At 58.1% G+C, this 57,671-nt stretch carries 48 protein-coding genes and 8 pseudogenes (2 of these 56 only partly in view); 13 read left to right on the top strand and 43 right to left on the bottom strand.

The window, feature by feature from the left end; translation table 11 throughout:
* From tssJ to ACKLKD_RS11105, 21 genes and pseudogenes are all read right to left on the bottom strand, one after another.
* Positions 1–172, bottom strand: partial view of a type VI secretion system lipoprotein TssJ gene (gene tssJ / locus ACKLKD_RS11205; RefSeq protein ID WP_077254010.1) — the start only. 365 nt of this gene lie to the left of the window's left edge; the window shows 172 of its 537 coding nt (coding positions 1–172); its start codon is at positions 170–172; its stop codon lies beyond the left edge, outside the window.
* On the bottom strand, positions 153–1,169 hold the full coding sequence (gene tssG, locus ACKLKD_RS11200; RefSeq protein WP_025711984.1) for a type VI secretion system baseplate subunit TssG: 1,017 nt from the start codon (positions 1,167–1,169) through the stop codon (positions 153–155). The genes tssJ and tssG overlap by 20 nt, the downstream gene beginning before the upstream one ends.
* A gap of 29 nt (positions 1,170–1,198) precedes the next feature.
* Entirely contained in the window at positions 1,199–2,962 is a 1,764-nt protein-coding gene (gene tssF, locus ACKLKD_RS11195; RefSeq protein ID WP_087804711.1) for a type VI secretion system baseplate subunit TssF, read from the bottom strand.
* A gap of 133 nt (positions 2,963–3,095) precedes the next feature.
* Positions 3,096–6,506, bottom strand: coding sequence for an ImcF-related family protein (locus ACKLKD_RS11190; protein ID WP_087804709.1), 3,411 nt, complete (start codon positions 6,504–6,506; stop codon positions 3,096–3,098).
* Positions 6,490–7,647: a type VI secretion protein gene (locus tag ACKLKD_RS11185; RefSeq protein WP_087804707.1), complete on the bottom strand. Its 1,158-nt coding sequence runs from the start codon at positions 7,645–7,647 to the stop codon at positions 6,490–6,492. The genes ACKLKD_RS11190 and ACKLKD_RS11185 overlap by 17 nt, the downstream gene beginning before the upstream one ends.
* A gap of 3 nt (positions 7,648–7,650) precedes the next feature.
* Positions 7,651–7,917 (bottom strand): PAAR domain-containing protein, encoded by a 267-nt coding sequence (locus ACKLKD_RS11180; RefSeq protein WP_002910497.1) that lies wholly within the window; start codon positions 7,915–7,917, stop codon positions 7,651–7,653.
* A 297-nt stretch (positions 7,918–8,214) separates the two neighbouring features.
* Positions 8,215–8,472, bottom strand: a complete 258-nt coding sequence (locus ACKLKD_RS11175) for a DUF6392 family protein (RefSeq protein WP_004227463.1) — start codon at positions 8,470–8,472, stop codon at positions 8,215–8,217.
* 10 nt (positions 8,473–8,482) lie between these two features.
* Positions 8,483–8,664 (bottom strand): annotated as a pseudogene (locus ACKLKD_RS11170) (DUF6392 family protein).
* On the bottom strand, positions 8,661–8,975 hold the full coding sequence (locus ACKLKD_RS11165; RefSeq protein WP_230362607.1) for a DUF6392 family protein: 315 nt from the start codon (positions 8,973–8,975) through the stop codon (positions 8,661–8,663). The pseudogene ACKLKD_RS11170 and the gene ACKLKD_RS11165 overlap by 4 nt, the downstream one beginning before the upstream one ends.
* Before the next feature lie 162 nt (positions 8,976–9,137).
* Positions 9,138–10,031, bottom strand: coding sequence for a formylglycine-generating enzyme family protein (locus ACKLKD_RS11160; protein WP_080896692.1), 894 nt, complete (start codon positions 10,029–10,031; stop codon positions 9,138–9,140).
* A 21-nt stretch (positions 10,032–10,052) separates the two neighbouring features.
* On the bottom strand, positions 10,053–10,169 hold the full coding sequence (locus tag ACKLKD_RS11155) for a hypothetical protein (RefSeq protein WP_165931783.1): 117 nt from the start codon (positions 10,167–10,169) through the stop codon (positions 10,053–10,055).
* Between the two features lie 45 nt (positions 10,170–10,214).
* A complete protein-coding gene (locus ACKLKD_RS11150) occupies positions 10,215–11,108 on the bottom strand; it encodes a formylglycine-generating enzyme family protein (protein ID WP_025711977.1) in 894 nt (297 codons plus the stop codon).
* 175 nt (positions 11,109–11,283) lie between these two features.
* The gene (locus ACKLKD_RS11145) at positions 11,284–12,174 is read right to left on the bottom strand and encodes a formylglycine-generating enzyme family protein (RefSeq protein ID WP_060619418.1); all 891 of its coding nucleotides are present in this window, start codon (positions 12,172–12,174) and stop codon (positions 11,284–11,286) included.
* A 21-nt stretch (positions 12,175–12,195) separates the two neighbouring features.
* Positions 12,196–12,273 (bottom strand): annotated as a pseudogene (locus tag ACKLKD_RS11140) (hypothetical protein); the annotation flags it as partial.
* 251 nt (positions 12,274–12,524) lie between these two features.
* A pseudogene (locus ACKLKD_RS11135) lies at positions 12,525–13,554 on the bottom strand (hypothetical protein).
* A gap of 921 nt (positions 13,555–14,475) precedes the next feature.
* A complete protein-coding gene (locus ACKLKD_RS11130; protein WP_080924343.1) occupies positions 14,476–16,962 on the bottom strand; it encodes a DUF2345 domain-containing protein in 2,487 nt (828 codons plus the stop codon).
* 150 nt (positions 16,963–17,112) lie between these two features.
* A pseudogene (locus tag ACKLKD_RS11125) lies at positions 17,113–17,237 on the bottom strand (hypothetical protein).
* Positions 17,238–17,420: 183 nt separating this feature from the next.
* Positions 17,421–19,118, bottom strand: coding sequence for an OmpA family protein (locus ACKLKD_RS11120; protein ID WP_080896691.1), 1,698 nt, complete (start codon positions 19,116–19,118; stop codon positions 17,421–17,423).
* A 3-nt stretch (positions 19,119–19,121) separates the two neighbouring features.
* Entirely contained in the window at positions 19,122–19,775 is a 654-nt protein-coding gene (gene tssL / locus ACKLKD_RS11115) for a type VI secretion system protein TssL, short form (RefSeq protein ID WP_080896690.1), read from the bottom strand.
* Positions 19,772–21,112 (bottom strand): type VI secretion system baseplate subunit TssK, encoded by a 1,341-nt coding sequence (gene tssK / locus ACKLKD_RS11110; protein WP_080896689.1) that lies wholly within the window; start codon positions 21,110–21,112, stop codon positions 19,772–19,774. Before tssK ends, tssL begins: the two co-directional genes overlap by 4 nt.
* A 237-nt stretch (positions 21,113–21,349) precedes the next feature.
* Positions 21,350–21,594, bottom strand: a pseudogene (locus ACKLKD_RS11105) (hypothetical protein).
* Positions 21,595–21,680: 86 nt separating this feature from the next.
* Between ACKLKD_RS11105 and ACKLKD_RS11100 the strand changes: the two are divergent.
* Together ACKLKD_RS11100 and ACKLKD_RS11095 are read left to right on the top strand one after the other, a co-directional pair.
* On the top strand, positions 21,681–22,010 hold the full coding sequence (locus ACKLKD_RS11100) for a gamma-glutamylcyclotransferase family protein (protein WP_025714600.1): 330 nt from the start codon (positions 21,681–21,683) through the stop codon (positions 22,008–22,010).
* A 114-nt stretch (positions 22,011–22,124) separates the two neighbouring features.
* Entirely contained in the window at positions 22,125–22,664 is a 540-nt protein-coding gene (locus tag ACKLKD_RS11095) for a DUF2058 domain-containing protein (protein ID WP_012967804.1), read from the top strand.
* 24 nt (positions 22,665–22,688) lie between these two features.
* Here the strand turns inward: ACKLKD_RS11095 and ACKLKD_RS11090 are convergent, their stop codons facing one another.
* On the bottom strand, positions 22,689–23,387 hold the full coding sequence (locus tag ACKLKD_RS11090) for an RluA family pseudouridine synthase (protein WP_025714599.1): 699 nt from the start codon (positions 23,385–23,387) through the stop codon (positions 22,689–22,691).
* Between the two features lie 190 nt (positions 23,388–23,577).
* Between ACKLKD_RS11090 and ACKLKD_RS11085 the strand changes: the two genes are divergently transcribed.
* Positions 23,578–24,060, top strand: a complete 483-nt coding sequence (locus tag ACKLKD_RS11085; RefSeq protein ID WP_004203243.1) for a cold-shock protein — start codon at positions 23,578–23,580, stop codon at positions 24,058–24,060.
* Between the two features lie 111 nt (positions 24,061–24,171).
* Positions 24,172–25,071: a LysR family transcriptional regulator gene (locus tag ACKLKD_RS11080; RefSeq protein ID WP_080896809.1), complete on the top strand. Its 900-nt coding sequence runs from the start codon at positions 24,172–24,174 to the stop codon at positions 25,069–25,071.
* On the opposite strand, the pseudogene ACKLKD_RS11075 reads toward ACKLKD_RS11080, so the two are convergent.
* The 3 genes and pseudogenes from ACKLKD_RS11075 to ACKLKD_RS11065 all read right to left on the bottom strand — a co-directional run.
* Positions 25,046–25,726 (bottom strand): annotated as a pseudogene (locus ACKLKD_RS11075) (substrate-binding domain-containing protein); the annotation flags it as partial. The gene ACKLKD_RS11080 and the pseudogene ACKLKD_RS11075 overlap by 26 nt on opposite strands.
* Before the next feature lie 2 nt (positions 25,727–25,728).
* Positions 25,729–26,010, bottom strand: a pseudogene (locus ACKLKD_RS11070) (MFS transporter); the annotation flags it as partial.
* A gap of 279 nt (positions 26,011–26,289) precedes the next feature.
* The gene (locus ACKLKD_RS11065; RefSeq protein ID WP_087804705.1) at positions 26,290–27,210 is read right to left on the bottom strand and encodes a LysR family transcriptional regulator; all 921 of its coding nucleotides are present in this window, start codon (positions 27,208–27,210) and stop codon (positions 26,290–26,292) included.
* Positions 27,211–27,310: 100 nt separating this feature from the next.
* Between ACKLKD_RS11065 and ACKLKD_RS11060 the strand changes: the two genes are divergently transcribed.
* On the top strand, positions 27,311–27,787 hold the full coding sequence (locus ACKLKD_RS11060) for a GNAT family N-acetyltransferase (RefSeq protein WP_012967800.1): 477 nt from the start codon (positions 27,311–27,313) through the stop codon (positions 27,785–27,787).
* Positions 27,788–27,836: 49 nt separating this feature from the next.
* On the opposite strand, the gene pckA is transcribed toward ACKLKD_RS11060, so the two are convergent.
* Positions 27,837–29,480 carry a phosphoenolpyruvate carboxykinase (ATP) gene (pckA, locus tag ACKLKD_RS11055; RefSeq protein ID WP_025714881.1) on the bottom strand — a complete coding sequence of 548 codons (1,644 nt, stop codon included), beginning with the start codon at positions 29,478–29,480 and terminating at the stop codon, positions 27,837–27,839.
* 283 nt (positions 29,481–29,763) lie between these two features.
* Between pckA and ACKLKD_RS11050 the strand changes: the two genes are divergently transcribed.
* A complete protein-coding gene (locus ACKLKD_RS11050) occupies positions 29,764–30,657 on the top strand; it encodes a LysR substrate-binding domain-containing protein (protein ID WP_008804342.1) in 894 nt (297 codons plus the stop codon).
* Positions 30,658–30,662: 5 nt separating this feature from the next.
* On the opposite strand, the gene ACKLKD_RS11045 is transcribed toward ACKLKD_RS11050, so the two are convergent.
* The 5 genes from ACKLKD_RS11045 to ACKLKD_RS11025 form a co-directional block, all read right to left on the bottom strand.
* Positions 30,663–31,382: an ABC transporter ATP-binding protein gene (locus tag ACKLKD_RS11045; protein ID WP_025714880.1), complete on the bottom strand. Its 720-nt coding sequence runs from the start codon at positions 31,380–31,382 to the stop codon at positions 30,663–30,665.
* Complete coding sequence (locus ACKLKD_RS11040) at positions 31,379–32,254, bottom strand: ABC transporter ATP-binding protein (RefSeq protein WP_080896687.1); 876 nt, start codon at positions 32,252–32,254, stop codon at positions 31,379–31,381. The genes ACKLKD_RS11045 and ACKLKD_RS11040 overlap by 4 nt, the downstream gene beginning before the upstream one ends.
* On the bottom strand, positions 32,251–33,537 hold the full coding sequence (gene livM / locus ACKLKD_RS11035) for a high-affinity branched-chain amino acid ABC transporter permease LivM (protein ID WP_025714879.1): 1,287 nt from the start codon (positions 33,535–33,537) through the stop codon (positions 32,251–32,253). The genes ACKLKD_RS11040 and livM overlap by 4 nt, the downstream gene beginning before the upstream one ends.
* A 9-nt stretch (positions 33,538–33,546) precedes the next feature.
* Entirely contained in the window at positions 33,547–34,461 is a 915-nt protein-coding gene (locus tag ACKLKD_RS11030) for an ABC transporter permease subunit (protein WP_004175489.1), read from the bottom strand.
* Between the two features lie 109 nt (positions 34,462–34,570).
* The gene (locus tag ACKLKD_RS11025; protein ID WP_165931860.1) at positions 34,571–35,629 is read right to left on the bottom strand and encodes a branched-chain amino acid ABC transporter substrate-binding protein; all 1,059 of its coding nucleotides are present in this window, start codon (positions 35,627–35,629) and stop codon (positions 34,571–34,573) included.
* Positions 35,630–35,921: 292 nt separating this feature from the next.
* Here ACKLKD_RS11025 and ACKLKD_RS11020 point away from each other — a divergent pair.
* Positions 35,922–36,065, top strand: a pseudogene (locus ACKLKD_RS11020) (hypothetical protein); the annotation flags it as partial.
* Positions 36,066–36,116: 51 nt separating this feature from the next.
* Here ACKLKD_RS11020 and pflB read toward each other — a convergent pair.
* The 5 genes from pflB to tdcA all read right to left on the bottom strand — a co-directional run bounded on the left by pflB (position 36,117) and on the right by tdcA (position 43,057).
* Entirely contained in the window at positions 36,117–38,411 is a 2,295-nt protein-coding gene (gene pflB, locus ACKLKD_RS11015; protein WP_087804704.1) for a formate C-acetyltransferase, read from the bottom strand.
* 28 nt (positions 38,412–38,439) lie between these two features.
* Complete coding sequence (gene tdcD / locus ACKLKD_RS11010; RefSeq protein WP_080896684.1) at positions 38,440–39,648, bottom strand: propionate kinase; 1,209 nt, start codon at positions 39,646–39,648, stop codon at positions 38,440–38,442.
* A 27-nt stretch (positions 39,649–39,675) separates the two neighbouring features.
* The gene (tdcC, locus tag ACKLKD_RS11005; RefSeq protein WP_080896683.1) at positions 39,676–41,007 is read right to left on the bottom strand and encodes a threonine/serine transporter TdcC; all 1,332 of its coding nucleotides are present in this window, start codon (positions 41,005–41,007) and stop codon (positions 39,676–39,678) included.
* 25 nt (positions 41,008–41,032) lie between these two features.
* On the bottom strand, positions 41,033–42,022 hold the full coding sequence (gene tdcB, locus ACKLKD_RS11000; RefSeq protein ID WP_002910762.1) for a bifunctional threonine ammonia-lyase/L-serine ammonia-lyase TdcB: 990 nt from the start codon (positions 42,020–42,022) through the stop codon (positions 41,033–41,035).
* 93 nt (positions 42,023–42,115) lie between these two features.
* Positions 42,116–43,057: a transcriptional regulator TdcA gene (gene tdcA / locus ACKLKD_RS10995; RefSeq protein ID WP_025714873.1), complete on the bottom strand. Its 942-nt coding sequence runs from the start codon at positions 43,055–43,057 to the stop codon at positions 42,116–42,118.
* A gap of 758 nt (positions 43,058–43,815) precedes the next feature.
* Between tdcA and ACKLKD_RS10990 the strand changes: the two genes are divergently transcribed.
* The 5 genes from ACKLKD_RS10990 to ACKLKD_RS10970 are packed head-to-tail and all read left to right on the top strand — an operon-like array spanning position 43,816 to position 48,529.
* Complete coding sequence (locus ACKLKD_RS10990) at positions 43,816–44,904, top strand: ABC transporter ATP-binding protein (RefSeq protein WP_025714872.1); 1,089 nt, start codon at positions 43,816–43,818, stop codon at positions 44,902–44,904.
* The gene (locus ACKLKD_RS10985; protein WP_025714871.1) at positions 44,897–45,526 is read left to right on the top strand and encodes an ABC transporter permease; all 630 of its coding nucleotides are present in this window, start codon (positions 44,897–44,899) and stop codon (positions 45,524–45,526) included. Before ACKLKD_RS10990 ends, ACKLKD_RS10985 begins: the two co-directional genes overlap by 8 nt.
* Positions 45,526–46,194: an ABC transporter permease gene (locus ACKLKD_RS10980; RefSeq protein ID WP_025714870.1), complete on the top strand. Its 669-nt coding sequence runs from the start codon at positions 45,526–45,528 to the stop codon at positions 46,192–46,194. Before ACKLKD_RS10985 ends, ACKLKD_RS10980 begins: the two co-directional genes overlap by 1 nt.
* 60 nt (positions 46,195–46,254) lie before the next feature.
* Positions 46,255–47,154: an ABC transporter substrate-binding protein gene (locus ACKLKD_RS10975; RefSeq protein WP_080896682.1), complete on the top strand. Its 900-nt coding sequence runs from the start codon at positions 46,255–46,257 to the stop codon at positions 47,152–47,154.
* Complete coding sequence (locus ACKLKD_RS10970; protein ID WP_309599305.1) at positions 47,132–48,529, top strand: LLM class flavin-dependent oxidoreductase; 1,398 nt, start codon at positions 47,132–47,134, stop codon at positions 48,527–48,529. The genes ACKLKD_RS10975 and ACKLKD_RS10970 overlap by 23 nt, the downstream gene beginning before the upstream one ends.
* Before the next feature lie 47 nt (positions 48,530–48,576).
* Here the strand turns inward: ACKLKD_RS10970 and ACKLKD_RS10965 are convergent, their stop codons facing one another.
* From ACKLKD_RS10965 to ACKLKD_RS10935, 7 genes are all read right to left on the bottom strand, one after another.
* A complete protein-coding gene (locus tag ACKLKD_RS10965) occupies positions 48,577–49,377 on the bottom strand; it encodes a phosphate/phosphite/phosphonate ABC transporter substrate-binding protein (protein ID WP_080896680.1) in 801 nt (266 codons plus the stop codon).
* Positions 49,370–50,356, bottom strand: coding sequence for a fatty acid desaturase (locus ACKLKD_RS10960; RefSeq protein ID WP_165931782.1), 987 nt, complete (start codon positions 50,354–50,356; stop codon positions 49,370–49,372). Before ACKLKD_RS10960 ends, ACKLKD_RS10965 begins: the two co-directional genes overlap by 8 nt.
* A 436-nt stretch (positions 50,357–50,792) precedes the next feature.
* The gene (locus ACKLKD_RS10955; RefSeq protein ID WP_080896678.1) at positions 50,793–51,539 is read right to left on the bottom strand and encodes a proteasome-type protease; all 747 of its coding nucleotides are present in this window, start codon (positions 51,537–51,539) and stop codon (positions 50,793–50,795) included.
* A 16-nt stretch (positions 51,540–51,555) separates the two neighbouring features.
* On the bottom strand, positions 51,556–52,371 hold the full coding sequence (locus ACKLKD_RS10950; protein ID WP_080896677.1) for a transglutaminase family protein: 816 nt from the start codon (positions 52,369–52,371) through the stop codon (positions 51,556–51,558).
* Positions 52,368–53,297 (bottom strand): alpha-E domain-containing protein, encoded by a 930-nt coding sequence (locus tag ACKLKD_RS10945; protein WP_025714676.1) that lies wholly within the window; start codon positions 53,295–53,297, stop codon positions 52,368–52,370. Before ACKLKD_RS10945 ends, ACKLKD_RS10950 begins: the two co-directional genes overlap by 4 nt.
* Complete coding sequence (locus ACKLKD_RS10940) at positions 53,291–54,730, bottom strand: circularly permuted type 2 ATP-grasp protein (RefSeq protein ID WP_004180417.1); 1,440 nt, start codon at positions 54,728–54,730, stop codon at positions 53,291–53,293. Before ACKLKD_RS10940 ends, ACKLKD_RS10945 begins: the two co-directional genes overlap by 7 nt.
* A 182-nt stretch (positions 54,731–54,912) precedes the next feature.
* Positions 54,913–55,827 carry an alpha/beta hydrolase gene (locus ACKLKD_RS10935; RefSeq protein ID WP_080896676.1) on the bottom strand — a complete coding sequence of 305 codons (915 nt, stop codon included), beginning with the start codon at positions 55,825–55,827 and terminating at the stop codon, positions 54,913–54,915.
* A 197-nt stretch (positions 55,828–56,024) separates the two neighbouring features.
* Here ACKLKD_RS10935 and ACKLKD_RS10930 point away from each other — a divergent pair, with 197 nt between their 5' ends.
* On the top strand, positions 56,025–57,671 hold the 5' portion of the coding sequence (locus tag ACKLKD_RS10930) for an alpha,alpha-trehalase (protein ID WP_080896675.1). It continues 87 nt past the right edge of the window; 1,647 of the gene's 1,734 nt are visible here — the first part of the coding sequence; its start codon is at positions 56,025–56,027; its stop codon lies beyond the right edge, outside the window.

Genomic DNA, 57,671 nt, shown 5'->3' with positions numbered 1-57,671 from the left:
CTTCCCGGGCGCGAAGATCCAGATGAAGCGTTTTCACCTGGGGGTAAAAAATGGACTGGGTCACGGAAACGGCGCCGTCTTTCACGGTCTGCGTCAGGCCGCAGCCGGTTAAGAGGGTGGCCATGAGGAATGCCAGCAACGTGGCAGAGGGTTTAACTGCGGTAATCGCCATCTTCATCGCTCTCCTTGCGGTGAATATTTTCCTGGACACATTGATAGCGCCCCAGATAAATCGTGATCTTGTCTTCAGCCTGTTTCCGCGCATCCAGCGGACGCAGCACAGCGGTACGGCCGAGCTGGACAGCATGCGCCTGCTGGCAGCAAAGTTGCGCATCCGGCAGTAAATGGCGGGCGATGCAAAGCTGCAGCCGCACGTCGAGATGAGATCCAAGCCAGACGTGCAGGAGTGCCATCAGGTCGCTGAGCAGTTCGCCGCCGGGCAGCCAGCCGCGGACCTCGTCAGGCAGGTCGGTCGCCAGCTGCAGCAACACCTGGCCGTTCACATCTGTGGCGTGGGTTCCCATCACTGGCCGATGTTGCAGGCTAACCGGCTGGCGGATGCTCATCGTTAACGGCTGCGATAAGGGGATCCGGCAGGGATCGTGGTGGTACACCGTCGCTCGGGTCCCCGGGGCCAGGAGCGCCACCAGCGCCGCCATGCCTTCCCCGGATCGCCCCGGCAGCATCATCACCGGCAGCAGCGCCAGAAAGCGCGACAGCGGCGCTGCGGCAACGGCGGCACATCCTGGTATGCCCAGCCCCGCCAGGCCCAGTAGATACTGCGAGGTGTTGTCCGTGCCACCCGCCCGAAAGGTCGCCGGGTAGGAGTATTTGCGCCAGATACGGTAATACTGGGCGATCAGACGATGGTTAAAGATATCGAGAAAATCCTCGGTCGCCTCGACGCCTTCCCGCCGTTGCGCAATGTCATCGCTATAGTGGGTCGGCAGCGGGGATTCCACGCCGTAGAGTCCCATAAAAGCAACGCGCACCGTCGGCAGCCGGGACGGTTCAGGATCGTCCATTCCTCGAATTTCGCCGGCCGGGAAACCCATCCCCGGATGCGGGCGAAAGCGTATGGGCTCATCACCCAACTGCCAGTCGCTGCCGATGACCGGCGCCTTCGGCTGGATCTCCTCCAGCAGCTGGCAGAAGCGGTAAAAATTCATGTATGGCAACTGAGGCCGGAGCTGATCCATCAGCCGGGCAGCCGCAGACTGTGATTCTCTTTCCACCGGATACATTTTCCTTCAGGTTGAACAATGAGCGTTAGCTGGTTGAACTGATTCATATCGGCATACAGCGCGAAAAAGCGGTTGAGCATGTCGCCAAACAGATGGACATCCCCCATGCCGGTAAATCCACTGCCGTCGAGCGTCACTTCGATATCCAGCCCGCGCAGCAGGAATCCCTGTTCGAAACGCTGGATTCGGTGATGGCTGACCGCCAGAATAGCGTCCAGACGGCGGTTATTGAGCTCATCCTCCCGCCAGTTGTAGAGCGACAGCGTACCGCGCAGCACCTCGGCGCTGCTCATCATATTGAGAAAACGAGTGCCCAGATGGCTCATGACCCGCCAGTGGTAGCGGTCTTCCGCCGGGGGATATACCGGCAATGTGGGCTTACAGAGATTGCGCACGGTAAGCGGCGTGGCTGATATCGACTCACAGCGATCCAGCAGCGTGCTCTGTAGCGCCCGGCGCGGCAGCTGGCCGTTAGTGCCGGTGATGCGCAAGGAGACCGTTTCCCGCGCCAGCGCCCGGTCAGCCTCCCATTGCTGTCCGCCGAGGATAAGCCAGGTATCGTGCATGCCGGTTACGCCCCGTTTTACGCGGGTGTGGTAGTAGCGCTCCGGCGCATGGCGACGCATCATTCCCCCCTGGTGACGAAAGCGGGTGAAAGGCACATAGCGTGCCTCCCCGGTGCGCCCGGAGCCGGTCACGCTGTCAACAGAATAGATTTCGGTATGCCCGTCCTGCAGGCGCTTCGGACGCAGGAGGTATTCGCTCTCCAGCCCGCTGATGGTCAACGGATCGGCCTCAAGGGTAAACAGGTTAATCACCGGCACACAGTGCAGGCGCAGGCTGCTTGCGCTGACGGGTAAATCACTTTGCCAGACCTCGCTGAACACCACCTCAAGCGTGAAATGCGATATCCCCGCCGGCAGGGTGATGTTTTCCAGGCCATTTAGCTGCACGAACATAAATTTTTCGCGAAAGGTGAAATACTCGAGCAGCAGCTGATAGCCGCTGAAAGCACTCTCCCCCTTCGGCCATAAACGATCCTCCTCGCTGAATCCCCCCGGGGAAAAATAGCCATCGAGGCTTACCCGCTCTGTCTGACCCGGCAGACGCAGGTACAGCGCGGCCTGGCGTCGGGTCAGCCAAAGATGGAGGGCGCTGCCGGTAACAGCGTCTTCCCCCAGGTACAGCGCCAGGTGGCGGAGATCGGTCTGCGACCAGTCAGCCAGCTCGCTACAGGCGAATCGTAGTCGCAGGGCCGAACGTCCGTCCGGCTCCGCCGTCATCACCGCCTCCTCTATCGCCAGCGGGTTAAGCGTCAGATCGCGGGTGGTTCGGTACCGGCACACGGTATTTTTCGGCCCCAGTGGGCGGGAGCTAATCTCAAACCCGGCGGGCACCGTTTCCGCCATCTTCATCGCCGGCAGCGTTGGGGTCAGCGCTACGATCGATAGCGATGGAATAGTGCGCAAATAGTGCGGCCACAGCATGCTGACCAGCCCCTCGGTCAGCTCCGGCAGATCATCATCAATTTTTTCGCGCAAGCGACCTACGGAAAAGGCAAAGCCTTCAAACAGGCGCTCAACGTAAGGGTCCGGCGTACCGGCTTTATCGAGATCCAGCATCGCCGCCCGATCGGGGTGAGCCTGCGCGAACGCTTTTGCCGCCTCGCGCAGGTAGCGCATTTCAGCATCAAAATATCGCAGGGTTAAATCGTCCATTATGAATATTCCCTTATTCGTCTACAGGGAGACACGCAGCATGGCTGCGCGGTCAGATTAGTTGGCCGTCGGGCGGCCATGAGCGAAGGAGGCCTGGCGTTGCAGGTCAACGCCAATCAGTGAGGGAGAAGGTTCAGTATCCCTCTTCGCCGGGTATATCGTCGGTCAGCGGAACACGTTCAGCAGACGCGCGCACGCTGAATATCGTCTCCGGTAGCGTAAAGTTTCGCAGCGCCAGCAGCGCCAGCGGTCCTTCCCCCGCCTCGGTACGCAGCGTGTAGTTCAGCAACAGACCATCCGGCGCTTTCCAGCTCAGGCTCCAGCTGCTGCTCGTTCCGGGATAAGCGCTGACCACCGCCTTATCCAGCAGACGGATCCACCCCCAGGCGCCCGGGAAATCGCCATACTGGCGGGTGCCCGCCCGGGTACTGATCCAGCTCAGACTGGCGCCCGGCGCTTCGGTGTCAGCGGGCCAGCTGAACCGCCGCCAGACCGGCATCTGGTTCATATAGACAAGTTTCTGATTGTCGATGACCAGCTCCGTCTGCATCACGCCGTCCGCCGTGCCGGGGCGAAGCGCAAAATGCAATCCCGCTTCGCCGTTGGCGAACGCGACGTCGGAGAGATGGCTCAGGGTATTCATCGCCTGCAGAAAGGCCGGGTTAAACGTCAGCCCCTGAGCATTGATACTGTCCGCCATCCAGCGGCTCCCCTCTTTATGCAGCACGCCGTTCAGCCGGGTCTGCAGAAAGCGGGCGATGCGCCCGGTCTCGCTGTCGAGGTATTTTGCCAGCAGCGGCAGAGAGACTTCACTGCTGGTATTTTTAAAGGGGTAGCGACCGCCAAAAGCGCTATTCCAGTCCTCCACCACCGCGCTGCGCCACTGGGCGTTGAGACTTTCCGCCGCCGGGGTCAGCACCTGCTGCCAGGCCTGTTCCATCGGGCGAACAAACAGCGTTTGCCCAAATCCACTCCACTCCTGGCCCAGCCCCGCCGCCACCAGGCTGCCGTAGTCGCGCGTTTCGGTTAAATCCACGGCCTTGCCCTGGAATACCGTCTGCGCAAGCAGGCGCGTCATCGCCTGCGGATCGGTGGCGTTGGTGACCTGCTGCAGGCGCAGACGCACCTGGGTGACGCGGGTCAGGAAGGTCTGCAGGCTAAGACGGCTGGTGGGTGTCCCGCCGTCGCGATTGTCCAGCAGCGCCAGTACGGGCCCGAAGGTGGCATCCAGAGGACCGCGCGAGCCGGACTGCTGATCGATGACGGGTGGGTTGTCACGGTTGAACAGCTGCCTGGCCGATTTGACCAGCGAATCGGCGATGGCTTCCCCGGTCTGGCCGGTTCGCCCCTGCACGCTCAGGGTGTTCATCAGCGCCACCAGCGGCGACTGGCGCACATCGGCCATCAGGGTCAGCTGGTCGATAGCATCGGAGAGGGTCGCCGCGCGCTGCCAGCGCAGACTGTTGAGGAAATCCAGCCAGGAGCCGCTGAAATCAGCGAAATAACGCTCCGCCAGCCTGGCTCGCAGAGCTTCCGGCGACGTCGACTGCGCGGCAGTCTGCTTCGTATCGCTCAACACCCAGTCCATTTCATCGCGGCGTTCCGCGACCACTTTCTCAATGGCCGGCTGCACGGCCTGCTCCCAGGCCTGACGGGTAAACATGCCCGGCACCACCTCATCAGTGCTGAACAGACGCGAAGCATCGGTGTCGGCAGTCATATCCGCCAGGCGCATATCGGCATACTGATTCGCCACCTGCGCGAGCATCTTCTGGTAAAGCGTGGACTCACTGTTGCGCTGGCCCATCTGTCGAATTAACCGTGTGCGCACCTGGCTGACCAGACCATCATCGACAGGCAGACGCCACTGCGGATGCGACACCAGACTGGCGGCATAAAATGCCAGCAGCGAAGGGCCGCTGCCCTGCCAGACGGCGTCGGCGATGCCTGAGCGCTGCGACCAGTCCTGCATTAGCGTGGTGGCGAACCACGCGGCGTCCATTTTTTCCGGGCGGGTCAACATCAGATATTGTTTCAGTTGTCCGTAAGCGGTCTTCGTCATCTTCTCACGCAGTGGGCTGTCCGGCGGCAGGTGCACGAAGGCGGTGAGCTGCTCTTCCAGATGATGCGCCGCCGCATCGCGCAGCAGCGGCTGCGCCCTCTCTCCGTAGCGCGGGAACAGCGCCGCCAGCAGGTCATCGTTCTGACTGAGGCCAGCGCGGAGGTACCACGGCGCTCCGTGCTGCGAGCGGTATTCCAGTTGAGAAAGCGTTTTCTGTAACGCGGAGAGCGCATGCAGGCGTACGGCCAGCGGCTGTTTTCCCGCCGAGGCCTGCTGCACCTGCTCCTGTGCGATCGCCACCAGGTGGCGGTTGGCGATAAAAGAGACTGTCATTGAGGCGGCCCAGAGTAACATCAGGGCGGCGGCGGCCACGCTCATCCCACGCATCCAGTTGACTCCCTGTTTGCGCGGACGTAGACCTGCGGGTAATTCCGTCATCCTGTCCGGCAGAATATCCCAGCGGTTATCCCGGCCCCAGTGATGGCTGATACTGCGGCCGGCCTCCGCCGACGGCGCGCTGAACACCACTCCGGCCAGCGGCTGCGGGCGGTAAGGATTAAGCAATACCGATAACGGCTCCGTCACCGTTTCCGGTTTACGGGTCAACTGATCGGCCAGCGCGAGTAAAAAATTGTGCTGTGGCTGACCGCATATCTGCTGGATGCCCTGCTCTATCAGTAACGACGCCAGGGCAGTGAACTGTTCGGCAACTATTTGCGGCGTACAACCTGCAGGTAACAGGCAGCCTACAGGCTGAGTGATACGTCCATTTTTTTCGTTGCCCCCCTCATACAGCGACCAGACGTATAGGGGTAGTTTCCAGCCAAGAGCTTCGTAGCGTAGCTTTAGAGAGTGAGACACACTGTCCATTTCATCTGGCGTGAGCCTGGGCTTCGTTCTGTTCATCGTTGTCAAAACGCCGTCAAAGCCCGATGTTACCCACACCATACCATCAGCCGGGCGATAACGCAGTTTACGCAGCGCTGTGAACCAGGCGTTATCTACCGCTGCCCCAGGGTCTCCACCCCACAGCAATAATGTACCCTGATCTTCCTGCCAGAGTTCCTGCGTGAGCTTTGGGGTCAGTTGTTCTACGTCTCTGACTGAGCCAATTATCAGCAGAATACGGACTTTGCGGGACCAGGCGCGTCCATACTGATAGCGTAGAGTCTGGCGAATTTCCCCCACCGTAATATGATGGGGAGGTGTCAGCGCCACGCGCCCTTCTTCGCCGGGTAAGACGCTGGCCTGCTGCGACTGCCGGCGATATAAACTCTCCTTCACACGGCGGGACATTGCAGGAAGGTAAAAAACAAATACCAACGCCAGACAGACCAGGACAAACACCAGTACCTGCTCGCCCCGCGTATTGATATTCAGCATGCCGCCATAGCGGGTGATCCCCCACCATATTGCAGCCATCCCGGCCAACGTAAGCCCGGCCAGGCCAAACCGGCCCAGGCCATTACCCGGTATATTCATCTTCACTCCCTGGGGTGATGGTACTGATAAAATGTTCCTGTTCGCTGGAAAATAACGCCAGCAGGGGCTGTTTACGGAGGCTGACCAGATCGGCTGCCAGCGCGATCAGGAGCCAGGGCGCTGCGGGTCCCGGAATACCGCACCATTTTTCCAGCAGCGCGATATCTTCAGCTTTCCATGGGGTATGCATTTTGCCGCCCTGCGTGATAAGCGCGGCGCTTCTTTCCGTCCATTTTTTTGCGTCCCCGATAACGGAGGGCGTATGGCAGGCGACAGTCTGGGTTTCCAGAAACAGGGTGATATCGTCTTCAAAGTTCGTCATATCTAAGGGCATAGGACGTAACAGCCGTGATGAGTGCGGCAGATGGTATTTTTGCGCCACATCATCGCTGGTCAGCAGCAGCACGGCCAGCCCGTCGGAGTATGCTGTACCACCGTTGAGCTGGATGACCAGGAGTAAATTGACCGTCAGTACAGGCTGCTTCAGGCGCTCCTCCACTTCCGACAGTGAGAATGAGCCGGTAACGGTAATATCATCAGGCACGGCACGACCAGGAATGTGTTCTTTCCAGAGATTACTGAAACTGCTGGTCAGCTCAGGCGAGGGATTATCCGTGATCAGGGTGACATACAGCGGTAGCTCTTCCGGCAGGCACTGCACGCGCTCTTCTATACTGGTCAGCAGCGCATGCATCGCACTCAACTGCACGGGCTCTTCTACCGGAAGGTAATTAATCCTGCGGGTAAGTCCGTATTGCTGAGGCCGCTCACTCCCCCAATGCGCCGCAGAAATATGATCCGGCAACAGCACTGCACTGCCCAGAACGGCCAGCCAGCGCCCGGCCCAGTCTTCCCACCTCTGCTGTCCGTATTCCGCCTCTTTCAGCAAGAACTGATGCGCTTTCAGATCCCTGTCCCACAGGTAGCAACGCAGGCAAAAAATCAGCAACCAGCATCCTGCAGGCATCAGGGATACCCACCAGATATTTATCACTGAGATAATTTTTACGGTGCCGGAGGCATGGAGGATAAAGAGCAGGACACCGATAATCGCCATCAGTACACCGGCAAACAGCCATCGGGTCAGTGAAGGAGCCGATGGCTGCTCCATGGTCAATGCTTTTGTTCGTACCCAGCCCATTTTTTATCCTATCGCGCATTCCGGCGCGCCGGAAATCACCTGGCAACCGCACTGACATTTGCAGCCATCGACCACGATGGCTTTACCATCGGAAGACCATTCCGGCGATCCCTCAATAATGGCATTAGTGCCATGTCCCGGAATCGGGCAGCTGACTTTATCCCCCACCAGCGCTACGGGCTTTCCATTTACAATCATGGTGGAAGATGCGGAAATAACAGCACCGCCGTGCGTGGTTTTATCGCCGAGTAATACAAAACCTTTGGACATTGAATTTCCTTTTATATATCAGCGATACAGTAATTATTAATTAGAATACTCAATCGCATCTATTTCAACCTAAAGAGTGAGGCAATAACATTTAATAACAGACAAAAAACGGCGACTCCTGTCAAAGGAAGAATAATAAACATAAAATAATATCTGGAATATCTGCACACCTCTCTTTACTTAATACATACTTCTTCCCCCAGGTGATATCCCCTACATTAATAATTTTTCACTTCGAACGCCAATTGCCAGACGACCTTATACTCGTGAAAGTCGCCTTAATTTCTATTGCATGCTCTATACAATAAAAAACACACTAACAACAAAATAATCAGAATTATAAGCAAATAAAACAGACATTTTCTGATTAGGTGGCAACAGTGGGTATACCTCGCTAATATGACGACTATTGCTCCCTATCATTTTGCGTTCGCCATAACCTATGGGAAATCCAAAGCGTTCGCGCATCCATCGCTGCGTCATTACTGGTTCAAGACTAAAAGGCAGCGGATTAGGAAATAACCAAGCCGTTTTATTTTCATCTTCTAACCGCAAAGTCACTTCCTCAAGATTTTTTCTGGTTATTTATAAAAGATGAAAATATTCTTTCTCGCCTCATATCCAGCCTGAAAATATCATCACTAACAGTAATCGTTGGTTTTGTTTTGTAGGGAATTAAACCTTGTTCATAAATATCCTGATAAGGTTTACCTAATTGCTTCACAAGTGTTCGATATCAATATTCATTTGCCACCAAGTCGCTTTTTATCAAGCGCAATATGAATCTCCTTTTCTCGCTCCAGTGGATAAAAAGTCACGGTTTCTGAAAATAAATCATTGTTATAGGCAAATCCGACAGAACTATTTTGATGAGGTATAGGTAAGGTATATATCTCTTCCCCCCTATAAGCAGTCATAACAATTTTTGCTTCAACGTAAACCATCGGAAATCCTAGATAAGCCCGCACCCACTGGTGAATCATAACTCGTTCCAGACCAAACGGCATAGGATTAGGAAACAGCCAGTCAGTTTTGGCTTCATCTTCAAACCTTAACATTTCTTCTTTCAGATTTTTAATGAGCACCACCTTTTCCGTTGACAATCATCGTTGATGACGATGAAATAATTTCACTACTGTACATGATTTTACCATCCATTAGAAAAAAACCTTATATGTTGAACACCACCGATTTTTTAAAATAAGATATAGCATCACACATTATTTATTAACGGCACAACGAAATACATACTGCGGACCAACACCATATTTTTCATAGTCATCGTCTTTACTAATCTTTGGCACCGGCAGATCTGATTGTCTGAACATGGTTAAAGCGTACTGTCTGTCGCCGCCAACATTCCCGCGCAGGACTTTTTTAGTACCCTGCGCAGGGCCCTGAGGATCGTTTACCGGAGAATGAGAGTAATAATCTGCTGCATACCAGTCATTGGTCCATTCAGAGCCACTGAGTCCCATATCATACAGACCTAAGGGGTTTGGCGGGAACTTCCCTAATGGATAAAAAGGAAGCCCAATACCATCAGTATAACTATCCAGTTCGTCCTGGTTCGGGAAATTTTCCCCGGGTAAAAGCTCACCATTGTTGGTAGCAAACGGAAGATACTGCCCTCTGGATCTTGCTGCATACTCCCATTGCGCCTCTGTCGGCAAATCAATTTTTTTACCGGACTCCTTACCTAACCACTGACAATAGTCTTTTGCCTGTTGCCAGGTCACATTTGCTGAATAATCATCGGATAATAAAGATGGATAATTTTTCATAAATGGACCTACCGGCAGTGCTCTTTTATTAGTAAGTTTTGAATACTCTCTATAATTCTTATTGCTAACCTTATATTTTGATAGTAAAAAATCACTTAACACAACCTTATGTAATACCTTATCATCCTGGTTTATGCTGAAAGGCAGTTTTTCACCGACTAATGGGCCAAAATCCCCCATTAAGAACTCGCCGCCCTTAACGGGAACCATGTTAGAAAGCGACTTAGCAACAAGCGCTTCAGACAAGGTTTCACGCTTGCCAATACTCTTCTGGTCGCACCCGAGCAGTAAACTGGCGGCAACAGAAGCAACTACGATTAATTTTCTCATCTTATCACCTAAGCCTTTGCATCAGGCAGTCATTGTCCCCGTCGGGTGCTGGTCGTCGATCATGGCAAAATATTCTGACATCAGGCTATCCGGGACAGGTTTAAATAGTCTCTCCGGTTTATTGGAACATTCATTCAACGTTGTTGCTCCGGTTAAAATGATATATGTCACCACCAAACGACATTATTTATTGATGACGCAACGGAAAACATACTGCGGACCAACACCATATTTTTCATAATCATCGTCTTTATTGATCTTTGGAACTGGCAAATCTGATTGTCTGAACACGGTTAAAGCGTATTGTCTGTCACCGCCAACATTCCCGCGGAGGACTTTTTCGGTCCCCTTTACGGGTCCCTGAGGATCGTTTACCGGAGAATGAGAGTAATAATCTGACGCATACCAGTCATTGGTCCATTCTGAGCCACTAAGTCCCATATCATACAGACCCAGGGGGTTTGGGGGATATTTCCCCACTGGATAAATAGGAATACCTGCTCCATCAGTATATTCACTCAGCTCATCCTGGCTGGGGATGTTTTTACCGGGCAGGAACTCACCATTATTCGTTGCAAACGGAATGTATTGCCCTCTGGATCTTGCTGCATATTCCCATTGCGCCTCTGTTGGTAAATCAAATTTTTTACCAGACTCCTTACCTAACCACTGACAATAGTCTTTTGCCTGTTGCCAGGTGATGCCAACAGAATAATCACTTTTTTGCAATGATGGGTAATCTTTTAGCAGAATATTAATGGGTGGTTTTTTTACTCCTGTTATCTGCAGATATTTATTATAATCATCATTGGTGACTTTGTATTTTGATATTGAAAAATCGCTTAATACAACCTTATGTAATACCTTGTCATCCTGGTTTATGCTGAAAGGCAGTTTTTCACCGACTAATGGGCCAAAATCCCCCATTAAAAACTCGCCGCCCTGAACGGGAACCATGTTAGAGAGCGACTTAGCAACAAGTGCTTCAGACAAGGTTTCACGCTTGTCAGTACTCTTCTGGTCGCACCCGAGCAGTAAACTGGCGGCAACAGAAGCAACTACGATTAATTTTCTCATCTTATCACCTAAGCCTTTGCATCAGGCAGTCATTGTCCCCGTCGGGTGCAGCTCATCAATCATGGCAAGATATTCTGACATCAGGAAATCCGGGATAGATTAAATATCCTATCCGGTTCAGCCGAATATTCGTTGAGCATTCTGACTCGGTTAAAATAAGAGATGGCATCACACATTATTTATTAACGACACAACGAAATACATACTGCGGACCAACACCATATTTTTCATAGTCACCATCAACTTCTTCTGGGAGTGGTGAAGCAGATTGTCTAAACATAGTCAATGCGTACTGTCTGTCGCCGCCAACATTCCCACGCAACACTTTCTCGGTCCCTTGCTCTGGTCCCTGAGGATTCTTTACCGGAGAGTTGGAGTAATAATCTGCTGCATACCAGTCATTGGTCCATTCTGAACCACTCAATCCCATATCATACAGCCCTAAGGGATTTGATGGGTATTTACCTACTGGATAAATGGGAAGCCCCATCCCGTCAGTGTATTTATTCAGTTCATCCTGGCTTGGGACATTTTTTCCTGGTGAAAACTCACCATTGTTAGTAGCAAACGGAAGATACTGACCTCTGGACCTTGCTGCAAACTCCCATTGCGCCTCTGTCGGCAAATCAATTTTTTTACCGGATTTTTTACCTAACCACTGACAATAATCTTTTGCCTGTTGCCAGATAACACCTGCAGGATAATCCCCCTTTAGCAGAGAAGGATGACGTTTTGCCAGTATATCCACAGGTGGATTTTTTTTATCTTTTACTTTCAAATAAACATTAAAATCATCGTTAGTGACTTTATATTTTGATATCGAAAAATCACTTAAAATAACCTTATGTAAAGTTTTATCATCCTGTTGTATGCTGAAAGGTAATTTTTGACCAACTAATGGACCAAAATCACCCATTAAAAACTCACCACCCTGAACGGGGACCATATTAGAGACCGATTTATCCACAAGTGCTTTAGCTGCTTTTTCACTCCCGGTGGTATTTCCCTGATCGCACCCGGTCAGTAAACCGGCAGCAACGGAAGCAACTACGATTAATTTTCTCATCTTATCACCTCAGCCATTGCATCAGGCAGTCATTGTACCCGTCGGATGCTGGTCGTCGATCATGGCAAGATATTCTGACATCAGGATATCCGGAATAGGTCTAAATGGTTCATCCGGGCCAACGGAAACCGGAAGGTTATTATGCAATAAGGTGAGCTTTTCGCCATAATTGGTATAGAAAAACAATTTTCGTTCTCCAATGACTAAAAACTTAATCACATCTTTTTCATTCAATTCTTTATTACCTTTCTTCTCCCCTGGCGACAACGTCAAATGCTGCATGACATTGTTATAATCTGCCTGACTTTGTATCCACTTCAGCGCCATAAACACCGCTTGTTTTCGCCTCTTTAGAGGACCGAGCTTCCAGCTGTTAACGGAAAAAAAATCATTATTCTGATTTCGTGGATCAAGCCAGTCCACCCAGTTCTGATCAATTAATGTGGCAATCACTGCCCCTTTTGTTTCCGGAGGGGTATATTTAAGCTGGTCGGGGTTTGACAAAATACTATTCATCAGATGAACGCGCTTATTTTCATCTTCAAGATCGGTTTCAATTCGTCGTAATATTATTCCCATATTCTTTAGCATGGCCTCACCCGCCTGTATCCCTTGTGCCGCCATAATAATAGGAATTGCACATAAAGAACGGAAGGCATCTCCTGCCATCATCTGCTCAAGCTTCTGATAATCCACATTTCTCAGCATATAAAGAAAGCTCTTCATAAAAGCCGCAAAGCTGCTGCCATCAACTTCAAAACCGACTTCCCCTTTGGCTCCCACTCCCCAACATAAAGCCGCTTTACAGTAAATACGAAAACGTCCCTGAATATAGGTGATATAAAAAACCCCACTTCCCCCTGCGCCTGCCTGCACCGTCATCCCCGCTTCCAGTTTGGCTATCGCAGCAAACTTCTTCTCTTTATTGACAATGGGTTTGTTATCTTTCTCAACACCTATAGCTACTGGCGTATCATCAGGATGCGGGTCAAACCACTCAATGGCACCACTGATATTACCTCCCGCCTGAGCACCAACAAAAATACCAATTTCACCTCCCCCCTGTGCTTCAGGTATTGTTGAGGTCTTTAAATTCACCTGCTGCTGTCCTGGTAACGGTGGGGCAGTCAGGGTTGCAGGATGGCCTTTAATGCCATAGCCCTTTCCCATTTCTCCACTCCAGTCTGCTGTCACCCCTAATTCAATTGCAGCACTGGCACCTACGCTACCTGACAATACCAGTTTCATGGCAAAACGCAGCGCTCCCATATTACAGACACCATCCGGTGTCTGTGGAGTCACTTTTTTCGCCGGAAATAAAAGGCTGACACCTAACCTGTCCGGCAGGTACAGGGCCGTTTCGGCCTTCGCCTCCCCCAGTGCAAAACTGGCATGACCTTCAATTTTTCCCTCCAGTTTTTTTTCTGACGGATTATATTCCGCTGATGCACCCGCTCCATGGCTGTAGCGCATCAGTTGAGCCTGCGCGCTGATATCAACATACTGGTGATAAACAGATTCATCGACTTTACCATCCCCCTTTGGCCAGGTCAGAGATTTGTTCATTTCCTCTGCCCAGTGACTGACAATAACATTCGTATCGTCAACAAGATCGAATTTCAATGAAACAGGTACGTTACTTAGTTGTTTTTTTAGTTCTGCTGTATCTATTTTTCCCTGACGTATGGTTTTATTAACCTGATTACCATTCGCATCCTGAGAAACAATAGTTTTGTTTTTATATTTTATGAAACTGGCTTCACCACTTTCTTTATCAACTTCGCTGAGCTTATATGTTCGCCACTGGTGTTTTATTTTATCGGAACGCACATAAGTTTTCTTGAATCCTTTCACTGTGTTATTTTTAAGCGGAATAAGTTCCATTATACCAATGGCAGTATCTTTCATTTTATCATTAAGCAATTCCCCCTCCGGAGGATTCGCTGTTAGTGACATAAGCTCTTTCCGCAAAGCCTGATTTGCTTTGTTTAAGGCTTCATAGGCTTTAGTGATTTCACTTTCAAATTTTCTTGCTGGCACTCTGCCTGCCTGAGTGATTGCTTCAAAATTAATATCATCAAGATTTTTTTGCGCCTGTTTCTGAGTTTCAAGCAAGCCAGACAGAAAATCATGCTCCTGTTCGATAATTTTAGTATCTGAAGCCTCCAGAAAAAGCAATGTTGCGCTACCTGGGTGAAAATAACATTCTGGGCCATATTTTCCTTTTACAACCGTTCCCGTCCCTTGTACCGATGTTTTACTTTTCTCTTCTCCGGTAGCCATATGCTATTCCTTCATTCTTTAAAGTAATTCTATATGCAGGGCATCAGGCAGGGCAGTATAAACTGCAACAGTTTTACCTTCCGCATCGGTCCTGCCTTCAAATACTTTACCTTCACCGGTTGTTATCCTGTACCGGGTAAAAGGTAAAATCTCCCCGGACTCTTCATCTTTTGCAGTAAAAAACTCACTGAAACCGACGGGAAGCTCAGGTTTGTTTGCATCATAATCAGCTGCGCCCATTTTCTGCACATTGGCCGATTTCAGCAGAATATTCCCAGGGCAGCCCAGCTCGATATTGCCACCACTTAGCCTGATATACGCTCCCGCACAGTTCACCACCAGTTCCTCCGCCGCCGTGATTTCCACTCGCCCTTCCACGCTGGTCACGGTGATATCCTTTTTCGCCGTCGCCTCCAGCGCATCATCCTGCGCCTGGATTTCAATCTTTCCCTTCGCCGCAAACAGCTTCATCCCCGCCTTTCGCGCCAGCAGGCTGACGGCTTCTCCCGCCGCCACCGTAAAACGTTTCAGCGCACTGATGTCCGTATTCTGCTGTGACACAATCCCCACGCTGGCGCTACCCGAAGACAACCGTACCGCCTGCGGACTGCTGATGCTCACGCCCTGCGGCGCATTCAGCACTATCCCCGGCTGCGCCAGCTCTTTCAGCGCATCGTTCAGCGTCTGCTGGTTGCCGGTATCCGATGGCAGGGCCTGAGCCGATTCCGCTGCCGACGCCAGGCTTTTCGCAATACCCAGGGCATTTTCAAGCTGCGCAATCGCCTCCTCCATTGCCAGCATCCTGTCGCCTGCCGAAGGCTGTTTATCCGCACTGATAAACACCCCCGCACCGCCCCGGATGCTCACCCATTTATCCGTACGCAGTTCCGCACCCTCGCCCCGCAACTCCCTCTGCGCATTCACGTTATGCCCCAGGTTCAGCTGCGTCTTGCCGCCGTACTCGGTGCTGAGCTTGATATGCTCCTCGCCGCGCTTATCCTCCATTCGCAGCTTATTATTGGCCGGAGTACGAATCACATTGCGGGTGCTGTTTTTCTCCGTCACAGGGTCGACATGCCGCGAGTCATGCAGCGCATGCGCAATATACGGCCGGTCGGGATCGCCTTCGTGGAAAGCAATCGCCACCTCCGTGCCCTGGATCAGCGGGAAGTGAAAGCCGTACACGTCGCCGCCGTAGGGTTTGGCGAGACGCACCGGCATGCTTTCCTGACCCTGCCCTTTCTCATCTCTGTCAGGGTCAAATTTCACCCTGTACAGGCCGGACGCATCCTGCCAGGCGTAGATATCATTCGCTTTCGCGCTGGTCACCCGCGCCGTCATGGTGCCAGTCACCTTCGGGCGCGGCAGCAGCGGCGGACGCCAGCACAATGTTTCGCTGTAGGGCACCGCCAGCAGGGACACCCGCAGCGCCTCCCGGCGGCTGGCGGTAAAACCGGTGCCGATGATTAACAGCGGATCCTGTACGGGCGCAGGCAGGGTCGACGGCAGGCTGTCGGTAACGGTCAGCACCTGGGCCGGCGCCAGCCAGGCTGCAGTACTGATCGCGGTAATAAGCGTCTGGTGAGCCAGAAAACGCTCATGGTCGAGGCGGGCATAGAAGTTGGCGGTCTCCGTCTGCGGGTCGATTTTATCGCCACGCTCCCGGTGGCGAAGCTTATAGTGGTATACCTCACCGTAAGTGATGCCTTCACCATTTCCCCGGGTCATATCCGCTGTTGCCGACTGGAGAACGCTCTGCGCATCGCGGGGGTTATAATCCCGGGTAGTGACGTTCGCCTCTACGACGTTGTGGGTGATGCTCAGACCCCATATCGATTCCGTACCGCTGTCGCTCATCCCGGACGGGCTGTTTACAGGAAGTGTTTTATCGAACATCAGCGCCCGCTGCGCGTCGGCGAAGTGAACCACTTCGCTCTGCGCCTCTTCCTGCAGGGTGAAGAAATAAAATATCCCCACCTCTGCCAGCAGGCGCTGGATAAATGCCAGGTCGCTCTCCTGATACTGATTAATTTGCTCGCGCCGTGGATAGTGTTGCTTGAGATTAAACTCATACTCCCAGTCATGCAGGTGATGTTCCTGCAATACCTGCTCCACCACCTCCGGTACCGATTTGTTGACGAAAAAACGATGGCTGCGAAACTGTTTATCCAGCAGGGAGAGAAACGGCTGGAGGGTTATCTGATAGGTCGACTGATCTTCAGAACGATTGACGCGCTGGAAGGTGGTAATCACACCATGGACGCGTTTGCAGTCCGCCAGCTGCTGCAGTGCGCCGCCGCCCATCGTCAGCATGGCGGGTTTGCTCAGGAGCTGTGCGGCATCAATATTTTTCTCTGCGCTGGTAAACGTAATAGTGTAATAATAAAGTTCACTCAGTTTTTCTGCCCCACTGAATTCTTCCACATCCAGCGATGCGGTACATGAAGGAATACCCAGCTGGTAACGGTTAAGGGTGGTGCCGGTAATTATTGAAGAGGTATCCATTATATTCCTGTTTTACTCCGCTGTAATGACTATCAAAAATCAATTCACAGGACGCCCTGTTTAATTTTGTTTAATGATAATCATCTCATTCATCATAAATATATTTATGTGCATATCGATATATCAGATACCCCACCAGGAGTTTCGTAACTAAAAGGTAACCCCAGGGATATTTATATTCACTGACTGAGAAATAAAAAAAGCAGCCAGAAACCGGAGCCTTCAACGTTTATCGCCGCCAGCATTTCTCTGCCACTGTCCTTAGCGCTATCCATAATGATCTCCTTTATCCATCCCCTTTCCCGAGCTTCATCCCCGCAGAGGCTTCGCTTAGCCGACAAGATTGACTGGCTGCAGGCACGCTACCGCCCATCGCTGTTTCCTGTTTATCAGGGACCCGTAGCGCACAAGGTCAGGCAGGCAGATTGTTGTTCAACCTCCGCGATCGGGGTCGCTGATTACTCGGTTTCGCTTTTTAATCCGTTAGTCTCTGCTCCTGAGGTATTGGCCGTGCCCGGCGTCAGACAGGCGTCCTTCTGCGGGACCAGACTGATCTCCACCCGGCGATTTTGCGCCCGCCCCTCTGGCGTCTCGTTGCTGGCGACAGGACGACTTGCGCCGTAGCCCTGCACCGCAAAACAGCTCTCCGGCACATCGCCGGTATCGCGCATCCAGTCGCGGACCGCCTCGGCACGCTTCAGGGAGAGTTGTTGATTGGATTTATCGTTGCCGATGCTGTCGGTATGGCCTGCCACCACGATCAGCCAGCCGGGTTTCGCCTTAATGCCCAGCAGCGAGTTCACCAGCAGCTTTGTCGAACCCGGTTTCAGCGCCGATTTGCCGGTATCGAACAGCGCCATGCTATCGAGGCGGATCGTCTGCGGCCCCTGCACAACCTGCTTAATGACCGGACGCGGCGGCGGGGGCGGCGCCCAGTCATTGATAGCGGCTTCAACGAAGGGGATCAGTCGCCCCCCCTGATAAAGCCCCAGCCGATAACGCAGCGGCTCTCCCCGGCGCAACCAGTCATCCAGCAGGCGGCTGTCGGCACGCAGACGCTGCTGCGCCTGCAGCTTCGGCGTCGGCGGCGTGCCGCTGAGGCGGTGGTACACCGCCAGATGATCGCCGACGCTACGCACCAGGCGCTGGTTGTTGATAAAGGAAGCCAGCATCGCCAGCGCCAGAAAGAGGAAGCCCACGCCAGCGGCAAGACCGGCATCGCGCATCCGGCGGCTGACCCCGTGGCGGTGCGGCAGTGACGACAGAAGAAGATCCGGCAGCGGGTGAGGACCTGGCGCCGCGTCGTTGCCCGGGGAGAGCGTGGTGATCGCGGCGATTTGCTGTTGCCAGAGGTTGTTCGCCACCGCCGCTACCGGTGTCAGGCAGATGCCCGCGGCACACAGGTTCAGCGGAGGAAGTTCCGCCTGCCGGGCGCGGAATGGCCGGAAAAGAGCGTTTTCGGCCAAGGTCAGAATGCTCTCCAGCCACAGCGTCTGATGCAGGCGTGAGGCAGGGCTGCCCTCCCGCTGCCACCCGGCAACCGACTGGGGCGCTTGTCCCTTCTGCTGCACCTGGAGACCAGCCCTCTCCGGCGTGATGGTAAACCAGCGGCTTTCCACGGCCTGGCCGCCTGGCGGCGTCACCCAGAACACGCTCCACACCGGCGGCAGACCGTTTAGCCAGGTTCGGCACTGAACGATACTCCGCCGCCAGTCGCGCAGCGACTGCGCCAGATGCTCCCCGGAGGGGTGGTGCTCCGGTACCACCGCCAGCAGCACGGAAACCTGCGATACCAGTGCCGGACGCGCCGCCGCCAGGTACTGCGCCAGCCCCGGCAATTGCTCCGCGCTGTCTCCCCGTAGATACCAGCCGTGACGGGTTTCGCCGTGCGCCGAACGCCCGGGAAACAGACCGTCGGTATCCCCGCAGACCAGAACCACTGCCCCCTGAAAATCCTCGGGCGGCAGGACGATTTCCGATCGCTGACGGCTGACTGCCCGGCGACGCTGACGCCAGAGCGCCGCGCCGCCCGCCAGCAGGATGCACAGACTGAAGATCACCTGGTTGCCGATGGACAGCGGCCAGAAGCCCAGCACTAGCCACAGGGCCAGGATGACGGTCAGTATCGTAAGCAGACGACGGGCGTTATCACGCATCTCTTATCCCTGCCCTGCTATCTGCGCCACCATCTGTGACAGCACGGAGGAGAAGGTCAACCACAGCGCCGCCAGCGCCACAATGCCAGCCGCCCAGCCGCACCAGTACATCCGCCGTCCGCTGCGCAGCCGGGAGGCACGAACCACCACCGGCGCCTCCTGGGTCAGGCTGAACGGCGGGACCCGCGCGCCAAGCGCTTGCGCCACGTCCTCACGCCGTTCGTCATCCTGGGCGCGGTACTGTCCGACAAACCCCAGTTGCAAAGTACGATAGAAACAAGTCAGCACTGCCGCATCCGCCGTGGGCTCTCGCAGCAGCTGGCGGATCCGTTCCCAGAGCTCTTCCCCGGCGTTGAGAGTGCTGAAAAAGCGCGCCTGCAGCGGATCCTTGCGCCACCTGCGGTAGCCATCATCCTGACTGGCGCGGTTGAGGACGCTCTCATCCAGCAGCGCGCAGTAGGCATAGAGCATCTGCTCAGCGCTGGCTTCACTGACTCCCCCCGCCGTCAGCGCCTCGCGCGCCTCGGTCACCCATCGACAGGCCTGGCGATAGAGCGCCTCGCCATCGGTCACCGGCTGGCCGCAGCGTAACTGGCTGACCATCAGCCAGCCCGGGTAAAAGGTTTTGTTGATCAGATCGCTTTCAGAGGTATTCATGAGCGCAGTACCGCAAAGAGTTCAAGTTTCACGTCGCCAAGCGATTCCGGGGTATAGAAGGTGCAGTTGCCGGCCTCCAGCATCGTGCGGGCGGCGTCGGTGGAGAGATCCAGAGCGAAATATTGGTTTTCCAGACGTAGCGGAATGGCCGCCGGCACATGGCTCAGCGGTTTGATCGCGATGCCGCTGAGGGCAATATTGACGACCTCGGCGACATCATCATGGCTACCCGCCTTACAGAGCTGCGGAAAGCGGCTCTGTAGCTGGTGAGGGGGGAGTGAAGAGCGCACCGACAGATAAAAATCCGCCCCCTCGCGCAGCCGCGCATCGTGCAGCCTGCCCCGCCAGATCTCCCGGTCGGCGCCCTGCTCCAGAGCGATGGCGATCATCCTTGAGGGCAGGCTGACTTCGAGCAGCGTATCCAGCAGGGCAAACAGCGGTGGGAATACCTGCTCTGGCGAGGCATGCCGGTAGCGGGGGATTGCTTCCAGATGATGTTCAAGGGAGAAAGTCAGCAGACTGCCGGCCAGCCTGGCCAGTTCGCGATAGAGCAGCTCCGGATGGCGCGAAGGGTCCTGATGCAGCTCGCTGAGCACCGGTTCAGCGCTGTTCAGCGCGTTGAGCAGCCAGAACAGGGAAACATCCGCCACGGCAAAATCAGCCATCCGCGCATTGCTTTCACGACGCATGGCCATCAGGCGTCTGCGTCGGGCCTGCAGGCGATGTAACAGCTCGCCCAGCTCGCTGACCAGCGTCGGGCTTGCCGCCAGCGACAGCAGCGGCGGGATGAATTCCGGGTCAACGATCCACTGCCCCTGGGCGTCGTGCACCAGACGCGCTACCGGGCAGGTGAGGAAGGCTGCATTTTCCTCGGTGGAGAGACGCAGCGTTAGCGCGTGCCGCAGAACGGCCAGCTCGCTGCGTTCATGGCCGGCCAGCTCCTGGACGGTCACCTGCTCGGCGCGCCAGCGGCGCGGGCGGGCGCTCTCCTGGCCGTCATCAAGATTGCCGCCGCTGGCGCTGAGCAGCGGCAGAGCGAGTAGAACCTCCACGCTGTCCTGCATCACGTCCGATACATCGCGGACCGGTGGCAAAATATCCGCCAGCTCGGTGTCAATCAGCGTTCCGTCGGCGAAACGCACGATCAGCCGGGTGGCGTTGAGCCGGGAAAGGGTGAGCGCGCTCGCGTCAAACTCCGCGCGCAATACCCCCCACGGGTGGGCGAGCGCCATGCGGGAGACCGTATCGGCGACGTGCGCGTCCCAGCGGGCCTGTTGCTGAAACTGCTGCGGGACCAGAAAAGCCCCGTCGCGCCATAATGGGCGGAAAATCTTCATTGCACCTCCTGTGCCTTTCACTTTCATTGGTCTGCAGACAGGACCAAATGCCCGGACGGATATCCCTCATCCGCCGTGTGTTCGGCTGGATTTATTACCTGCCGCTTCAGGGAAAGGAAATATCTCCCCTGCCCGCGAGAGTTTCGAAGTCAGATGGTATTTTTTGGTCAAGGGATGTTTATCATAAAGCGAAAGAGTCAGGGGGAGGTAACGCCTGGCCCTAAATAATATCTGAATTCAACCCAAGGTAGCTTTATTGCTCTCGGTCATCACATGTAGAAGGAATATTCCATAAGCGGCCCTTTTATTATTTTCCTGTTGAATATTAATTAGCGAATTAATCCCTCCGTCAGGAATATTTATATTTACCTTAAATATAAATAATAATAAAAATATCACCGCAATCGATATACCCTCAGTAGCAATGAGTCCAGAGTCTCCCCGGCAACTGCCAGATGCCCGGAGGAGTGCCCCGCCCCCACCCGGCCATTGCCAGGCGCTGCATTACCCCGTATTTTGGTTTCCCGCTCCGCTGTAGGCGGGTATCAGGGCGAACGAGAGAGAGTAAATGAAACCGCTATTTGTCTATGGGACGCTCTGTCCCGGTCGCAGTAATGCGCATATTCTGGAGGCGATCGGGGGCGAGTGGCGTCCCGGCTACGTCACCGGCACCTTTTACGCGCGCGGCTGGGGCGCAGCCGCCGATTTCCCGGGGATCGTCCTCGACGCTCACGGCCCACGGGTCAACGGCTATCTGTTCCTGTCCGATCGGCTGGCGGCGCACTGGCCGATGCTGGACGACTTTGAGGAAGGGTACGATCGGGTGCCGGTGGAAGTGACCACCGACGATGGACAGCATATCAGCGCCTGGATTTATCAGCTTCAGCCCCGGGGGTAATCCCCCGCCGCGCTGCGCGGCATGGTACAGCAGCCCAGCGCGATCGCGAGTCTGGCGTCGTTTCTGCCAATGCAGGTATACTTGCCAGATGTTTCCTCAGTTTCAGACACGCAGATGACAAAACTCACTTTACAAGAGCAGATGCTCAAAGCCGGCCTGGTCAGCAGCAAAAAAATGGCTAAAGTCCAGAGGACGGCGAAAAAATCCCGCGTTCAGGCCCGTGAGGCCCGGGAAGCGGTGGAAGAAAATAAAAAAGCCCAGCTGGAGCGCGATAAGCAGCTCAGCGAGCAGCAAAAGCAGGCGGTGCTGGCGAAAGAGTATAAAGCCCAGGTGAAGCAGCTGATCGAGATGAACCGCATTACGGTCGCCCGGGGCGATATCGGCTTTAACTTCACCGATAATAATCTGATCAAAAAAATCATGGTCGACAAGACCACCCAGACCCAGCTGATTAACGGCCGTCTGGCGATTGCCCGCCTGGCGGTGGATAACAAGCCCGAAGGTGAATATGCAATTATTCCGGCGGTGGTGGCCGAGAAAATCGCCCAGCGCGACGCCAGCAGCATCGTGTTGCACAGCGCCCTGAGTCAGGATGAGCAGGATGAAGACGATCCGTATGCCGACTTTAAGGTGCCCGACGATCTGATGTGGTAACCCCGGTTTTCCAGCCGCAGGCGATCAGAACGGGCTCGCCTGCTGGATATGCATCGGCTCATGGCTGATGGGGTGGACAAAGCGCAGTTCGCTGGCGTGCAGCATCAGCCGCGGAGCCTGTTCCGTGCCGGGCAGCTCCCGGCCACCGTACAAATCGCAGCCAAGGATCGGATAGCCCAGCAGCTGGCAGTGGATGCGCAGCTGATGGGTACGTCCGGTCTCCGGGATGAGCGCCACCCGGGTTAACGCCAGCGCCCTCTCGCCTTCCCGTGCCTGATACAGGCGATCAATGACCCGATAGCGCGAACGCGCCGGTTTGCCGTGCCGGGCGCACAATGACATGCGCGGGAAACGGGCCGGATCTTTGGCGATTGCCGCCTCCACGATCCCCTCGTCTTCCGCCAGGTGGCCGCACAGCAGCGCCGTATAGACCTTTGCCACCGTGCGCTGGCTGAACTGCTGACACAGCAAGGCGTTAACGTCTTTGTTGCGGGCCACCACCATCAGACCGGAGGTACCGAAGTCCAGGCGGTGCACCAGGGTGCAGCCCGGAAAGCGCTGAACCAGCCGGTGATGCACGGAGTCAAGGTTGCGCGGATCTTTGCCCGACAGGCTCAGCAGCCCGGCGGGTTTATTGATCAACAGCAGGTGTTCGTCCTGATACAAGAGGGTGATCTGTTCGCGGCACGGCGGCGCGACAAAGGTATCGATAATGGTGGACATCAGGCGGCCCGAAGAAGGAGTGGCTGGCGATAGTACCCCATTTTGCCCGCCGGCACGATACTGGCGCACAATCCGCCCTCGCGGCGGCGTCATTTATCACCCACACTTATCGTAAAGGCATGGTCTGCGCAGGCAATGTGCTTTACACTGCGCGCTGCAAAATTTGAGTTAACCAACGAGTAATACGGTAATGGCGATGAACGGAACAATCACAACGTGGTTTAAAGATAAAGGTTTTGGATTTATCAAAGATGAAAACGGCGAAAATCGTTATTTTCACGTGATTAAGGTCGCCAATCCTGATCTTATCAAAAAAGACGCGGCGGTGACTTTCGAACCTACCACCAACAATAAAGGGCTGTCGGCCTACGCGGTGAAGGTCATTCCGGAGAGCAAATATATCTATATTGCCGGCGAGCGGCTGAAGCTGACCTCCATCAAATCCTATGTGGTGTACCGGGAAGAAGAGCCGGTGGAGACCCGCGTCGATAAAGAAAACGCGGTGCTGTCGGTTGGGCTGCTGATGAACAGCATCCGGCCAAAATCCACGGTGCAGCCGGGAGAGATGCGCTCGGTGAAAAAGCTGGCGATCACTACCTTTCAGGGGACAACCCTGATCTTCTCGGAAGACGAAATCGATATCGATGCCACGGTAAAACTGCTTAAGGTGTAAGCCCCGGCGCGCGGTTTCCCGCGCGCCCGAAGATCTGCCCGATAGCCTACCCGCCATCGCCCCATCCGGTGAGGGGCGATGCGCCTGACAGCCGATAAGGATGCCGCCGCCATGCCCGTTAATTTCGACTTCAACGATCTCTACGCCTTTCGCGCCCTGATGGAATATGGCAGTTTTCGGCTGGCGGCTGAATCCATCTGCCTGTCGCAGTCGGCCCTTAGCCGACGCATCGAAAAGCTGGAGACGGCGCTGGGCAACCGGCTGTTCGAGCGTACCACCCGGCGGGTGACCCTCACGCTGTATGGGCAAAATTTTGCCGAACGTTCGGAGCAGCTGCTGGCCCATGTCGAGACGGTGCTGGCGGATATCAGCCAGGTCAGCAAGGCGCGCACCGGACTGGTGACGGTGGCAACGGTGCCCTCCGCCGCCTACTACTTTATGCCGGAAATCATCCGCAGCTTTCAGGCGCGTTATCCCCAGGTGCGCATCCGCTTGATTGACAGCAGCGTCGGCAATGTAATTGAGGCGGTCAGCAGCGGACAGGCTGACTTTGGCCTCTGTTTTGCCAAAAACCTGCCAGCCAGTATCGAATTCACCCCTCTGGCCGACGACCGCTATGTGGCCGCCTGTCGGTACGATCATCCGCTGGCACGCAAGACGCACCTTAGCTGGCAGGCGTATTTTGAACAGGATTATATTGGCCTCGATCGGGTCTCGGGCAACCGGACGCTGCTCGACCGGGAGCTGGCGCATCTGACGCCGGCGCGGCCAAGTATCTGCGAAACCCGCCACGTCACCACGATGCTGGGGATGGTGGAGGCGGGCATCGGCATTGCCGCCGTGCCCGCGATGTCGATGCCCGCCGGGGAGCATTCCGTTCTCCGCGCCGTGCCGCTCACCGACCCGGTGGTCACGCGCACGGTAGGTCTGATCCGCCTCAGCGGCCGTATTCAGTCCTACGTGGCGGCAGAGCTGGAGAAGCTGATTATTGAACAGTATCCTTCTGGCTGACCGGCGCGGCGGCGGCCACGCTCCGCATACCGGTGGCATGGATGGTCTCCTGCGCCGCCGGTGAGGCGAGATACGCCAGCAGCGCCTTGCCTTCCTGCGGGTGGTCGGCGCTGATGGTCACCGCCCCGGCAAAGCGGGTGATGTACTGCAGGTTATCCGGCAGTTCGCCGACAAAGGTCACGCCGGGTACCGGCAGCAGTTCGCTCACCTGCTGAAAACCGATCGCATACCGTCCCTTCGCCACTTCCGAGGCCACCGGAATGCGCTCCACCATCTGCGCTTTGCGCTGCATCGCGTCATCAATGCCCAGGGAGTGGAACAACGTCGAGCTGACATAGCGTCCGCTGGCGCTGTCGGAGTAAGCGACCGACGGCGCCGCCAGCAGCGTCGCCCGCAGCTGGTCTGCGCTGTGGATAGCCGGCAGCGGCGCCCCTGCCTTCACCACCACGCCGATCGGCGAGTCGGCCAGCTCCCGGCGCGAATCCGGTTGCGTACGGCCCGCTTTCTCGAGGCTGGTCAGCGCGTCCCCGACCATAATCACCACGTCCGCGTGTTCGCCCCGCGCCAGGCGATTAGGGATCGCCTGCGGCGTTTTCCCCATCGACGGGCCGGGGATCACCACGAGGTGGTTGCCGGTTTGTTTTTCCCACGCCGGGTCGACAGCGTGACGATCAGCCCCTTGCGCCGCCCTACCTTGTCGATGTAGGCGCCAAGCACAATGGCGCCGATGGGGCGCATCAAAAAACCGGCGCCAAAGACCGCGAAGGTCATCATCAGCGAGGCGAATTCACTGCTCGCCGGAAAAAAGGTATGTGCGATGTAGGTGGCATAAAACCCGAACAGGAAAAAGTCGAACTGTTCGAGAAAGTTACCGGACGTGACGCGCAGGATGGCGCCGATCCGGTCACGGGTACTCATCAGTGAGGTTGTCGAATGCATGCAGGTCTCCAGTTTGTTATCCACGCGTTGTCGCGCGCCTGTTGCTGAAGACTGAAACAGAACCGGGAACGAAATAAGCGTAATAAACGCATCCATTAATGCATTTTACGCATTAATAACATTTAAATAATTAACATTACTTTTATATACAATCATTTAACACAACCCATTAAGACGGCGCCGGCCAGCGTGGCAGAAAAGCCAGTTTTCCGTTTTGTGACCGAGGCCAGGGTACGTCGCCAAGGCAGTCAGGCGCGCAGGAGTCAGGGCCACCCCGGCTCAGGAAGCCTCATGCACCAGCATCTGCAACAGCGAGATCAGCCAGCGGGTAGCCTCGCGCTTCCCGCTGCGTTGGTGGGCGTAAATTTTGACGTCAAACGGCGGAACCGGAAACGGCAGCGGGAAAATGGTCAGCCGGGCGGCGCGGGCCATCGTCTCCGCCGCCCGCCGGGGCAGCGCCATCAACAGGTCGCTCTGCTCAATAATAAAGGGCGCGCTCAGCATCGAGGGGGTTTTCATCGCCACCTGCCGGGAATACCCCTGCCGTTCCAGTTCGCAATCCAGCACCCCCTGCTGCTCATTCCACGGGGTCACCACCAGATGTCGGGCCGCAAGGTAGGCGTCGAGGGTCAGCGCCGTCCGGTCGGCCTGGCTGATGACCACATATTCGTCCCGCAGCCAGTTAATCTCCTCGAGATCGGGATGGGCTGGCTGGTCGGGGGTATTGAACCCGAGGGCAAGATCGACCTCGCCCGCCAGCAGCTCGGTCAGCGCCGGGCTGTGGGGCAGATAACGGAGTTCAAACCGCAGCCCGGGCGCATCGCGCTGCAGGTGGTGCATCAGCGTCGGAAAGACGCAGAACGCGGTGAAATCGGTGATCGCAATCTGCATGCAGTCGGTGCTGGCGGCCGGCACAAACGCCGCCGGCGGCGTCAGCTCCTGGTTGAGAAACTTCAGCGCCGAAGCAATCGAGGGCGCCAGCTGGCTGGCATAGACGCTGGGGCACATCCGGTGGCCTTCGCGGTAGAACAGCGGATCGTTGAGGGCGCTGCGCAGCCGGGAGAGCGCATGGCTCAGCGCCGAGGTGCTCATCGCCAGCTCTTCTGCCGCCAGACGCACCGAGCGGTAGCGATAGACCGCGTCAAAGACCGGCAGCAGGTTGAGGTCAATCCGGCGCAGGACAGGATGCATAATATTCATCGTTTGCTGATTTCATTGCACTTAATTCTTTTCACAATACCGCTTATGCTCAGGGTCAGCAATTTTGTTTTCCCTTAAGACTACTCAGACAGGACGACCCATGAGCATTACGATCCGCCAGGCCACCCCGGACGACGCCACCGCTATTTACGACATGATTTATGAACTCGCGGTCTACGAGAAAGCCCCCGAAGAGGTGGTGACGACGGCAGAGGAGATCAGAGAGACGCTGTTTGGCAACGGCAGCAAAACCGAAGCGCTGATCTGCGAGGTGGCGGGCAAAGCGGTGGGCTACGCGGTGTTCTTCACCAGCTACTCCACCTGGCTTGGACGCAATGGTATCTATATGGAGGATCTGTACGTGACCCCCGACTATCGCGGGATCGGCGCCGGCAAAGCGCTGCTGAAAACCATCGCGCAATATGCTGTACAGCGTCAGTGCGGGCGTCTGGAGTGGAGCGTGCTCGACTGGAACCAGCCGGCGATTGATTTCTATCTGAGCATTGGCGCGCAGCCGCAGGATGAGTGGGTGCGTTATCGCCTCACGGGCGATGCGCTGCGGGCCTTTGCGGAGTAAAGCGGCTCGCCAGCAGGTCGGCGCCAGGCGTCGACCTGCTGGCCGCGGATCAGGCTTCGACCGCGCTATTCTGCAGCTGCGGACCGGCCAGCGCCAGACGCGCGCCCGCTTCGGTATCGCTGTACTGCTTAAAGTTATCCATAAACAGCTGAGCCAGACTCTCGGCCTTCTCCTGCCACTTCTCCGCTGAGCTCCAGCCATTACGCGGATCCAGCACCGCGCTGTCTACCCCAGCAATGCTCTGCGGGATCGCAAGATTGAACACCGGGATGGCCTCATCGCGCAGCGGGCCGGTGGTGCCGTTGAGGATCGCGCTAATGATGCTGCGGGTATCGCGCAGCGACAGGCGTTTGCCCTCGCCGTTCCAGCCGGTATTGACCAGCCAGGCTTCGGCACCGGATTCCGCCATCTTCGCCGCCAGGACGCTGGCGTACTGGGTCGGGTGAAGCAGCAGGAACGCCGCGCCGTAGCAGGCGGAGAAGGTCGGCGTCGGCTGGGTAATACCGCGCTCGGTACCCGCCAGCTTCGAGGTGAAACCCGACAGGAAATGGTACTGCATCTGCTCGGTGGTCAGACGGGAGACCGGCGGCAGGACGCCAAACGCATCGGCGGCAAGGAAAATCACCTTTGACGGATGGCCCGCGCGGGACACCGGCTTGACGATATTGTCGATATGCGACAGCGGATAGGAGACGCGGGTGTTTTCAGTTTTGCTGCCGTCGGCATAATCCACGCTGCCGTCGGCGCGCACCACCACGTTTTCCAGCAGCGCATTGCGGCGGATGGCGCCATAAATCTCCGGCTCCGCCTGCGGGTCGAGATTGATGGTCTTGGCGTAGCAGCCGCCTTCAAAGTTAAACACGCCGTCATCGTCCCAGCCGTGCTCATCATCGCCGATCAGCTGACGATGCGGATCGGTCGACAGGGTGGTTTTCCCGGTCCCGGAGAGGCCGAAGAACAGCGCCACGTCCCCTGCTTCGCCACGGTTGGCCGAGCAGTGCATCGACGCGATGCCTTTCTGCGGCAGCAGATAGTTCATGACCGAGAACAGCCCTTTCTTCATTTCGCCGCCGTACCAGGTGCCGCCGATGAGCTGAATACGCTCGCTCAGATTAAAGGCGACGAAGTTCTCGGAGTTCATCCCCTGCGCCTGCCAGTTGGCATTGGTGCAGCCCGCGCCATTGAGCACCACGAAGTCTGGCGTAAAGCTGACCAGCTCGTCGGCGCTCGGCACGATAAACATGTTTTTGACAAAGTGGGCCTGCCACGCCACCTCGGTGACGAAGCGTACACCAAGACGGGTGTCCGGGCTGGCGCCGCACCAGGCGTCGATGACGTACAGTTTTTTGCCACTCAGCTGGCCCGCCACCAGGCTTTTCAGGCTGCGCCACACCTCTGGCGATAACGGTTTGTTGTCATTGCGGCCGAGGCCGGAGTCTGCCCACCAGACGGTGTCGCGAGTCTGTTCGTCCCGGACGATGTATTTATCGCGCGGTGAACGGCCGGTGAAGATCCCGGTATCAACAGCGACGGCGCCAGAGTCGGTCATCACGCCGCGGGCCGCGCCGGTCAGCTCAGGAGCGGTTTCATGTGCAATAAGCAAATCGTAATCAGGGTTGTAAAAGAATTCGCCGCTTGCATTAATCCCCAGCTCCTGCAGAGCCATTTTAACTGATTCAATTTGTTGTGACATGGAACTCCTGACAAACTATTTAAGGTAAGAGGCCTGGGTTATTCATTGCTTTCGTCATCGTCGCCGGCTATTTAATAAGATAAATCCTGGGCAATGAAATAAAGCAATAAATAAACGTGAGTCGCGATTTCATATCGTGCTCTTGTAGGGTCGCCGATACGTATTCATAAATCTCAACTTTCCAAAAAATGTTAACACCTGTCGATAATTATGTTAATTGCATAGTTTCTATGCGCTATGCTAAAATTGCATAGCCTTTATTGCGTTTTTGAGGACTGGATCGGTGTTGGCAAATCTGGAAGTAAAATGGCTGTATGATGTGATTGCTCTCGAGGAGTCACGCAGCTTTACCCTGGCGGCCAAAGCCCGCAACATCTCTCAGTCCTCCTTCAGCCGACGCATCCAGTCGCTGGAGGCCTCCCTCGGATTCAGCATCTTCGATCGCAGCGCCAACCCCCTGCAGCTGACCAACCGTGGCAAAATTTTCGTCGGCTATGCGCGAAATATGCTCGACGATATGGATTTTCAGATCAGTCGTATTAAGGGGTTAAATAACACGACCCAGAAAATAAGAATTGATGCCGCCCCGTCGCTGTCGGTGTTATTACTGCCGGAGATCATCGCCGGTTACACCGACCGTAAAAATAAGACTTTTCATGTTGAATCGATTAACGTCAACGACGCCGTATTTAACCTGAAAGAGGGAAAAAGTGATTTTATCCTCTCCTTCTATAATGAAGAATTAATGAACTATCCGTTTATTAATCATAAAATTTTTGATTCTTACCTGCATCTGGTCTCCCCCTGCGACGAACATGGCCGGCCGCTGTTTCATTTACATCGCGGCGTGCTGCCGCTGATGAAATACGCCAACGACAGCTATATGGGGCGCCAGGTGAACCAGGTGATCGACCGCACGCCGGAGATCACCTTCTCCCTCACCTTTGTCTCTTCCATGAGCGAGCTGCTCAAGCGCATGATCCTCAATGGCGACGGCGTGGGCTGGCTGCCGCAATACTCTATTCAGCGCGAGCTGGACGAAGGCCGACTGACGATCCTCGATGACCGCCTGTCGCTGCCGATCGGCGCCTGGCTCTACCGCTCCGGCTCGCGGCTTAACCAGGCCGCCGAACGTTTCTGGCAGCACATTAAAACCCGTAACGAACCGCGGGAATAACCCCCTCAGCCGCCGATCCCCAGATATGCCTTACGCACCTCCGGGTCGTTGAGCAGCGCCTGGCCGCTGCCGCTCAGGCGGATCTGGCCGTTCACCATCACGTAGGCGCGGTCCGACAAACTCAGGGCATGGCGGGCATTCTGCTCCACCAGAAACAGCGTCATCCCCTGGGCCGTCAGCTCGCGCAGGATCTGAAAAATCTGCTTCACCACCAGCGGCGCCAGCCCCAGGCTCGGCTCATCCAGCAGCAGCAGACGCGGTCGGCTCATCAGCGCCCGGGCGATGGCCAGCATCTGCTGCTCGCCGCCGGAGAGGGTCATCGCCCGCTGTCCCCGCCGCTCTTCCAGCCGGGGGAACAGCTGATACATTCGGGCCTTGTCTTCGGCCTGATAGCGGTTGCCGATGGCAATGGTCCCCATCAGCAGGTTCTCCTCGACGGTCATATCGGGAAAGATGCGCCGCCCTTCCGGGGCCTGGGCGATGCCGTTGCTGGCGATAAAGTGGGTCGATTTCCGGCTGATCGCCTCCCCGCGATAGAAAATCTCCCCGCCGGCAATGCGCGGCTGGCCGAAGACCGACATCAGCAGCGTTGATTTACCGGCGCCGTTGGCGCCGATCAGCGCCACCGTCTCCCCCTCGTTGACGGTGAGGGAGACCTGCTTCAGGGCCTGGATCGGCCCGTAGAAGACATCCACCTCATTAAAGGCAAGCAGTGGCTGGCTCATCGGCGCGTCTCCTCTTCCTCAGCGCCAAGATAGGCGGCAATCACACTGGCGTTGGCCTGGATCGTCTGCGGCGCGCCGCGGGCGATGACGTCCCCGTGATCGAGGACGATGATATGATCCGAAATCTCCATCACCATCCCCATATCATGCTCGATCAGTAGTACCGTGATGCCGTGCTGCTGGCGCAGAAAGCGAATAATCCGGCTCAGCGCCTGGGTTTCCACCGGGTTGAGGCCGGCGGCCGGCTCGTCCAGACAGATCATCTCCGGGCGGGTACACATGGCGCGGGCGATCTCCAGCCGCCGCTGCTGACCGTAGGAGAGGGTCCCCGCCAGACGGTTGGCGCAGTCCACCATCTCCACCACCTCCAGCCAGTAAAAAGCGCGATCCAGCGCCTGACTCTCCGCCTGCCGATAGCCACGGGTATTGAGGATCCCGGCCAGCAGATGGCGGTTAACCTGGGTGTGCTGGGCCACCAGCAGGTTCTCAATCACCGACATCTCGCGGAATAAGCGAATATTCTGGAAGGTGCGCGCCAGGCCAGCGCGGTTCACCAGATGGGTGCCACCGAACATCTTGTAATAGATCCGCCGCCCCAGCTGCGCCGGGTGGAGAAAATCGTCCGGGTGAAGCTTCTGCCCCAGCACCTGAATGACATCGGTGACCTTTTCCCGCGCCCGCAGCACAATACTGCCCCCCGTCGCCCGGTAAAAACCGGTCAGGCAGTTAAACACCGTGGTCTTGCCCGCGCCGTTGGGGCCGATCAGGGCGGTGATCGACCCGCGCTCCACCTCCAGATTGACATCATTCAGCGCTTTGATGCCGCCGAAATGCATCATCAGATGCTCCACGCGTAAGATGCTGTCGGTCATGGCGCGACTCCTTTTCGCAGTGCGACCCCGCTGCGGCTGGTGCGCACCAGGCCGCGCGGCCGCCAGATCATCATCATCACCATCAGCACGCCGAACAGCAGCACCCGATATTCGTCAAAACCGCGCAGCAGCTCCGGGGTGACCGTCAGGACAAACGCCGCCAGCACCACCCCGAGGGTGGAGCCCATTCCCCCCAGCACCACAATCGCCAGGATCAGCGCCGACTCAAAAAAGGTGAACGACGTCGGGTTAACAAACCCCTGATAGCTGGCGAAGAACACCCCGGCGATACCGGCGGTCGACGCGCCGAGCATAAACGCCGAGAGCTTCACCAGCACGTGGTTGAGCCCCATCGCCCGACAGGCGATCTCATCCTCGCGCAGCGCCTCCCAGGCGCGGCCGATGGGCATCCGCGTCAGACGATGTTTCACCAGCAGCACCAGCATCACCACCAGGCACAGCACGGCGTAGAGAAAGATGAATTTCAGGTTGGGATTGTAGCTGACGTGGAAAAACTCATGGATGGGGATGCCGCCATCTTTCGCCCGGCGGGTAAACTCGAGGCCAAACAGCGTGGGCGACGGCACCGGTACGCCGTTAGGGCCGCCGGTGAAGCTCACCCAGTTGTTAAGCACCAGACGAATGATTTCGCCAAAGCCAAGAGTGACGATAGCCAGGTAGTCGCCATGCATGCGCAGCACCGGAAAGCCCAGCAACGCCCCGGCGAGGGCCGCCATCACCGCCCCCAGCGGCAGCATCGCCCAGAAGCCGAGGCCCAGGTACTGGTAGCCCAGCGCCAGACCGTAGGCGCCGATGGCGTAAAACGCCACATAGCCCAGGTCGAGCAGGCCCGCGAGGCCCACCACGATATTCAGCCCCAGGCCGAGCAGGACGTAGATCAGCCCAAGGATCGCCACGGTCAGCAGGTATTTGCTGGCGAGCAACGGAAAGGCAATGGCCAGGACCACCAGCAGCGGCATTATCCAGCGCAGCCGCGATCGGTAGCCCGGCAGCCGGACGTACACCCCGTCATCCGCCCCCTCAAAGCGGGCAATAAAGGCCTTGCCCCGCCGGCTCTGCAGCAGCAGGCTGAGCGCCAGCCTGCCGGCCATCACCACCGCCACCAGGATCGCCACCCGCGCGGGCGCGAGGGTAAAACCATACCCTTTGAGCACCACGCCGACGATCGGGCCAAAGACAATTAACGCGCAAAGACCGGCCAGCACGCTGTCGATCAGCGCGCTTTTGATACCCCGCGCAGGCTGGCGCGTCAGTTCACCCATAAAGCCTCCTCAGACCTTGGCCACCAGCGGGCGTCCCAGCAGCCCCTGCGGGCGAAAAATCAGGATCGCCACCAGCAGCGCAAAGGAAAAGACATCTTTGTAATCCGAATTCACCAGCCCGGCGAACTGGGCTTCGGCCACCCCAAGCAGTAGCCCGCCCAGCATCGCGCCAGGCAGCGAGCCGATCCCGCCCAGCACCGCGGCGGTGAAGGCTTTTATGCCGATAATAAATCCGATATAGAAGTCGAAAGTGCCGTAGTTCATGGTCACCAGCACGCCGGCCAGGCCGGCCATCGCCGCGCCGATGACAAACACCAGGGAGATCACCCGATCGGTATTAATGCCGAGGATCGCCGCCATGCGCCGGTCCTGCTGGGTGGCGCGACAAATGCGCCCCAGCCGGGTGTACTGGATAATCCAGGTCAGGATCAGCATCCCCACCAGCGCCGCGACGAGGATAAAAACTTTGGTCCAGGTGATCTGCACCACCCCATCGCCCACCGTCATGCGCAGCGCGCCGCTGAGCAGCGTCGGGATCCCCTGCTGGTTCGGTCCCTGGCTCAGCTGGACATAGTTCTGCAGGATCAGCGACATCCCGATAGCCGAGATCAGCGGCGCCAGCCGCGTCGAGTTGCGCAGCGGCCGGTAGGCGATGCGCTCGATCGCCCAGCCGTATACCCCGGTGACCACGATGGTGAACACCAGGGTGGCGAAAATCAGCAGCGGAAAGGAGTGGATCCCGAAAAAAGAGAGCAGCGCCAGGCCGATGGCGCACAGATAGGCGGAGACCATATACACCTCGCCGTGAGCGAAGTTGATCATGCCGATGATCCCATACACCATGGTGTAGCCGATGGCGATTAAGCCGTACACCGCGCCCAGCGTCAGCCCATTGATCAGTTGTTGCAGAAAAAACGCCGTCATAGCCCCTCCAGCCGCCAGGCAGACGGCCGCCGGGTTCAATCCCCGGGCGACCGCCGTCGTGTGACGATTCGCAAGTCAAAAGGACAGAGCGTCCTCAGGTCGTGGCCGATCAGAGCTGGTGATATTTGCCCTTGTCGTCCCACTGATAGACCACGTAGTCAGACACCTTGAGGTCGCCTTTGCCATCCCAGGCTTTCTTGCCCATCACCGTCTCGACGTCGTGGCTCTTCAGCCAGTCGCTGGCTTTGGCGTTATCGGTGCCTACGGCGTTCCAGGCCGCGGCGATAGCCTGAATGGAAGCGTAGGCGTAGAGGGTATAGCCTTCCGGCTCAAAGCCGCTGGCGCGGAACTTCTCGATCACCGCTTTGCCGTCCGGAAGGGTGCGCGGATCCTGACCAAAGGTCATCAGCACGCCGTTGGTGAACTGCGGCCCGCCGGCGGCCGTCACCAGCTCCTCGGTGACGATACAGTCGCCGGAGAAGAATTTGGCCTGCACCCCCTGCTCGCGCATCTGACGCACCAGCGGGCCCGCTTCCGGATGGCAGCCGCCAAAGTAGACCACGTCCGGCTTGAGGGCGCCGATCTTGGTCACCAGGGCGTTAAAGTCTTTTTCACCGCGGGAGAGGCCTTCGTACAACACTTCTTTGGTGCCGCGCTTCGCCAGCGCCGCGCGGGTGGCATCGGCCAGCCCCTGACCATAGGTGTCTTTATCGTGGATCACGGCAATTTTCTTCGCCTTCAGCACGTCCAGCATATAGTTGGCGGCAATCACCCCCTGCTGGTCGTCACGGCCGCACATGCGGAAGAGATCTTTCATGCCGCGCTCGGTGATCTGCGGGTTGGTCGAGCCGGGGGTAATGGTCAGGATCCCGGCTTCGTCATATACCTCGGAGGCCGGCATCGTCGAGGAAGAGCAAAAGTGCCCCACCACGGCGGAGACTTTCGCTTCATCCACCAGCCGGTTGGCCACTGCCACCGCCTGCTTCGGTTCGCACGCGTCATCCCCCTGCACCAGCACAATCTTTTCGCCTTTGATGCCGCCGGCGGCATTGATATCGGCCACCGCCTGCGAGGCCCCCTTCCAGTACTGGGCGCCGTAGGTGGCGTTGGGGCCGGTAAAAGGCCCGGCGACGCCGATCTTCACGTCGGCCTGGGCGTAAAAGGCCATGCTCATACAACCTGCTATCACAACATGAAGCGTCATTGTTTTCAGTTTCAAAGACATTCGGATATTCCTCAGCGATGTAAAGCCTGGCGTCATGGAATGACGCAGAAAATATCACTTACCGTGTGGTGCCGACGCAGGCGCAGCGCCAGGACGGCCAGGGTGGAAGAAGCAAAAATCCCGCCAGGAAGGAGTGGAACACCGAAGAGCAGACGCCCCGGTCGGTACGCACGCGACGGCAACCCGTGCCGCATCCGGCATGGGGACATTTCCTTTCAGGTCAGGAGATCGTTAGCCATCACGTGGCGAGCCGGACAACGCGGTATCCGTACCGGCCAGTGAGCTAAACATAGATGCAGTTCGCGCTGGCTGCGCGCCAGCGTGGTGCAAAAATGCGAATATGATCAACAGTGGTGATTATTTTGTTGCGGTAATGTGAAGATGATAACAGGAGAGCCCGTTAAAGGCTCTCCCGTGGCCTGGCGGCCGCTCAGAGTTGGCTGGTGAACGTTCGGGAGATCACATCCTGCTGCTGCTCGCGGGTCAGCGCGTTAAAGCGGACCGCATAGCCGGAGACGCGGATCGTCAGATTCGGATACTGCTCCGGGTGTTCTATCGCATCGAGCAGCTTTTCCCGGTTCAGCACATTGACGTTAAGATGCTGGCCCCCCTCCACCGTCTCCTCGTGGTGGAAGTAGCCGTCCAGCAGCCCCACGAGGTTGTTTTCCTGCGCCGACGGCGCTTTGCCGAGGGCCGCCGGCACAATGGAGAAGGTATACGAGATGCCATCTTTGGCGTAGGTAAACGGCAGTTTCGCCACCGAGGTCAGCGACGCCACCGCCCCTTTCCGGTCGCGGCCATGCATCGGATTGGCCCCCGGGGCGAACGGCGTCCCCGCCCGACGTCCGTCCGGCGTATTGCCGGTCTTCTGCCCGTACACCACGTTAGAGGTGATGGTCAGGATCGACTGGGTCGGCACCGCCTGACGCCAGGTGGGGAGCGCCTGAATTTTGCGCATAAAGCGCTCCACCAGGTCGCAGGCGATGGCATCGACCCGATCGTCGTTGTTGCCGTACTGCGGATAGTCGCCCTCAATGACAAAGTCCACCGCCAGCCCGTGGTGATCGCGCACCGGCTTCACCCGGGCGTACTTTATCGCCGACAGTGAATCCGCTGCCACCGACAGGCCGGCGATGCCGCAGGCCATCGTGCGGTAGACGTCGCGGTCGTGCAGGGCCATTAGCGCCGCCTCGTAGCTGTACTTATCATGCATACAATGGATGATGTTCAGCGCGCTGATGTACTGCACCGCCAGCCAGTCCATAAAGTGGTCGAGGCTGGCCATCACGGTGTCATAGTCCAGCACCTCATCACGCAGAGGGTCGGTTTTCGGCCCCACCTGGATCTTCAGTTTCTCATCCATCCCGCCGTTGATCGCGTAGAGCAGCGTTTTGGCAAGATTGGCGCGGGCGCCGAAGAACTGCATCTGCTTGCCGATCACCATCGGGCTGACGCAGCAGGCGATGGCGTAGTCGTCGCTGTCAAAATCGCTGCGCATCAGATCGTCGTTTTCATACTGCAGCGACGAGGTGGCGATCGACACCCGGGCGGCATATTTTTTAAACGCCACCGGCAGCGCCTGCGACCAGAGCACGGTCAGGTTGGGCTCCGGCGCCGGCCCCATGGTGTGCAGGGTATGCAGGTAACGGAAGGTGGTTTTACTGACCAGGGTGCGGCCATCCAGCCCCATGCCGCCCAGCACCTCCGTCGCCCAGATGGGATCCCCGGAGAAGAGCGAGTCAAATTCCGGGGTGCGCAGGAAGCGCACCATGCGGATCTTCATGATGAAGTGGTCAATCAGCTCCTGGGCCTGCTCCTCATTCAGCAAACCGGCGCGCAGATCGCGTTCGATATAGATGTCGAGGAAGGTGGCCGTGCGCCCCAGCGACATGGCGCCGCCGTTCTGCGACTTCACCGCCGCCAGGTAGGCGAAGTAGAGCCACTGCACCGCCTCCCGGGCAGTGCGCGCCGGGTGAGAGATATCGCAGCCGTAGCGGGCCGCCATCTCCTGCATCTGCAGCAGCGCGCGCCGCTGTTCGGCCAGCTCTTCGCGCAGGCGCAGGGTGGCTTCCAGCGCCTCGCCGCGCTCCAGGGCCGGCTGCAGGTCGGCAAACTGCAGCTCGCGTTCGCGAACCAGATAGCGGATGCCGTACAGCGCCACGCGGCGGTAATCGCCGATGATCCGTCCGCGGCCATAGCCGTCCGGCAGCCCGGTGAGCACTCCCGACTTGCGACAGCGCAGCATATCCGGGGAATAGACGTCAAATACCCCCTGATTGTGGGTCTTGCGCAGCGCCGTAAACTGATACTCAAAGTAGGGATCCATTTCGCGGCCATAGGCCTCGAAGGCGCTTTTGATCATATTGATGCCGCCAAAGGGATGCAGAGCGCGCTTCAGCGGCTGGTCCGTTTGCAGGCCGACGATCTTTTCCAGCGGCTGGTTGATATAGCCCGCCGCGTGGGCGGTGATGGAGGTGGCGACATTGGTGTCGAAATCCACCGGCGCATGGGTAGCGTTCTCGACGCGGATCCCGGCCATCACCTGCTCCCAGAGGGCGGTGGTGGCCGGCGTCGTGTCGGCGAGGAAGGACTCATCGCCCTCGTAAGGGGTGTAGTTATGCTGAATAAAATCGCGGACGTCGATCTGCGTTTGCCACGCCGTACCGCGAAAGCCCTGCCAGGCGTCGGCGTATTGTGCATCGTGGGTGTCGATATCTACTTTCATGAACATCGTCTCTCTACAGAATAAAAAGTCAGGCCAGCGCCGCCGCGGTGTGGATCCGGCCTAAGCGGATCGCATCGAGGGCAATCATGCGCTCTTCATTGGTGGGAATAACCGCGCAGCGTACCCGGCTGCCGTCGGCGGAGATCAGGCGCTCGCCGGCCGAATTCGGCTGCTGATTGCGGGCGGCGTCCATCTCAAGGCCAAACACCGCCAGCCGCTCGCTCACCAGCTGGCGGATCAGCACCGAGTTTTCGCCAATCCCGCCGGTGAAAATAATGCCGTCGAGACGCTGCAGCGCCGCGGCGTGACCGGCAATATGGCGGGCGATGCGATGGACAAAGGTTTTAATCGCCAGGCGGGCGCGGGCATGGCCCTCATGCCAGGCCTGCTCCAGCACCCGCAGGTCGGAGGAAAGGCCGGAGATCCCCAGCAGGCCGGAGGCGGTGTTGGCCACCCGCTCCAGGTCGCTGAGGGTCTGCCGGGTTTCCCCGGCAATCCACGCCATGGCGCCGAAGTCGACATCGCCGCTGCGGGTGCCCATCATCAGCCCCTCCAGCGGCGTCATCCCCATCGAGGTGTCCACACTGCGGCCGTTACGCACCGCGCAGATCGAGGCGCCATTGCCCAGGTGGGCGATCACCAGGCCGCTCTCCTGCTCCGGTAACCCAAGCAGCGCCAGGGCGCGCCGGGAGACATAGCGGTGCGAGGTGCCGTGGAAACCGTAGCGGCGTACCCCGAGATTCTGGTAATACTCCCACGGCAGGCCATAAAGAAAAGCTTCCGGGGCCAGGGTCTGGTGAAAACTGGTATCAAAGACCGCCACCTGCATCACTTGCGGGAACAGCCGCTGCGCCGAGGCGATGCCGCTGAGGCTGGCGTAGTTATGCAGCGGGGCCAGGGACGATACCTGGCGAATGTTATTGATAACCTCCTCGCTAATAATGACCGACTCGGTGAACAGGTCGCCGCCGTGGGCGACGCGGTGGCCAATCAGGGCCACGCTGTCGATGAGGTCGCGTTGGGCTAATGCCCCGGCAATCGCCTGCAGGGCGCCTTCATAGCCGCGCTGCGCCAGCGCCACCGGCTCGCCGCCGTTGAGCGAGAGAGACGCCCGTTCCGCGTTGATGCCCTCGGCCACACCGTTCAGCAGGCAGTCGCAGCTGGCGGCGTCGAGGACGGAAAATTTGATCGACGACGAGCCGCAGTTAATCACCAGTACTACCGGAAATTCAGTCATGTTGTACTCCGCGTGGCCTGAGCCGGATTAGAACAGTTTGTAAACGATGTTGAGGATGGTCAGCAGACCAATGGCGGTCACAAAGAGGTTATCGAGACGGCCACGGTATTTGGCCAGCGAAGGCGCTTTACGAATGGCGTACATCGGCAGCAGGCACAGCAGCGAGGCGATAATTGGCGCGCCCATCGCCTCAATCAGGTCGAGGATATTGGGGTTGGCATAGGCCACCACCCAGGTCGAGCCCATGATGAACACCATGCTCAGGGTATTGAGCTTGCCGCTGGAGACCCGGGTTTTATCCCCTTTATAGCCGAAGCGCAGGATCAGACCGTTCAGCCCCTCAAGGGTGCCGAGATAGTGGCCGAAGAACGATTTGAAGATGGCCACCAGGGCGATGATCGACGCGCCATATTCCAGCACCGTGGCAAAGGTGGATTTAGTGCCCGACATCGAGGCAAAGTGGTTCGCCAGATAGGAGAGCACCGGGATATTCTGCGCCTTGGCGTCCGCCATGTTCTGCGGTGAGAGGGTAAACAGGCAGCTGAAGGCGAAGAACATCACCACCGCCACCATCAGCATGCTGGCCCGGGAGATGATCTGCGAGCATTTACGTTCGGTATACTCGCGGCCAAACTGCGCTTCATACTCTTCACGTTTGGAGACCACAAACGAGGAGACGATCGGCGAGAAGTTAAAGGAGAACACCATAATGGAGATGCCCAGCCATACCGTCACCAGAATGCCGTCGTGACCGGTTAAGGCGATATCGCTGAGGTTGACCTGGTCAATCACCGCGCTATTCCAGTATGGGATCAGGGACAGGGAGATCAGCACCAGGCTGGCGATAAACGGCCACACCAGATAGCTCATCACCTTGACCATCAGGTCTTTGCCAAACCAGATGACAAACGCCATCAGCAGCAGCAGGAACAGCGCCACCACCCCGCGGTTGAGCGCCGGCATCTGCAGCTGGTTCTCCCAGAAGGTCATAAAGGTATTGGTGATCGTGACGCCATAAATCCACAGCAGCGGGCAGATGGCGAAGAAGTACAGGAAAGTAATCACCACCCCGCCGGTTTTGCCAAAGTGCTCTTCCACCGTCTCGGTGATATTGCCGGAGGGGTTAGCCCCCGACAGGCACAGCCGGGCCAGCGCCCGATGGCAATAGAAGGCGATGGGATAGGCCAGCACCAGCATCACCAGGATCGGGATCAGCCCGCCGAAGCCGGCGCGGATAGGGAAAAACAACACCCCGGCGCCGATAGCGGTGCCAAACAGGCCCAGGGTCCAGGTGGTGTCAGATTTACGCCAGGACGAAAGGCTTGTCTGGCTGGATGCAATGCTCTCAGTCGTACTCATATCCTGTCCTCACTTATGTATTGAATTAAGCGTCAACAAAACCCGTAATTTGCGATACCCGGGAGAGATCGATATTGCCCCCGGAAATCAGGCTGACCGTTTTGCGGTTCTGGATATAGCTGTCTAATTTGCCGCTTAATAACGCGGCGCAGGCCAACGCCCCGGCCCCTTCGGTGATCACTTTATTGCGCTGAATTAAGGCGACCATGCTCTGGCGAATGTCGTCCTCACTCACCAGGACGATGTCATCCACCAGCTGGCGGGCGATTTCATAGGTCAGTTTCCCTGGCCGGGCAACATCGCAGCCATCGGCTAAGGTGCCGGCGTGGCGATGGCTGGTGATTTCGCCGGCATACCAGGAGGCGGCCATCCCGTGAACATTCTCCGACTGCACGCCAATAATGCGGATCGTCGGGTTAATGGATTTAATCGCAATCGCGATGCCGGCAATTAATCCCCCGCCGCCAATGGGCACGATGACATTATCCACGTCGTATAGATCTTCTAATATTTCGAGACCAATCGTTCCCTGCCCGGCGATAACCTGCGGGTCGTCATAAGGGGGAATAAAAATACGGCCCTCAAGTTCAACAATATCGCTGGCTTTGGCGAGGGTATCGTTAAAATTATCGCCATGTAGCACCACTTCCGCCGAATAATCACAGGTGGCGGCAACTTTCGATTTCGGCGCCCCTTTCGGCATCACCACTTTCCCGTCAATGCCAAGCATGGCGCAGGAGAGCGAAACGCCCTGAGCGTGGTTGCCCGCCGAGCAGGCCACTACCCCTTTGCGTTTTTCCGCTGCGGTTAAACCGCAGAGCTTATTAAAGGCGCCGCGGATTTTAAATGAGCCCGTGCGCTGCATGTTTTCAAATTTAAGGAATATTTCTCCCTGGCAGCGTTCGCTAAAATAATTCGAACGGGGCATACCTGTTTTATATATTTTTCCCGCGAGGCGTTGTTTCGCTTCGAGAATATCGTCAATAGATACCGGAAGATCGTAGGTAATATGCATTATGGCCTCTGTATCTTAATATAAAGTCAATGACCGGGCGTCATCCTGCTGATAACAGCGAGGACGTGTGTTGGATTATTTAACGACTTTCAGTTACGCAATAATTTGTAATGGCTGCCAGTGGCGATTGCCCTGCCCCGAGGAATAATGTTTCGCCATCTCCACCAGCGACGCCGCGGCGGTTTTTAACCGGTAATTTTTCGACCATACCGCGGCATAGCGCGCCACCGGCAAGGCCTCTTTGATCGGGATGGTGACAAACTGGCTCGAGCCGAACGGCGTGGTCATGTCGCAGGGGATCACCGTCAGAAAATCGGCATTGAGCACCAGGTTATAGATCGTCACCACCGAATCGGTATTAACGATATTTTCGCGGCGGATGCCGCTGCGCTGCAGGGTGGCCAGCAGTTCGCTGTAGTAGCCCATATTGGTCTCCGGCAGCACCCACTGCTCATGCTGGAGCGAGGCCAGACGGACGGTGCCGTTGCCGATCCGCGCCCGATTCGCCACCAGCACAAACTCAGACTCAAACAGCGGCTCGACGTGCAGGTCCTGCAGTTTCATCTCATCGCTCAGCGTCCCGATGGCAAAGTCAAGACGCCCGTCGCGGATCGCCGGCAAAAAGGCGGAGAGCTGCGCTTCATACATCGAGACCCGCGCCTTCGGGAAGGTCATTTTAAACTGATGCACCATCTCCGACATAAAGGTAAACCCCACCAGCGAAGGGAAACCGAAGGAAACATCCACCACCGTGCTGCTGGTCAGGGCATTCATTTCATTGACCATATTTTTCATTTCACGGGTGATCGTTTCTGACCAGTTGAGAAAAACCTGCCCGGCCTCGGTGAGCGAAACGCCGGTATTTCGCCGGACGATTAATTCGCTGCCAAAATAGCTTTCCATGTCACCAATAATTTTACTGACCGCCGGTTGAGTGAGTCCTAACGCTTTTGCTCCGGCCCCGATTGACCCGCTGCGGATCACTTCCTGGAAAACCACCAGATGCTGTGTTTTAGGCAGAGAAAAAGTATTCATCGCGTCTCACTTTCATTCCTTTGTTGACGGCGGAAAGTGTAACAAATCGCGTTTGCCGGGTTATGTGAGAGCTCTCACAAAGGCTCCGCGGCAGCGGAGAGCGGCTGTCTTTCCGCAGTAAATAACGGTTAAAATACAATCACATAAAATAATTTCGCGCGCTTTTTGAACGTTTATAATCGCCGGCGAATGCGGGGATAAAAATAATTGATGGCAATAACATTGATGCCAACCTGGCGATAAAAAATACGCCTTTTGGCCATATTACAAACAGGCGTGCCGGCTGAATCAGCAAGCCTGAAATTAAATTAATTCTATAAACAATAAAATTCGCATGTAATAAACGGCGCTATTTTGCTGCAATCTTGTCTGACATCACAATTTATCGCCGGGAGGCGGTAAAAAAGACGGGCCATTCCTTACATTAAAGAAACATTATATTTACAAGTCGAAGAGGGTTGGCGCCACGACCAGCGATGGCTTTTTCGCCCTCCGGCAGCGGGTCATACTTTGATTAAAATCAACCATAGCAATTTATATTTCCTGTAGTCCGGAACGGAGTCATTTGTGTTGTCGATCACAAATCCATAAATAGGCTGCCCGACCTCACCTCCGCCGCAGCGGATTAACCAGCTTTTCACTATGCAAATGCAAATAACGTATTTGCCCTCCCTGCGGGCGCTCTGTAGTTTGAGCCAGGATCCCGGCGCGACTTTATCCGGGTCAGGACCTTATTATTCAGAGTGTTGAATTCCACCATGATTAAATTAACGCATCTTTTTAAAACCTATCCAGGCAGCGCCCAGCCGGCCATTCGCGACCTCAGTCTGGATATTGCTCATGGCGAATTCTGCACCTTCGTCGGCCCGAGCGGCTGCGGAAAAACCACCATCCTGCGGATGATCAACCAGCTGGATATTCCCGACAGCGGCGACGTCTATATTCAGGGCGTCCGCCTCGCTGACGCCGATATTATCCAGATCCGCCGTCAGATCGGCTTCGTGATGCAAAGCGCCGCGCTCTTTCCCCATCGTACCGTGGCGCAAAATATCGCTACCGTGCCGCGGCTGGCGGGCTGGAGCAAAGCGCGGATCCGCGCGCGGATTGACGAGCTGGTGGCGCTGATGTCGCTCGACAGCCATCTGCTGCACCGCTATCCGCATCAGCTCTCCGGCGGCCAGCAGGGGCGCGTGGCCATCGCCCGCGCCATCGCCGCCGATCCGCCCATTTTACTGATGGATGAGCCCTTCGCCGCCATCGACCCGGTGGTTCGCGAACGCCTCCAGGATGAGCTGTTGCTCCTGCAGCAGCGGCTGAAAAAAACCATTGTGCTGGTGACTCACGATATCAATGAAGCGATCCGCCTCGGCGATAAAATCGCCATTTTCCAGGAAGGCGGCGTGCTGGCGCAGTTTGATACCCCCGACCGTATTCTGGCCCAGCCGGCAAGCGAGTTCGTGCGCCGCTTTATCGGCCCGGAGCCCAATCTGAAGCGGCTGGGCATGATTCAGGTCGGCCAGCTGCCGCGTCACGATGTCCCCCTGCTCGACGAAGCGCTGACGCCGATCGCCAGCGCCCACCCGCCGCTGGCCAGCCCGCTGCGTCTGGTGCTTGACCGACAGCGACGCCCGCTGCACTGGTTCGATCCGCAGCGGGGTCTCACCCTGCCGGTGGAGCGCCCGCTCGCCAGCAGCCACAGCCTGCGTTTTGCCTACAGCGCGCTGCTCGACGTGGCGACCGGCGTGCTGGTGCATGTTAATGGCGAAGGGCAATACCAGGGAGCGGTATCTCACACCCTGCTGCAGCAGGTGCTCGACGGCGCGGTAGGAGTGGGACCTCATGATTGACTGGAGCTGGGTTATCGATAACGACGCGATGATCGGCGATCTGCTCTGGCAGCATGCGCGGATGGTCCTGCTGGCGCTGCTTTTCGGCTCCCTGCTCACCGGCGGCCTGTTAGCGATTACCTTACGCTGGCCCGCGACGGCGCAACCGCTCATCACCCTGTGCGGGGTGCTCTTTACCATTCCCTCGCTGGCGCTGTTTATTTTATTGCTACCGTTTACCGGGCTGTCGCTGACCACCTCGCTGATTGGCCTGACGCTGTATTCGCTGCTGATCCTGCTGCGCAACGTGCTGGCCGGCATGGAGAAGCTGCCGCAGGCGGCGCTGGAGTCGGCGCGGGCGCTCGGCTACACCCGCGGGTTTCGTTTCTTCGATATTGAGCTGTGGCTACTGCTGCCCTCTCTGTTTGCCGGGCTGCGCATTGCCTCGGTGACGCTGGTCGGCCTGGTCACCGTCACCGCGCTGATCGGCCAGGGCGGGCTGGGGCAGCTGCTGCTGGCGGGTTTTAATCAGGACTTTCTGACGCCAATTGTCGTCAGCCTGATCCTGAGCCTGGTTCTGTCGCTGGTCTTTGACTGGCTGATTGCCCGTCTTGGCGACTGGCTTACGCCCTGGACGGAATAATGACCCTGCTGCTTGCAACCTTTCACTGGCTAACCCAGCCGGAGCACTGGCTGGGTGATGAGGGCATCCTCCTGCGCCTGGGACAGCATCTTTATTACGTGCTGGTCAGCATGGCCGTGGCCTGCGTCATCGCCCTGCCGCTCGGCATCGCGCTGGGCTACTGGCGCAAAGGCGCCTTCGTGGTGATTAACCTGTTTAATCTCGGCCGCGCCATTCCGTCGTTAGGGCTGATTTTATTGTGCATCATCGTTTTCGGTTTTAACGATATCCCGGTGCTGACGGCGCTTATCGCGCTCTCGATCCCGCCCATCCTCACTAACACCTGGGTAGGGATTTATCACGCCGACCGTCCACTGTGCGATGCCGCCATCGCGCTGGGCATGACCCCCTGGCAAAGCCTGTGGCAGGTGCGGATCCCGCTGGCGGCGCCGCTGATCCTCGCCGGGGTGCGCACGGCGCTGGTTCAGCTTATCGCCACGGCGGTGGTCGCGGCCTATGCCGGTTTGGGCGGGCTGGGACGATTTCTGATCGACGGCCTCGGGCAGCGGGATATCCCGCAGGTGATCGGCGGCTCGCTGGTGGTTTCCCTGCTGGCGATAGGCGGTGAACTGCTTTTCGCCCGCTGCGCCGGCCGCCTGACCCACCGCCGTATTGCCGCGCCTTATTAGCGTGAAACTGACATGACCCCAGCGCCTGGGGCTGATTAACCTTAAAATAAAAGAGGTATTATGAAGCAATTATTTGGCAAGGCCGTCACCGTCCGTCGATTTCGTCTCTCGCTGCTGGCCGCCGGGCTCTTCAGCCTGAGCGTTAGCACCTTTGCCGCCAGCGTCACCGTGGGCGGAGCCAATTTTACCGAAAGCTCCATCCTCGCCAATATTTACGCCAGCGCGCTAAAGAAAAACCATATCGAGGCCAACACCCGTCTCAACCTTGGCAACCGGGAAATTATTATTCCGGCGCTGCAGAGCGGTGAGATCGATATCGTGCCGGAATATCTTGGCGCCCTGCTCAATTATTACAACGGCAAAACCGAAGCCACCAGCCAGCAGGCCGTTAGCGCCGAGCTGGCCCAGGCCCTGCCCGCTGATTTCACCCTGCTGACCCCCGCCCCGGCCACCTCGATCACCGCCTGGGCGGTACGTGCCGAGACCGCGGAGAAATACCATCTGCGCACCCTCTCCGACCTGAAGCCCGTCGCCCCGCAGCTGGTGATCGGCGGACCACCGGAGCTGGCGGTACGTGCTCTGGGCCTGCCGGGGCTGAAGCGCGTCTATGGCCTTGAGTTCAAAGCGGTGAAATCGCTGGACATGGGCGGACCGCTGACCCGACTGGCGCTCAATTCGGGCAAAATCGACGTCGCGACGGTGATCTCCACCCAGGGCAACCTGGCGAAAGAGAAATGGGTGGTCCTCGAGGATGATAAACATGAGCAACCGAGTCAGAACGTGGTGCCGCTGGTGCGCAAAGCCAGTCTGACGCCGGAGATCGGCGCCGTGCTCAATGCGGTTTCCGGCAAGCTGGACAATGCCACACTAATTGCCCTCAACCAGCAGGTCGATCTCCAGCATAAAGATCCGGCAGCCGTCGCCGAGCAGTGGGTTAATGCCAACTTCCCGCAACCCTAACCGTTACCCCGCCACGGATGGCGTTCAGCCAAGAGTCCACGCTATGTCTACCCGACACATGATCCTGAACCTGTTCTTTTACAATCCGCAGGGAGATTACCGCTTCTCCTGGCGCCACCCTGATGCACCAGAAGCGGAAATATTTACCCTCAACTATTACGCCGAGCTGGCGCGCAAGGCCGAAGCGGCGACCCTGGACGCTATCTTTGTCGCCGACCATATCGCGGTGTGGGATACGGTGCCCAGCGGCCTGACCCACTATGCCAACGCCCGGCTTGAGCCGCTGACGCTGCTCTCCGCCCTCGCCGCGGTGACGGAGCATATCGGCCTGATGGCCACCGCGTCGACCTCCTATAACGAACCCTATAACCTGGCTCGCTACTTTGCCTCGCTGGATTTCCTCAGCAATGGCCGGGCCAGCTGGAACGTGGTGACGTCGTGGCTGGAAGAAGAGGCGGCAAACTTCGGTCTGGAGCAGCTTCCCCGCCACGGCACCCGCTACCAGCGGGCCAGTGAATTCATCGACGTGGTCACTCGCCTGTGGGATTCCTGGGAAGATGGCGCGGCGATCTTCGATAAAACGCGCGGCGTATTCGCCGATGCCGGCAAGGTGCATCACCTCGACTATCAGGGCGAGTACTTCCGCGTGCGCGGCCCGCTCAACGTCCCCCGTCCGCCGCAGGGCCATCCGCTGCTGGTGCAGGCCGGCTCTTCAGAGGCGGGCAAAGCGCTGGCCGCCACCTGGTCTGATATGCACTTCGTATTTATTCACTCGATCGCCGAGGGGCTGGCCTATCGCGAAGAGATGAACCAGCGGCTGCGCCAGCACGGGCGCGATCCGGCCCATTTCAAAATTATCGCCGGGGTCCTGCCGGTGGTGGTGGATTCCAGCGAGGAGAAAGCGGCCCGCCAGCAGCTTAACGAGCAGCTGATGAGCGACCAGATGGCTATCGACCTGCTCTCCTCTTATCTGCGAATGGATCTCAGCGCCCTGCCGCGGGACCACCCCCTGCCGCCGCTGCCCGATGAAGAGAGCTTTGACGGCATCCGCACGGCGCTGAAGCTTATCCGCCAGTACGATCCGCGGCTCACCCTGCTGGAGTTGGGGAAATTGTTATTACAGAGTTCCGATAGCTGGCTGCTGCTGGGCAGCGCCGAGGAGATTGCCGCCACCTTAACGGAGACCTGGCAGGCGGGCGCCGCCGACGGGTTCAATCTGATGTTCCCGCTGCTGCCGGGAGACTTTGACCGCTTTGTTGACCAGGTGGTGCCGATTCTGCAGCGTAACGGCGTCATGCGCGATCGCTATCCGCCCGGCACCCTGCGGGAAAAGCTCGGTTTGCCCGCGGTGGAAAACCGCTTTACCGCGCCGTAGCCCGGCATGTCCCGCCCCGGCGCAGATCGCTGGCCGGGGCATTTTACCTATAGCTGGCTGACGCCCAGCGCCGCGGCCTCATCCCGCCACGCCAGCAGCGGCGCATAGGCCTCCCGCGACATATCGCTATAGCCGCAGATCAGCAAGGCGTCGCACAGGGGGCGATAGCGCGCATCACTCACCAGCTGCTGGAGGGCCTCGCGCAGGCTGTTCAGCGTCGCCGCCGGAGTGGCGCCGGCGGTGATCAGCGGCAGCCCTGGCGCGGCCGGGCTCCAGCCGATCGCCACCAGGCCTGCCAGGGCCTGCGGCTGATGGCGCTGCAGCAGCGCGTAGGTCACGCAGTCGATGGCGGCGATGTCGGCGTTTTCCTGCTGCAGCTCGCGCAGCGACTGCCGATGGCTGCCGCTGAACACCACCGCCGAAAAAAATCGCCCCTCCCGGGAGAGCGGCGCGACCATTTTACGCAGCACGTTGTAGCCGGACTGCGAGTGCGCGGCATTGCACACCGCCCGACGGCCAAAAAAGTCCCCCAGCATCCGGTGCCTATCCGTTTCGCGGACCACCAGCAGGCTGCGGTAGCGGCGCCCTTCACAACCGGGCGCAGTGTAGTGGAAACAGCCCACCGTCTGCACCTCCGGCAGCTGAGTCACCAACGGATAACCGCAGGTCTGGCTCAGCAACAGCGTCGGCTGGCGCCAGTGGGCCAGCAGATCCTCGGGATCAGTCGCCGGAGGGTCTCCCGTCACCGTCACGCCGCGTTCGGCCAGCAGCGACTGCACCGCCTGCCACAAGGCCTGGGTCTGTTGACGGTGGATGGCATACATCGGAAAGGTCATGCGTTCAGCCATGTTCTCCTCCCGCTTGCGCCTGCTCGCCAAAGCCCGGATGGGCGTTCACCGCCACCGCCCGGCGGCCAAAATGGCGTCGCCACTCACCGTACCCACGCACCAGGAACCCCTGATTACGCTGCAGATATGCCGCCTGGCGATGCAGATACAGCCGACGCAAAGCGTACCAGGGGACGCCGGGCAGGTCATGATGTACCGCATGGTAATTGAGATTGAGGAACAGCACCCGCCAGGGGAGCCCGGCCTCGTTGATCACCGAGCGGGCCAGCGGGTCATCCGCGGCGCGGTGTTCGAGAAAAGAGCGCACTTTGGTCAGGGCCAGCGCCGGGTAGCTCACCGCCAGCACAAACCACAGCGGGGAAAACCCCTGCGCCGCCATCCAGACCAGCAGGCCCGTCAGCAGCAACAGATGCAGGCTCCACATGACGATGGCGCGGCGGTCACCATCGCGGAAAGCGTGCAACGCGCTGTTCAGGGTGTGAATTATATCCATCAGCGGCGCCAGCAGCAGTCGTCCCCAGAAGGTATTGCGCAGGTGGATAAGGCGGCGCTGCCAGGCAGTGAAGCGCTGCCAGCTTTCCGCCGTCACATAGTACGATTCGGGGTCGTCCTCGGGGTGCGTCAGCAGATGGTTGCGATGGTGCGCCAGATGGCTGTCGCGGTAGATGCCATAGGGATACCAGACCGCCAGCGGCAGCGTCCCCAACAGCTGGTTAAACCATGCCAGCCGGGTGGGATGCCCATGGATAAGCTCATGCTGTAAGGACATATACCAGGTGGTAAACCAGATCAGCAGCAGCGTGGCCGACATCAACCCCAGCGTCTGCCAGCCCGCCACGCAGGCAAACCAGCCGCCGTAAACCGTCACAATCAGCAGCCATGTCGGCAGCTCGCTGCGCCACAGCCAACTGCGCGCCAGCTGGCGGATCAGGATGCGCTGTTGATCATCTACATAGACAGCCGTCTTCTTTTCCGTCACTTCCGATACCTTGCCGTGTTGCCTCATTCCCTCCGAAGATGTGAGATAACACGTTAAATAACAAAGTATTTAATTGACTTAGCTTTGCCAAAAAGCGCGTTTGTATTGAGCACGGCAAAAAATACCGTCCATGGCGCAACAGGCTGGCGGTGGTTAAACAGCTCCTTCGCCCGGCGGCGCTGCGCTTGCCGGGCCTACGGGATCCCCCCTCCCCGGTTCATCCAGACCAGTGCAAGCGCAGCGCCGCCGGACAAGGACAGCGGCGTCGCTTTTGTGCCGGGCGGCGGCGGCGCCTTGCCCGGCCTGCGATGCGTGCTGCCTGTCGTTAATTTATTCACCGCTGTTGCTGAAACTTTACCGCCAGGTCGAGGATACTTAAGGGCTGCAGCACCTTACCCACCTTCGCGCCGACGATACCGGCGGAGCGTGACCGAAACTACTCCTCTTCCCGCTCCGCTGGCGTCCAGGTCGGCAGGGTGCGGAAGGTATGCAGCAGCCCCTCGGACCACGCCTTGCGGATGCGGTTAAAATAGGGATCGTTGTCGGTGATGCGATGCTGCCCGGCGCTGCTCAGACTGTCGCTGCGGTAGAGCAGCGTATCCAGCGGCAGGCCGACCGACAGATTACTGCGCAGCGTCGAGTCAATGGAGATGAGCGCGCAGCACATCGCCTGCTCCAGCGGCGTATCGATGGTCAGCACCCGATCGATGATCGGCTTGCCGTACTTGCTTTCGCCAATCTGGAAATAGGGCGTGTCGCGGGTGGCTTCAATAAAGTTACCCTCCGGATAAATGTGGAACAGACGATGGGTTTCGCCGGCGATCTGACCGCCAAGCAGCAGGTTGCAGTTGAAATTGGTGTTACTGCAGGTCTGCTGGTTGCTGCTGTCGCGCTGGATCACCTCCAGCAGCGTTTTACCGATCAGCATCGCGGCGTCGTAGAGGGAGGTGACCTGCATCAGGTTCGGCTCCTGCTGGGTTCGGATGCGCGCGCTGAGCAGGCTTATCACGCTCTGGGTGGTGGCCAGGTTGCCGGCGGATTGCAGCACCAGCACCCGTTCCCCCTCCTGATGGAAAACGTGTAGCTTTTTAAAAGTGGCAATATGGTCGACGCCCGCATTGGTGCGGGAGTCGGAAGCAAACACCAGTCCATCCGCCAGGCACATGGCCACACAGTAGGTCATTGCGGTTTTTCCCGTATTATTGCTGCTGCGCCTGCTGGCTGTGTTCGCGCACTTCAGCGTTGGTTAACATAATTTCCCCGCCGCCGCCCAGCCGGGTGCCCCGTACCGGGCAGGCGTCGAGATAATCCAGCCCGGTCGCCAGCCGCAAATGCTGATTCAGGCGACGGGTATTATTGGTGATATCAAACGATCGCCAGCGGCCGTCGAGCCAGACTTCCGCCCAGGCGTGCATCGCCACATGCCGGGCGTTATCACTGTATACATAACCGCTGACGTAGCGCGCCGGGATCTCCAGCGCCCGGCAGCAGGCGAGAAAAACATGGGTATGATCCTGACACACGCCCTTCGCGCGGGCGAAGGCGTCGGCGGCGGAGTCCTGCACCCCGGTCGCGCCGGGGGAGTATGGCATTCTTAACAGCAGATCCGCCATCAGCTGATTCAGACTCTCCTCCGCCGCATCGGGACGATAGAGGCGCTGGGCAAACTCACGGATCGCCGTATCGGCGCGGGTTAGCGGCGTACTGCGCAGAAACACCAGCGGCGACAGCAGTTCGGCCTCTTCCCCCCTCACCTCCTCTTCCTCGTCGGCGATATCGACAATCCCGCTGGCGCGAATGGTGATCTCCTTGTGCGGGTTATCCAGCGTCAGCACATGCAGCACATTGCCCCAGCCGTCGGTGGTGGTCACCGCCGCACCGTCCGGCAGGGTCAGCGTCCAGGCGGTGATGGTCTGCCGGCCGGTGCTGCGCGGCGTCAGGCGCAAATACTGGGTGGAAAACTTCACTTCTTCATCGTAGCCATAGCGAGTGAGATGATCGATGACCAGTTTCATAAGGCCTCCAGATAGGTTTGTCTGATGCTGTCGGACAGCGCGTTAATTCTCGCCAGCAGGCCGTTAAGGGTGATCTGCAGGTCCGCCTGCGCCAGGTCGGCGCGGGTACTGAAGCGCAGGTCAACGTTGAGCTGATGCGCCAGGCGCAGCGGTTGATAGGAGCGATCGTTGGCGATTTTCTCCAGCTCGCCGACCAGATCGGCAACGCTGGCGCGCAGCGAACGCGGAATATCGTTACGCAGGATCAGCAGCTCCATCACCGTTTCCCGACTGACCGGCTGGCGGTAGAGGCTGTTGTAGGCTTCGCGGGCGCTGACCGCATTGAGCAAGGTATCCAGTCGATAGTATTCCCGTACCGGATCCGGGTCGTTGGTTAGCTGTTGATCCTTAATCAGCAGCAGCTGGGTGGTGGCAAACGCACGCTCAATCAGGGTGCCGATACCGATAAAGCTCAGGGCGTCGTTGCGCAGCAGCGTGCCGATCACCGCCCCGCGAAACAGATGCACCCGCTCTTTCACCCACTCGAAAAAGCCGTCGCTGCCCAGTTCGCCCAGCCCCTGCTGGCGCAGGGTTCGCAGCTCGATTCGGGTCGCATTGATGCTCTCCCACACCTCGGCCGACAGACTGCCGCGCACCGCGTGCGCATTGTTCCACGCCATCTCCACGCAGCTGTAAATGCTGCAGGGGTTGTTGCCATCGAGGGCAAAAAAGTTGAGCAGGTTGCTCATGGTAAAGCGGGCATGGCGCGCCTGAAACAGCTCGTGGGTCATCGACAAATTCAGCGGCAGCGCCAGATCCCGCGACTGCTGGCTGTGGCGGGGGATCATCGATAATTTCCAGGTCACGTCCAGTACCCGGGCGTAGCTCTCCGCCCGCTCGAGATAGCGGGCCATCCAGAACAGTTCACTCGCCGTACGACTTAGCATGATGCGTCATCCTCCATCACCCAGGTGTCTTTGGTTCCGCCGCCCTGCGACGAGTTGACCACCAGAGACCCTTCGGTCAGCGCCACGCGGGTCAGGCCGCCGGGCACCAGCCGCATCTCCTGCCCGGACAGCACGTAGGGCCGTAAATCGATATGTCGCGGCGACAGACCTTCATCAACGAAGGTGGGACAGGTCGACAACGCGAGGGTGTCCTGGGCAATATAGTTGGCCGGATTGGCCAGCAAGCGCTGGCGGAAGGCCTCTCGCTCCTCTTTGGTCGAACGCGGGCCAACCAGCATGCCGTAGCCCCCTGCGCCATGGACCTCCTTGACCACCATCAGCTCGAGGTTACTCAGCACATAGCGCAGGTCCTCTGCTTTCCGGCACTGCCAGGTGGGGATATTACTGAGGATCGGCTGTTCGCCGAGGTAAAAGCGGATCATCTCCGGAACGTACGGATAGATCGATTTGTCGTCGGCGACACCGGTGCCGATGGCGTTGGCCAGTACCACGCCGCCGGCGCGATAGACGGACAGCAGCCCCGGTACGCCGAGCATCGAATCGGCGCGGAAGGCCAGCGGGTCGAGCCAGGCGTCGTCGATGCGGCGATAAATCACATCCACCCGGCGCGGCCCCTCGGTGGTCCGCATATACACCGCACCGTTCTTAATGAACAGGTCGGCGCTTTCCACCAGCTCGACCCCCATCTGCTGCGCCAGGAAGCTGTGCTCGAAGTAGGCGCTGTTGAAGCGCCCCGGGGTCATCACCACGACACAGGGGTCATCCACCAGCGAGCTTTCGCGCAGGGTCTGCAGGAGGTAGCTTGGGTAGCGCTCCACCGGCGCAATGTGATGCTGCTCGAACATCTCCGGATAGAGGCGCATCATCATTTTACGGTTTTCGAGCATGTAGGAGACGCCGGACGGCGTACGCAAATTATCCTCCAGCACGTAGTACTGACCGTCGTTATTGCGCACCATATCGACGCCGGTGATATGGGCATAGGTGTTGTTTGGCAGGTTGATGCCCTGCATGCACGGCTGATACTGCTCGTTGGCCAGCACCTGCTCGGCCGGGATCAGCCCCGCGCGCAGGATATTCTGCTCATGATAGATGTCATAGAGGAAGGCGTTCAGCGCTTTCACCCGCTGGCGAATGCCGCGGTCAATGCGCTGCCACTCCCCGGCGGGTATGATCCGCGGCACGCTATCAAACGGGATCAGCCGCTCGGTTCCCTCATCCTCACCGTACACGTTAAAGGTGATGCCGATACGGTGAAAAAGCAGTTCCGCTTGCGCTTTTTTCTGCCGGATAGAGAATTGATCGGTGTTGCGAAACCATTGCCACCAGGCATTATAGTGCGGCCGCTGTTCCCCCTGCGCGGTCAGCATCTCGTCATAATAATGCCCGTCAGGAAGCGTAATTTTTATCATGGCCATCCCCTCCGGTTGGACTCACTTTGTGGTAATCCCGGTAAGAGATAAGCATTAATTATGCCAGGTCATCTGCCGACGCGGCGTTGTGCAAACGGGTTCTTACGCGCCGTTTGATTGTGCAAAAAATCACCGCGCTGGCGTCCCGCGCCCGGCAGCGGTTGCACCGTCGTGAGGCAGGGCTATGTTTTTTGCGCCATCGTGGACGCCAGCGCCGTCAGCCAGGCGGCATAGTCCGCGGGCCAGGCGGTCGTCGGCGTGCCCGGGCGCCCCATGCCAAAGCCATGCCCGCCGCTGGCATAGCGCCAGAGCTGCACCGGAACCTGATGCTGACGGCAGGCGTCGGCCATCAACAGCGTATTATGCGGGTCGGAAACCGGATCGTCCTGCGCCTGCACCAGGAAACAGGGCGGCGTGGCCTGTGTCACCCAGGTTTGTACCGACCAGGCGCGGTCGGCTGCTTCGCTCGCCTGCGGTCCCACCAACTGGCGATGAGTCGCCGTATGGCTCCAGGGCGGCAGGAGCGTGATCACCGGATAGATCAGCGCGGCGCCGTCGGCGGTGGCGGGCTGGTGGTCCAGCACATCCTCCGGCGGATAGCTGGCAAACGCCGGCCGACAGGCGGCCATCCCCAGCAGATGTCCCCCCGCCGAAAAACCGAGCACGCTGACCTGCGATTCCCGGGCGCGAATCAGCCGCAGGGCCCGCTGCGCATCCTGCAGCGGCGCCAGCGCCCCGGCCCGCCACCCTTCCCCCGGCAAGCGGTAGCTCAGCACATAGGCGGTATAGCCGTGCGCCGTCAGCCAGTGCGCCGCCGGCCAGGCCTCACTGGCCATCTCGATCCGCTGGTATCCGCCACCGGCCGCCACCAGCACCCCGTGGCCAGTGGCCCGGGCGGGTTGCCAGACCGTCAGCACAGGACGAGCGATATGGCTCAGCGCGCCGCGGGCGGATAACCGGGCCTCGCCCCCCGGCCCGCCGCCACCCGGCGGTTGTTCCGGCCACAGCGGCAGCGTCAGCACCGGAGCAGTGGCCGCCGCGCCCCGCGCCGCAGACAGCGCGGCGGCGCTGAACAGCAGAAATTGACGTCGATTCATAACTGACTCCCGGGCGCGTTAGCTTGCCTGTAAGCCTAACCGCTTTGCTGGCGGTTGTATCAGAAAACCTGGCAGGTAAATCCTCTGTTTTCGCGCAAAATGTTACCCCTGACACGCGCAGCGGCAGATATTCGTCTAAGGTTTTTGGATGGCCAAACGTCGTGGCCCGCAGTCGATAATGATAAGGAGAACTCCCCATGACGAGTAATGATGCACATCGTCCCGCCGCTTTGCCCTGTTCCCTGCGCCTGGCAATCGGCGGCGCCCTGTTCGCCCTGATGAGCCTGAATGCTCAGGCGACAGACGGCAAAACCGCGCCGCCGCCCTCACCGGATATTCTGCTGGGCCCGCTGTTCAATGATGTCCAGAGCGCAAAGCTCTTTGCCGATCAAAAAACCTTCGCCGACGCGATCCCTAACAGCGATCCGCTGATGATCCTTGCCGATTACCGGATGCAAAAAAACCAGGCCAGCTTTGACCTGCGCCACTTCGTCGAGCTGAACTTCACGCTGCCGAAAGAAAATGACACCTATGTGCCGCCCAAAGGGCAAACCCTGCGTCAGCATATCGATGGCCTGTGGCCGGTCCTGACCCGCAGCACCGTCGAGGTGGAAAAATGGGACTCGCTGCTGCCGCTGCCTAAGCCCTACGTGGTCCCCGGAGGACGTTTTCGCGAAGTCTATTACTGGGACAGCTATTTCACCATGCTGGGTCTTGCCGAAAGCGGTCACTGGGATAAAGTCGAGGATATGGTCGCCAACTTCGCCGCGGAAATTGACACCTGGGGCCATATCCCCAACGGCAACCGCACCTATTACCTCAGCCGTTCGCAGCCCCCCTTCTTCTCCTTTATGGTAAGCCTGCTGGCGACGCACGATGGCGAACAGGTGCTGAAAACCTACCAGCCGCAGCTGGAGAAAGAGTATCGCTACTGGATGGCCGGGGCGGACGCGCTGGCTCCCGGCAGCGCCGACAAACGGGCGGTGCGGATGGCGGACGGCGCGCTGCTCAACCGCTACTGGGACGATAACGACACCCCGCGCCCCGAGTCCTGGCTTGACGACGTCAAAACCGCCAAAAGCAACCCGAATCGGCCGGCAACCGAGATCTATCGCGACCTGCGCTCAGCCGCTGCCTCCGGCTGGGATTTCAGCTCCCGCTGGATGGATAATCCGCAGCAGCTCGCCACCATCCGCACCACCTCGATTGTCCCGGTCGATCTCAATGCCCTGATGTTCCATCTGGAGAAAACCCTCGCCCGCGCCAGCAGGGCAGCGGGGGACAGCGCTGGCGCTACGCAGTACGATGCGCTGGCTAACGCCCGCCAGCAGGCCATCGAGAAATATCTGTGGAATGATAAAGAGGGATGGTACGCCGACTACGATCTGAAAACCCACAAGGTGCGCAATCAGCTGACCGCGGCGGCGCTGTTCCCGCTGTACGTCAATGCGGCGTCACGCGAGCGGGCGACGAAAGTGGCCGCCGCCGCCGAGTCGCGCCTGCTCAAACCCGGTGGACTGACCACCACCACCGTCAACAGCGGCCAGCAGTGGGACGCCCCGAACGGCTGGGCGCCGCTGCAGTGGGTGGCGGTCGAGGGCCTGCAAAACTACGGCCAACAAAAGATCGCCATGGAGGTCAGCTGGCGCTTCCTGAGCAACGTTCAGCATACCTATGACAGCAAGCAAAAGCTGGTGGAGAAGTATGACGTCAGCTCGACCGGCACCGGCGGCGGCGGTGGGGAATATCCGCTACAGGATGGCTTTGGCTGGACCAATGGCGTCACCCTGAAGATGCTGGATCTGATCTGTCCGCAGGAGAAACCCTGTGACGCCCTGCCCGCC

The organism is Klebsiella sp. 10982, from assembly GCF_048589245.1.
Lineage (GTDB): Bacteria > Pseudomonadota > Gammaproteobacteria > Enterobacterales > Enterobacteriaceae > Klebsiella > Klebsiella quasivariicola.
This window is presented reverse-complemented; position numbering and strand designations above follow the sequence as displayed.

What these genes read in the sequence shown, in the direction of transcription:
- ACKLKD_RS11100 (WP_025714600.1), top strand. Translation starts at nt 21,681, where the DNA reads ATGAAACCGCTATTTGTCTATGGGACGCTCTGTCCCGGTCGCAGTAAT.
- tdcD (WP_080896684.1), bottom strand. Translation starts at nt 39,648, where the DNA reads ATGACTGAATTTCCGGTAGTACTGGTGATTAACTGCGGCTCGTCGTCG.
- ACKLKD_RS10975 (WP_080896682.1), top strand. Translation starts at nt 46,255, where the DNA reads ATGAAGCAATTATTTGGCAAGGCCGTCACCGTCCGTCGATTTCGTCTC.
- ACKLKD_RS11080 (WP_080896809.1), top strand. Translation starts at nt 24,172, where the DNA reads ATGCCCGTTAATTTCGACTTCAACGATCTCTACGCCTTTCGCGCCCTG.
- ACKLKD_RS11060 (WP_012967800.1), top strand. Translation starts at nt 27,311, where the DNA reads ATGAGCATTACGATCCGCCAGGCCACCCCGGACGACGCCACCGCTATT.
- ACKLKD_RS11165 (WP_230362607.1), bottom strand. Translation starts at nt 8,975, where the DNA reads ATGTTAAGGTTTGAAGATGAAGCCAAAACTGACTGGCTGTTTCCTAAT.
- tdcA (WP_025714873.1), bottom strand. Translation starts at nt 43,057, where the DNA reads ATGAATACTTTTTCTCTGCCTAAAACACAGCATCTGGTGGTTTTCCAG.
- tssF (WP_087804711.1), bottom strand. Translation starts at nt 2,962, where the DNA reads ATGGACGATTTAACCCTGCGATATTTTGATGCTGAAATGCGCTACCTG.
- tssL (WP_080896690.1), bottom strand. Translation starts at nt 19,775, where the DNA reads ATGAATACCTCTGAAAGCGATCTGATCAACAAAACCTTTTACCCGGGC.
- ACKLKD_RS11065 (WP_087804705.1), bottom strand. Translation starts at nt 27,210, where the DNA reads ATGAATATTATGCATCCTGTCCTGCGCCGGATTGACCTCAACCTGCTG.
- ACKLKD_RS11045 (WP_025714880.1), bottom strand. Translation starts at nt 31,382, where the DNA reads ATGAGCCAGCCACTGCTTGCCTTTAATGAGGTGGATGTCTTCTACGGG.
- tdcB (WP_002910762.1), bottom strand. Translation starts at nt 42,022, where the DNA reads ATGCATATTACCTACGATCTTCCGGTATCTATTGACGATATTCTCGAA.
- ACKLKD_RS11130 (WP_080924343.1), bottom strand. Translation starts at nt 16,962, where the DNA reads ATGGATACCTCTTCAATAATTACCGGCACCACCCTTAACCGTTACCAG.
- ACKLKD_RS10980 (WP_025714870.1), top strand. Translation starts at nt 45,526, where the DNA reads ATGACCCTGCTGCTTGCAACCTTTCACTGGCTAACCCAGCCGGAGCAC.
- ACKLKD_RS11185 (WP_087804707.1), bottom strand. Translation starts at nt 7,647, where the DNA reads ATGGGCTGGGTACGAACAAAAGCATTGACCATGGAGCAGCCATCGGCT.
- ACKLKD_RS10965 (WP_080896680.1), bottom strand. Translation starts at nt 49,377, where the DNA reads ATGGCTGAACGCATGACCTTTCCGATGTATGCCATCCACCGTCAACAG.
- ACKLKD_RS10940 (WP_004180417.1), bottom strand. Translation starts at nt 54,730, where the DNA reads ATGATAAAAATTACGCTTCCTGACGGGCATTATTATGACGAGATGCTG.
- tssK (WP_080896689.1), bottom strand. Translation starts at nt 21,112, where the DNA reads ATGAAGATTTTCCGCCCATTATGGCGCGACGGGGCTTTTCTGGTCCCG.
- ACKLKD_RS11085 (WP_004203243.1), top strand. Translation starts at nt 23,578, where the DNA reads ATGGCGATGAACGGAACAATCACAACGTGGTTTAAAGATAAAGGTTTT.
- ACKLKD_RS11095 (WP_012967804.1), top strand. Translation starts at nt 22,125, where the DNA reads ATGACAAAACTCACTTTACAAGAGCAGATGCTCAAAGCCGGCCTGGTC.
- ACKLKD_RS10985 (WP_025714871.1), top strand. Translation starts at nt 44,897, where the DNA reads ATGATTGACTGGAGCTGGGTTATCGATAACGACGCGATGATCGGCGAT.
- ACKLKD_RS10955 (WP_080896678.1), bottom strand. Translation starts at nt 51,539, where the DNA reads ATGACCTACTGTGTGGCCATGTGCCTGGCGGATGGACTGGTGTTTGCT.
- ACKLKD_RS10970 (WP_309599305.1), top strand. Translation starts at nt 47,132, where the DNA reads ATGCCAACTTCCCGCAACCCTAACCGTTACCCCGCCACGGATGGCGTT.
- pckA (WP_025714881.1), bottom strand. Translation starts at nt 29,480, where the DNA reads ATGTCACAACAAATTGAATCAGTTAAAATGGCTCTGCAGGAGCTGGGG.
- ACKLKD_RS11040 (WP_080896687.1), bottom strand. Translation starts at nt 32,254, where the DNA reads ATGACCGACAGCATCTTACGCGTGGAGCATCTGATGATGCATTTCGGC.
- ACKLKD_RS10950 (WP_080896677.1), bottom strand. Translation starts at nt 52,371, where the DNA reads ATGAAACTGGTCATCGATCATCTCACTCGCTATGGCTACGATGAAGAA.
- ACKLKD_RS10945 (WP_025714676.1), bottom strand. Translation starts at nt 53,297, where the DNA reads ATGCTAAGTCGTACGGCGAGTGAACTGTTCTGGATGGCCCGCTATCTC.
- pflB (WP_087804704.1), bottom strand. Translation starts at nt 38,411, where the DNA reads ATGAAAGTAGATATCGACACCCACGATGCACAATACGCCGACGCCTGG.
- tssG (WP_025711984.1), bottom strand. Translation starts at nt 1,169, where the DNA reads ATGAATTTTTACCGCTTCTGCCAGCTGCTGGAGGAGATCCAGCCGAAG.
- livM (WP_025714879.1), bottom strand. Translation starts at nt 33,537, where the DNA reads ATGGGTGAACTGACGCGCCAGCCTGCGCGGGGTATCAAAAGCGCGCTG.
- ACKLKD_RS10990 (WP_025714872.1), top strand. Translation starts at nt 43,816, where the DNA reads ATGATTAAATTAACGCATCTTTTTAAAACCTATCCAGGCAGCGCCCAG.
- ACKLKD_RS11160 (WP_080896692.1), bottom strand. Translation starts at nt 10,031, where the DNA reads ATGAGAAAATTAATCGTAGTTGCTTCTGTTGCCGCCAGTTTACTGCTC.
- ACKLKD_RS11030 (WP_004175489.1), bottom strand. Translation starts at nt 34,461, where the DNA reads ATGACGGCGTTTTTTCTGCAACAACTGATCAATGGGCTGACGCTGGGC.
- ACKLKD_RS10935 (WP_080896676.1), bottom strand. Translation starts at nt 55,827, where the DNA reads ATGAATCGACGTCAATTTCTGCTGTTCAGCGCCGCCGCGCTGTCTGCG.
- ACKLKD_RS11150 (WP_025711977.1), bottom strand. Translation starts at nt 11,108, where the DNA reads ATGAGAAAATTAATCGTAGTTGCTTCTGTTGCCGCCAGTTTACTGCTC.
- ACKLKD_RS11145 (WP_060619418.1), bottom strand. Translation starts at nt 12,174, where the DNA reads ATGAGAAAATTAATCGTAGTTGCTTCCGTTGCTGCCGGTTTACTGACC.
- tdcC (WP_080896683.1), bottom strand. Translation starts at nt 41,007, where the DNA reads ATGAGTACGACTGAGAGCATTGCATCCAGCCAGACAAGCCTTTCGTCC.
- ACKLKD_RS11120 (WP_080896691.1), bottom strand. Translation starts at nt 19,118, where the DNA reads ATGCGTGATAACGCCCGTCGTCTGCTTACGATACTGACCGTCATCCTG.
- ACKLKD_RS11025 (WP_165931860.1), bottom strand. Translation starts at nt 35,629, where the DNA reads ATGGCCTTTTACGCCCAGGCCGACGTGAAGATCGGCGTCGCCGGGCCT.
- ACKLKD_RS11180 (WP_002910497.1), bottom strand. Translation starts at nt 7,917, where the DNA reads ATGTCCAAAGGTTTTGTATTACTCGGCGATAAAACCACGCACGGCGGT.
- ACKLKD_RS11190 (WP_087804709.1), bottom strand. Translation starts at nt 6,506, where the DNA reads ATGAATATACCGGGTAATGGCCTGGGCCGGTTTGGCCTGGCCGGGCTT.
- ACKLKD_RS11090 (WP_025714599.1), bottom strand. Translation starts at nt 23,387, where the DNA reads ATGTCCACCATTATCGATACCTTTGTCGCGCCGCCGTGCCGCGAACAG.